The sequence below is a fragment of the Telmatospirillum siberiense genome (assembly GCF_002845745.1).
Classification (GTDB): Bacteria; Pseudomonadota; Alphaproteobacteria; order Rhodospirillales; family Magnetospirillaceae; genus Telmatospirillum; species Telmatospirillum siberiense.
In genome coordinates this window covers 173014-230684 of sequence record NZ_PIUM01000005.1, presented here as the reverse complement: position 1 = coordinate 230684, position 57671 = coordinate 173014, and the positions used below count along the sequence as shown (strand labels likewise).

At 63.5% G+C, this 57671-nt stretch carries 49 protein-coding genes (2 of these 49 only partly in view); 23 read left to right on the top strand and 26 right to left on the bottom strand.

The window, feature by feature from the left end; translation table 11 throughout:
- Nucleotides 1–217, top strand: the final stretch of a protein-coding gene (gene fcl, locus CWS72_RS07320) for a GDP-L-fucose synthase (RefSeq protein WP_274540587.1). 746 nt of this gene lie to the left of the window's left edge; the window shows 217 of its 963 coding nt (coding positions 747–963); its start codon lies beyond the left edge, outside the window; it ends in the stop codon at nucleotides 215–217.
- A gap of 176 nt (nucleotides 218–393) precedes the next feature.
- Here fcl and CWS72_RS07315 read toward each other — a convergent pair whose 3' ends face one another.
- Both CWS72_RS07315 and CWS72_RS07310 read right to left on the bottom strand, forming a co-directional pair.
- Nucleotides 394–3261, bottom strand: a complete 2868-nt coding sequence (locus CWS72_RS07315; RefSeq protein WP_101249915.1) for a hybrid sensor histidine kinase/response regulator — start codon at nucleotides 3259–3261, stop codon at nucleotides 394–396.
- A gap of 6 nt (nucleotides 3262–3267) precedes the next feature.
- Complete coding sequence (locus CWS72_RS07310; RefSeq protein WP_158240544.1) at nucleotides 3268–5229, bottom strand: TonB-dependent receptor plug domain-containing protein; 1962 nt, start codon at nucleotides 5227–5229, stop codon at nucleotides 3268–3270.
- Between the two features lie 5 nt (nucleotides 5230–5234).
- On the opposite strand from CWS72_RS07310, the gene CWS72_RS27720 reads away from it, so the two are divergent.
- The 4 genes from CWS72_RS27720 (at nucleotide 5235) to CWS72_RS07290 (ending at nucleotide 7911) form a co-directional block, all read left to right on the top strand.
- Complete coding sequence (locus CWS72_RS27720) at nucleotides 5235–5747, top strand: hypothetical protein (RefSeq protein ID WP_158240543.1); 513 nt, start codon at nucleotides 5235–5237, stop codon at nucleotides 5745–5747.
- 338 nt (nucleotides 5748–6085) lie between these two features.
- Nucleotides 6086–6517, top strand: coding sequence for a CBS domain-containing protein (locus CWS72_RS07300; protein WP_101249912.1), 432 nt, complete (start codon nucleotides 6086–6088; stop codon nucleotides 6515–6517).
- Between the two features lie 178 nt (nucleotides 6518–6695).
- Nucleotides 6696–7247: a Spy/CpxP family protein refolding chaperone gene (locus CWS72_RS07295; protein ID WP_101249911.1), complete on the top strand. Its 552-nt coding sequence runs from the start codon at nucleotides 6696–6698 to the stop codon at nucleotides 7245–7247.
- Entirely contained in the window at nucleotides 7189–7911 is a 723-nt protein-coding gene (locus CWS72_RS07290) for an EF-hand domain-containing protein (RefSeq protein WP_146002662.1), read from the top strand. The genes CWS72_RS07295 and CWS72_RS07290 overlap by 59 nt, the downstream gene beginning before the upstream one ends.
- A gap of 166 nt (nucleotides 7912–8077) precedes the next feature.
- Here the strand turns inward: CWS72_RS07290 and CWS72_RS07285 are convergent, their stop codons facing one another.
- On the bottom strand, nucleotides 8078–8536 hold the full coding sequence (locus CWS72_RS07285) for a type II toxin-antitoxin system RatA family toxin (RefSeq protein ID WP_101249909.1): 459 nt from the start codon (nucleotides 8534–8536) through the stop codon (nucleotides 8078–8080).
- A 132-nt stretch (nucleotides 8537–8668) separates the two neighbouring features.
- Nucleotides 8669–9079 carry a bacteriohemerythrin gene (locus tag CWS72_RS07280; RefSeq protein ID WP_158240542.1) on the bottom strand — a complete coding sequence of 137 codons (411 nt, stop codon included), beginning with the start codon at nucleotides 9077–9079 and terminating at the stop codon, nucleotides 8669–8671.
- 280 nt (nucleotides 9080–9359) lie between these two features.
- Between CWS72_RS07280 and CWS72_RS07275 the strand changes: the two genes are divergently transcribed.
- Nucleotides 9360–10733 (top strand): SLC13 family permease, encoded by a 1374-nt coding sequence (locus tag CWS72_RS07275; RefSeq protein WP_101249907.1) that lies wholly within the window; start codon nucleotides 9360–9362, stop codon nucleotides 10731–10733.
- Nucleotides 10734–10879: 146 nt separating this feature from the next.
- On the opposite strand, the gene CWS72_RS07270 is transcribed toward CWS72_RS07275, so the two are convergent.
- The 4 genes from CWS72_RS07270 to CWS72_RS07255 form a co-directional block, all read right to left on the bottom strand.
- Nucleotides 10880–13972: an error-prone DNA polymerase gene (locus CWS72_RS07270; RefSeq protein ID WP_101249906.1), complete on the bottom strand. Its 3093-nt coding sequence runs from the start codon at nucleotides 13970–13972 to the stop codon at nucleotides 10880–10882.
- Nucleotides 13969–15501: a DUF6504 family protein gene (locus CWS72_RS07265; RefSeq protein ID WP_101249905.1), complete on the bottom strand. Its 1533-nt coding sequence runs from the start codon at nucleotides 15499–15501 to the stop codon at nucleotides 13969–13971. Before CWS72_RS07265 ends, CWS72_RS07270 begins: the two co-directional genes overlap by 4 nt.
- Complete coding sequence (locus CWS72_RS07260) at nucleotides 15422–16180, bottom strand: ImuA family protein (RefSeq protein WP_199175573.1); 759 nt, start codon at nucleotides 16178–16180, stop codon at nucleotides 15422–15424. The genes CWS72_RS07265 and CWS72_RS07260 overlap by 80 nt, the downstream gene beginning before the upstream one ends.
- Before the next feature lie 82 nt (nucleotides 16181–16262).
- Nucleotides 16263–16649 (bottom strand): winged helix-turn-helix transcriptional regulator, encoded by a 387-nt coding sequence (locus CWS72_RS07255; protein ID WP_241911623.1) that lies wholly within the window; start codon nucleotides 16647–16649, stop codon nucleotides 16263–16265.
- On the opposite strand from CWS72_RS07255, the gene CWS72_RS07250 reads away from it, so the two are divergent.
- On the top strand, nucleotides 16539–17714 hold the full coding sequence (locus CWS72_RS07250; protein ID WP_241911622.1) for an aromatic alcohol reductase: 1176 nt from the start codon (nucleotides 16539–16541) through the stop codon (nucleotides 17712–17714). The two genes, CWS72_RS07255 and CWS72_RS07250, sit on opposite strands and share 111 nt — an antisense overlap.
- Nucleotides 17715–17832: 118 nt before the next feature.
- Here CWS72_RS07250 and CWS72_RS07245 read toward each other — a convergent pair whose 3' ends face one another.
- Nucleotides 17833–21798 carry a Pls/PosA family non-ribosomal peptide synthetase gene (locus CWS72_RS07245; RefSeq protein ID WP_241911621.1) on the bottom strand — a complete coding sequence of 1322 codons (3966 nt, stop codon included), beginning with the start codon at nucleotides 21796–21798 and terminating at the stop codon, nucleotides 17833–17835.
- Nucleotides 21799–22057: 259 nt separating this feature from the next.
- Nucleotides 22058–23464, bottom strand: coding sequence for a GH1 family beta-glucosidase (locus tag CWS72_RS07240; protein ID WP_241911620.1), 1407 nt, complete (start codon nucleotides 23462–23464; stop codon nucleotides 22058–22060).
- 240 nt (nucleotides 23465–23704) lie between these two features.
- Here CWS72_RS07240 and CWS72_RS07235 point away from each other — a divergent pair, with 240 nt between their 5' ends.
- From CWS72_RS07235 to CWS72_RS07205, 8 genes are all read left to right on the top strand, one after another.
- Nucleotides 23705–24181 carry a septal ring lytic transglycosylase RlpA family protein gene (locus CWS72_RS07235; protein ID WP_199175572.1) on the top strand — a complete coding sequence of 159 codons (477 nt, stop codon included), beginning with the start codon at nucleotides 23705–23707 and terminating at the stop codon, nucleotides 24179–24181.
- Nucleotides 24178–24459, top strand: coding sequence for a hypothetical protein (locus CWS72_RS27385; protein ID WP_146002661.1), 282 nt, complete (start codon nucleotides 24178–24180; stop codon nucleotides 24457–24459). Before CWS72_RS07235 ends, CWS72_RS27385 begins: the two co-directional genes overlap by 4 nt.
- A gap of 206 nt (nucleotides 24460–24665) precedes the next feature.
- The gene (locus CWS72_RS07230) at nucleotides 24666–24755 is read left to right on the top strand and encodes a K(+)-transporting ATPase subunit F (protein ID WP_101249902.1); all 90 of its coding nucleotides are present in this window, start codon (nucleotides 24666–24668) and stop codon (nucleotides 24753–24755) included.
- 10 nt (nucleotides 24756–24765) lie between these two features.
- Complete coding sequence (kdpA, locus tag CWS72_RS07225; RefSeq protein WP_101249901.1) at nucleotides 24766–26493, top strand: potassium-transporting ATPase subunit KdpA; 1728 nt, start codon at nucleotides 24766–24768, stop codon at nucleotides 26491–26493.
- A 9-nt stretch (nucleotides 26494–26502) separates the two neighbouring features.
- Nucleotides 26503–28590 (top strand): potassium-transporting ATPase subunit KdpB, encoded by a 2088-nt coding sequence (gene kdpB, locus CWS72_RS07220; protein WP_101249900.1) that lies wholly within the window; start codon nucleotides 26503–26505, stop codon nucleotides 28588–28590.
- A gap of 27 nt (nucleotides 28591–28617) precedes the next feature.
- On the top strand, nucleotides 28618–29232 hold the full coding sequence (kdpC, locus tag CWS72_RS07215) for a potassium-transporting ATPase subunit KdpC (protein ID WP_101249899.1): 615 nt from the start codon (nucleotides 28618–28620) through the stop codon (nucleotides 29230–29232).
- A 304-nt stretch (nucleotides 29233–29536) separates the two neighbouring features.
- Complete coding sequence (locus tag CWS72_RS07210; RefSeq protein WP_101249898.1) at nucleotides 29537–32242, top strand: sensor histidine kinase; 2706 nt, start codon at nucleotides 29537–29539, stop codon at nucleotides 32240–32242.
- Between the two features lie 63 nt (nucleotides 32243–32305).
- A complete protein-coding gene (locus CWS72_RS07205) occupies nucleotides 32306–32989 on the top strand; it encodes a response regulator (protein ID WP_101249897.1) in 684 nt (227 codons plus the stop codon).
- A gap of 15 nt (nucleotides 32990–33004) precedes the next feature.
- Here the strand turns inward: CWS72_RS07205 and CWS72_RS07200 are convergent, their stop codons facing one another.
- From CWS72_RS07200 to CWS72_RS07190, 3 genes are all read right to left on the bottom strand, one after another.
- Nucleotides 33005–34051 (bottom strand): AbrB family transcriptional regulator, encoded by a 1047-nt coding sequence (locus CWS72_RS07200; RefSeq protein WP_101249896.1) that lies wholly within the window; start codon nucleotides 34049–34051, stop codon nucleotides 33005–33007.
- 4 nt (nucleotides 34052–34055) lie between these two features.
- Entirely contained in the window at nucleotides 34056–34631 is a 576-nt protein-coding gene (locus CWS72_RS07195) for a hydrolase (protein WP_101249895.1), read from the bottom strand.
- A gap of 97 nt (nucleotides 34632–34728) precedes the next feature.
- Nucleotides 34729–35031, bottom strand: a complete 303-nt coding sequence (locus CWS72_RS07190; RefSeq protein WP_146002660.1) for a hypothetical protein — start codon at nucleotides 35029–35031, stop codon at nucleotides 34729–34731.
- A 139-nt stretch (nucleotides 35032–35170) separates the two neighbouring features.
- Here CWS72_RS07190 and mtgA point away from each other — a divergent pair, with 139 nt between their 5' ends.
- From mtgA to CWS72_RS07160, 6 genes are all read left to right on the top strand, one after another.
- Nucleotides 35171–35815, top strand: a complete 645-nt coding sequence (mtgA, locus tag CWS72_RS07185; RefSeq protein WP_241911619.1) for a monofunctional biosynthetic peptidoglycan transglycosylase — start codon at nucleotides 35171–35173, stop codon at nucleotides 35813–35815.
- Between the two features lie 255 nt (nucleotides 35816–36070).
- Nucleotides 36071–37663, top strand: a complete 1593-nt coding sequence (gene gpmI, locus CWS72_RS07180) for a 2,3-bisphosphoglycerate-independent phosphoglycerate mutase (protein WP_101249892.1) — start codon at nucleotides 36071–36073, stop codon at nucleotides 37661–37663.
- 76 nt (nucleotides 37664–37739) lie between these two features.
- Nucleotides 37740–39179, top strand: a complete 1440-nt coding sequence (locus tag CWS72_RS07175; protein WP_101249958.1) for a murein hydrolase activator EnvC family protein — start codon at nucleotides 37740–37742, stop codon at nucleotides 39177–39179.
- On the top strand, nucleotides 39176–40582 hold the full coding sequence (locus CWS72_RS07170; protein ID WP_101249891.1) for a S41 family peptidase: 1407 nt from the start codon (nucleotides 39176–39178) through the stop codon (nucleotides 40580–40582). Before CWS72_RS07175 ends, CWS72_RS07170 begins: the two co-directional genes overlap by 4 nt.
- Before the next feature lie 586 nt (nucleotides 40583–41168).
- The gene (locus CWS72_RS28745; RefSeq protein ID WP_420824054.1) at nucleotides 41169–41891 is read left to right on the top strand and encodes a divergent polysaccharide deacetylase family protein; all 723 of its coding nucleotides are present in this window, start codon (nucleotides 41169–41171) and stop codon (nucleotides 41889–41891) included.
- A 26-nt stretch (nucleotides 41892–41917) separates the two neighbouring features.
- Nucleotides 41918–42445 (top strand): RNA pyrophosphohydrolase, encoded by a 528-nt coding sequence (locus tag CWS72_RS07160; RefSeq protein WP_101249957.1) that lies wholly within the window; start codon nucleotides 41918–41920, stop codon nucleotides 42443–42445.
- 52 nt (nucleotides 42446–42497) lie between these two features.
- Here CWS72_RS07160 and CWS72_RS07155 read toward each other — a convergent pair whose 3' ends face one another.
- Both CWS72_RS07155 and CWS72_RS07150 read right to left on the bottom strand, forming a co-directional pair.
- Nucleotides 42498–42866: a NifB/NifX family molybdenum-iron cluster-binding protein gene (locus tag CWS72_RS07155; protein WP_101249889.1), complete on the bottom strand. Its 369-nt coding sequence runs from the start codon at nucleotides 42864–42866 to the stop codon at nucleotides 42498–42500.
- A gap of 140 nt (nucleotides 42867–43006) precedes the next feature.
- Nucleotides 43007–43468 carry an Lrp/AsnC family transcriptional regulator gene (locus CWS72_RS07150; RefSeq protein ID WP_101249888.1) on the bottom strand — a complete coding sequence of 154 codons (462 nt, stop codon included), beginning with the start codon at nucleotides 43466–43468 and terminating at the stop codon, nucleotides 43007–43009.
- 165 nt (nucleotides 43469–43633) lie between these two features.
- Between CWS72_RS07150 and CWS72_RS07145 the strand changes: the two genes are divergently transcribed.
- Nucleotides 43634–44371, top strand: a complete 738-nt coding sequence (locus CWS72_RS07145) for an aspartate/glutamate racemase family protein (RefSeq protein ID WP_101249887.1) — start codon at nucleotides 43634–43636, stop codon at nucleotides 44369–44371.
- A 123-nt stretch (nucleotides 44372–44494) separates the two neighbouring features.
- Here the strand turns inward: CWS72_RS07145 and CWS72_RS07140 are convergent, their stop codons facing one another.
- Nucleotides 44495–44962 (bottom strand): PadR family transcriptional regulator, encoded by a 468-nt coding sequence (locus tag CWS72_RS07140; protein ID WP_241911618.1) that lies wholly within the window; start codon nucleotides 44960–44962, stop codon nucleotides 44495–44497.
- Nucleotides 44963–45336: 374 nt separating this feature from the next.
- Between CWS72_RS07140 and CWS72_RS07135 the strand changes: the two genes are divergently transcribed.
- Nucleotides 45337–46041, top strand: a complete 705-nt coding sequence (locus CWS72_RS07135) for a Crp/Fnr family transcriptional regulator (RefSeq protein ID WP_101249886.1) — start codon at nucleotides 45337–45339, stop codon at nucleotides 46039–46041.
- A 2-nt stretch (nucleotides 46042–46043) separates the two neighbouring features.
- Here CWS72_RS07135 and cydC read toward each other — a convergent pair whose 3' ends face one another.
- The 10 genes from cydC to atpA form a co-directional block, all read right to left on the bottom strand.
- Nucleotides 46044–47687 (bottom strand): thiol reductant ABC exporter subunit CydC, encoded by a 1644-nt coding sequence (gene cydC / locus CWS72_RS07130; protein WP_101249885.1) that lies wholly within the window; start codon nucleotides 47685–47687, stop codon nucleotides 46044–46046.
- Nucleotides 47684–49492 (bottom strand): thiol reductant ABC exporter subunit CydD, encoded by a 1809-nt coding sequence (gene cydD, locus CWS72_RS07125; protein WP_101249884.1) that lies wholly within the window; start codon nucleotides 49490–49492, stop codon nucleotides 47684–47686. The genes cydC and cydD overlap by 4 nt, the downstream gene beginning before the upstream one ends.
- Before the next feature lie 9 nt (nucleotides 49493–49501).
- The gene (gene cydX, locus CWS72_RS07120) at nucleotides 49502–49612 is read right to left on the bottom strand and encodes a cytochrome bd-I oxidase subunit CydX (RefSeq protein WP_101249883.1); all 111 of its coding nucleotides are present in this window, start codon (nucleotides 49610–49612) and stop codon (nucleotides 49502–49504) included.
- Between the two features lie 24 nt (nucleotides 49613–49636).
- Nucleotides 49637–50791 (bottom strand): cytochrome d ubiquinol oxidase subunit II, encoded by a 1155-nt coding sequence (gene cydB, locus CWS72_RS07115; protein ID WP_101249955.1) that lies wholly within the window; start codon nucleotides 50789–50791, stop codon nucleotides 49637–49639.
- A gap of 15 nt (nucleotides 50792–50806) precedes the next feature.
- Nucleotides 50807–52390, bottom strand: coding sequence for a cytochrome ubiquinol oxidase subunit I (locus CWS72_RS07110; protein ID WP_101249882.1), 1584 nt, complete (start codon nucleotides 52388–52390; stop codon nucleotides 50807–50809).
- A 414-nt stretch (nucleotides 52391–52804) separates the two neighbouring features.
- A complete protein-coding gene (locus tag CWS72_RS07100; protein WP_101249880.1) occupies nucleotides 52805–53608 on the bottom strand; it encodes an acyl-ACP desaturase in 804 nt (267 codons plus the stop codon).
- 234 nt (nucleotides 53609–53842) lie between these two features.
- Complete coding sequence (locus CWS72_RS07095; RefSeq protein ID WP_101249879.1) at nucleotides 53843–54262, bottom strand: F0F1 ATP synthase subunit epsilon; 420 nt, start codon at nucleotides 54260–54262, stop codon at nucleotides 53843–53845.
- Between the two features lie 16 nt (nucleotides 54263–54278).
- Entirely contained in the window at nucleotides 54279–55703 is a 1425-nt protein-coding gene (atpD, locus tag CWS72_RS07090; protein WP_101249878.1) for a F0F1 ATP synthase subunit beta, read from the bottom strand.
- A 25-nt stretch (nucleotides 55704–55728) separates the two neighbouring features.
- Complete coding sequence (locus tag CWS72_RS07085; protein ID WP_101249877.1) at nucleotides 55729–56616, bottom strand: F0F1 ATP synthase subunit gamma; 888 nt, start codon at nucleotides 56614–56616, stop codon at nucleotides 55729–55731.
- A gap of 22 nt (nucleotides 56617–56638) precedes the next feature.
- Nucleotides 56639–57671 carry the 3' portion of a F0F1 ATP synthase subunit alpha gene (atpA, locus tag CWS72_RS07080; protein WP_101249876.1) on the bottom strand. The gene runs 497 nt beyond the window's last position, so 1033 of the gene's 1530 nt are visible here — the last part of the coding sequence; its start codon lies beyond the right edge, outside the window; the stop codon is at nucleotides 56639–56641.

The window sequence follows — 57671 nt, the reverse complement described above, 5'->3', positions numbered from 1 at the left end:
CCAATTGGCCGAGGCGATCGCCGCCACCATCGGCTTTACCGGCGAGTTCGTCTTCGATTCAAGCAAGCCGGACGGCACTCCGCGCAAATTGCTCAACGTCGAGCGCCTGGCCGCCCTGGGCTGGCGGAGCCGAATCTCGCTGGAAGAGGGTTTGCGCCAGACCTATCGCTGGTATCTGGATAGCCTGGCAACCGACGGCGTCCGCGAAAGGCGTTAACAGGCTGCGGAAAAAGTCTTCGTGATATCATTTCTGTCGTCATCCCCGCGAAAGCGGGGATCCATATCGCGGTAAGCGCATTATCGGGACACCAAATATTGATTCCGATAGAGCATGGATTCCCGCTTTCGCGGGAATGACGACAGAAATTCCGACTTTTCCCGCAGCCTGTTAAATCAAGCGTTTACTCCGTTGTCCTGACCGGTGAGCGGCATCAAGGCGGCGAAGCGTTGGCGGGCGCGATTGAGCGCCGGCGTCAACTGCCCGACCAGCGGCTCGAGTCCGCCACCATCCCCTTCGATGAGAAGGCGCTCGATGGACGCGCAGACCGCGGCGAACTCCAACGCTCCGACACCCTTTGCCCCCCCCGCCGCATGGTGGGCGGTCTGCCGGGCGAGTTGAGTATCGTTCTGGGTCAATGCCTCAATCACCTTCGCGACGTCGATTTCCGCGCTCGCGTAGAACTGCTCCAACAGGGCGGCGGCATCCTCGGTCAATCCGCCGAACGCCTCGGTCAACTGGGAAAGATCGATAATGTCCGCCGCCGTGGGAGTCACCGCCGCCGGAACAGGAGCCTCCGTCGCCAGGGAAGTGTCCGCCGCGCATGGCGCCGACCGGCGATGGCGAAGGGCAACCGCCGCCGGAAGCCAACGTTGCACTGTGGCATCAAGCAGATCGACGGAAACCGGCTTGCTCAGATAATCGTCCATGCCGACATCGAAGCAATATTGAGCCGCCCCCGCCAAGGCATCCCCCGTCAAGGCGACGATCGGCAAGTGGGACCCCGTCTTGCTTTCCTCGGCGCGGATGCGGGTCGTCAATTCATAGCCATCCATTTCGGGCATATGGCAATCGGCGATCAGCAGTCCGTAAGAACGCTGGCGCAATTTCTCCAACGCCTCATACCCGTTTCCGGCCATGTCGATGGCATATCCCAGACGTCCCATCAGTTTTTGCATGACCAATTGATTGGTCGGATTGTCTTCGGCCACCAGGATCAGCGCCCCGGCCGCCATGGCCTCGTCACCGGAAGGCTTCACCCAATCGAACCGCGCCGCATCGGCAGGCTCCAATGGGGGCGTGTCGGGACGACCGGAACGGCGTCCGACAACCGCGGCGAGACTGTGCGCCAGCCCATCGCGGCGAATGGGTTTGGTGACGGTCCGGACGAAACCTCGGCGAACCGCCTCGGGCCGCGTCGAACGCTGCGCCCGGGAAGCCACCAGAACCGGCCGAACACCGCCGAACGCCTGGTCATGCAACAACTGACTGCCCAAATCGAGACAGCCTCCTCCGCCAAAGTCGCTATCGATCAGGACGAGATCATAGGCCTGCCCAGCCTCGGCGGACCTCCTGCATTCGGCCAGCAGATCCGCAGCCGACAAGGCGATGGAGGTGCGCGCTCCATGAAATTCAAGATAACTCCGCCAGATGCCCGCCACATCCTCATCGTCCACGGCAACCAGCGCCCTGAGACCGGCAAGCGGCCGCTCGGGCGCGGCGGCGCCCTGCTCGGCCAGTTGACAAGGAATCTTCACCCAGAAGGTCGAACCCCGGCCAGGGGTCGGACGCATGCCGATCTCGCCCCCCATCAATTCGACCAACCGGCGGCATATGGAGAGGCCGAGACCGGTTCCGCCGAATCGCCGGGCCGTCGAACTGTCGGCCTGCTCGAAAGGCTGGAACAGACGCTTCTGCTGTTCCTCGGTAACCCCGATGCCGGAATCGATGACGGTAAAGCACAGAAGCGGTCCGCCTAGCCGCGGTTCGACCCTGGCCTCGACCAGAACATGCCCGTTCTCGGTGAATTTGACCGCATTGCCGATCATATTGAGCAGAATCTGGCGCAAGCGCACCTGATCGCCCAGATAATGGTCGGGAGCGAAGGGATCGACGAACGCCGCCAGCTTGAGGCGCTTCTCCTCGGCTCTCGGCATCAGAAGTTCCGTCGCCTCCTCAACCAGGGTCACCAGCGAGAAGGGGCTGTTCTCCAGCTCCATTTTACCCGCCTCGATTTTCGAGAAATCGAGAATGTCATTGATGATGGTGAGCAGGGCGCTGGCCGATTCCAGGATGACGGAGGCCATCCCCATCTGCTCCTGATCCAGATTGGTCTGATGGAGAAGCTTGGCCATGGTCATCACGCCGTTCATCGGCGTACGGATTTCATGGCTCATGGCGGCCAGGAACTGCGACTTGGCCTGGGTCGCCGCCTCGGCCTGCTCCTTGGCGGCGAACAGCGCGGTCGTCCGTTCATCGACCATCCGTTCGAGTTGCACCGTCGTGACGAACAACCGTTCCTGTCGCTTGCCCATGCGCCAGGTGAAAATCGACACCAGAATGCTGACCGCCCCGGCGCCGATGACATAATAGTTGGCCACCTGGTGCAATTCGTTGGCGGCTTCGACCGCTCGCTCGTTGGCCTTCTCGGTCGACTCCGTGATGATCGTCGTCAATTGGGCCGACATCCGATCGATATGCTGATTGAAGGGCGTGATGAAAGCCACCGCGCTGGGAAAATCGATCTCCAGCATCGATCCGACCCAGAAGATCGCCCCCTTGTAGAGCTCGAGATTGCGGATGAACTCGTCGATGGAGACCTTTTTCGCCGCCGCCGGTTCGCTGTCGCTATAGTCCCGCAGGTCGACGATGATCTTGTCGATGCGCGTTCCGAAGTCGTCGATCCGTTCACGCAGATCCGGCGTCTTCTCCCGGGCAGCCACCAACGTCATCAAACGATAGATTTCGGCATTGGTCGCCTGTAGGCGACTGTTGATATGCGCCAACCGCGAGATGCTCTGCAAATCGGTCTCCACCACCGCGCGCATGGTGGTTTCCTGATTGTGCAGAGCCGAGGTGCCAAGTTGGAACAGCAACCCGACGAACAGCAAGACGATAGCCGGCAACAAGCCGACCCGGAGGGCGAACAGCATATGGCGGCGCAGCGACGGCAAGTCGGTGGGGTGGACCGTCGGCTTACGATCCGAAAGCGTCCCATCTCCGCTCCGATCCGGCGCGCCTATTTCCCTGGGTGAAACGTCCATCCGTCCTCAGTAAGTAATCGTTACCGTCAGATAATAACTCGTCTCCATTCGCTGGGGCAGAGTGTCTTGATAGGGCCAAAGATTTTCGGCCGCCAATTCCAGACGAATATTGTCCATTGCCTGCCATCCGACATGCGGCGACAGAATGGTCCGGCTTTTCACCCGTCCGACGGTCGTTTTCGGCGGCAGTCCGGGCGTGATGATGACACCCTTGGTCGCCGAGGCGTAGGATCCGTAAAGCTCGGCATCCCATTCGCCCCAGGCGTAGCCGACATCGAGGTTGATCTTATGTTCGGGCAGGGAATCATGCAGACCCTGATCGAAATGCTCGTGCAAACGGTCAAAAGTGTAGTTCCCTCCCCAGATCCATCCCTCACGGGTCTTGTGCCGCAGATCGAACTCGACGCCGTTGGTGACGGATCCCGGCACCATGGAGGAAACGATGGCGGCCGTCCTGTTGACGAGAAAATTGGCCGTCCCGACGTATTTTGTCGTCACATCGTGAAAAACCGACAGGCGCGCCGTCGCATCCAATGGTGCGACGCGGTGGTCCCAGCCGATCCGGTAGTCATAAACCGCGGCAGCCGCCAAATTGGGATTTTCATAAAAGTAACGCCCCGAATACTGGGGCACATAATGCTGAAGCAGGCCGAAATTACCGAGGGTCGGCAATTTCAAACCTCGGCCGAAGGACAGCCTGAGGCTGTCATTCTCGGTCAATTTATCGATCACGGCCGAATTGGCGCTGATTCCTTGAATACTGCGATTGAAGTCCTCGTTGGTATAAATGTCGCGCACGGTGCCGGGCCCGCTGCGGTCCAATTGGAAATAATCGTAGCGGATGGCATTGACCATCGAAATGGCCGGCGTCCATTGGCGGTCCCACATGAGGGACGCCGCCGTCAGATCCCCGCCGATAGTCCCGCCGCGCAGGATCGAGGAGGTCATCGCGTTGCGGCGCGCCTCGAGACCGACGCGAAAACTGTCCGCCGGGCCGATCTTGAACAAATCCGATAGCTGCCCGACGAGCGTGCTGTCGTAATTGTGGACGGAACCGACGGGCTGGGTTTCCCCCCACGGAACATCGACCAGGGTGTAGTAGACGGTGCCGTCCATCCGCCCGATGGCCGTATCGGCGGTGTAGCTGCCTTTCACCGAATCCGTCACCAGGCGCGCATCCAGAAAAGCGTTGTAGGCAATCGCCCGCCCGGTGACATCGGTATGCGACGCCTCAAGCCGCCATTTGCTGTCATCGGGAAGAATGACGGCGGCATCCAGGGAGGCGGAACGGCGATTGGGATTCTTGGCGTAGGCGACATTGGCCGCCGATTTGTCGACCATGCCGACATCATGCGCATGGTCGCCCGCCGCCGTTATCCTGACACCGGCTCTCTCGCCCAACGGCTGAGTCGTGATGGCCGCCACCTCGCGCCGCGCTTGGTTGCCAAAGCGCGTCTGAACGGCATTTACCGGATCGCTGATGGGATCGAAGGTGACGATATTGATGACACCATCGACAGCATTGAAGCCGTAAAGAGCGCTTTGCGCGCCCTTGAGCACTTCGATTTGCCGGATTTCCGGCATCTCGACCGGCAAGGTCGGCCAAAACACGACACCGAAACCATCATAATAGACTTGCCGGCCGTTGATCAAAACCATCACGCGGCTGGTCAACGGACGGATATACCCCCCGATACCGACGTCGCTGATGCTGGTCGAGGCATGGGAAACGTCGAGGCCGGCCAAGCGACGCAACAAGGTGGGGATGTCACGCGCCCCCGACCGGCGGATATCCTCCGCCGTGATGAGGTCCATGGAGACGGGCGTGTCCGAAACGCGCTCGGGCTTACCTGTCGCGCTGATGGTCACCGGCTCGCCGAACAGGGTCTCGTACTGGCCGTAGTCCAACCCCTGCGCGCCGGCGTCCCCGGCCCACAGGCAGCAGGGCACGAGGGTCAACAGCAGCAAAGACGATGGTGGGGTTCTCAGTTTTCCGTCACCATCATTCGGAAAGCCTCGGTAAACTCGATTCCACAAGACAAAGCCGCCTGCTGACTGATGATCACCTCGACACGCGGCGCGCCGGCGATGCCAACGGTACATTTACCGGCACGAACACAGGAAAGATCGGCCGAGATGATCAACGTCCGATTCCGTCTCGCGTAATCGAAAATTCGACCGTAATGCGATTCCATTCCCGCAGCAATGAAACCGACGCGAAAAATTTGGTTTTCATCCAATTGATGGATATCGACGAGAACGGGAGCCAGTTCGACCTTGCCCGTCGCGGCACCGCTCGCCACCCAATTCGAAATGGCCTGAGCATCATCGAAAGAGACTTTTATCTGCGCGTCATAGATCAAAGCGAATGGAATCTTCCCTCGCAGGGGATTCGCCAGAAAATCGACGACGCGAACCCCGACTTTCAGCTCGTTCAGGGTCGTCGCATGACCGGTTCCGGGCATAATCGCCAATATCAGGAATAGCATTCCGACCGCGGGGGCGCGGAGCATTCAGAGTCTTCCGATTGATCATGAGCAGCAGCCTGTCCAGATTGGTCGAATTTATTAACATCGTCAAGAATTTGACTGGCGATGAACGGCAAAATCGGCGCTATCCCGCTTCAGATCGCCGGAAATCCGTCCTGTTAACATTGTAAAAAACGTCGCAAAGTGGTGACCTGATTATGCAGCACACGGAATAAGCTTATCGCATTGCGTCCTTTTCAACTACCCACACGTAATTTACGGTTGAATGATGGGAGGCATTCATCCTAACTGGCTACAGCCCCGCTTATCGTTGCAACGTCGAGGAGAGGATCCCGATGATTATCGCCGAAATCCTGGAGAAGAAGGGCCGTGGCATCACCACCGTCGATCGGGATGCAACCGTCGCCGATGCCATCGCCTTGCTTGCCCGGCATAAGATCGGCGCGCTGATCGTCCTCGATCGGAACGGAGCCGCGGCAGGAATCTTCACCGAACGGGATGTGGTCCGCGTGCTGGACGATCAAGGGGCGGACGCCCTGTTTCAGCGGGTCTCCTCGATCATGACCGCGGATCCGATCACCTGTGCCAGGACGGACAGGATCAGCGACGTCCTGGCGACCATGTCACGGCTTCACTTCCGCCATATGCCGGTTTTGGAAAATGGCGTGGTCGCGGGAATCGTCAGCATCCGAGATCTGGTGATCGAACGTCTCGAACGGGTCGAAACCGAGGCCGAGGCGATGCGGGCCTATGTCGCGGGAAGTTGACCGTCCGGAAGATCGACCCGGGAAACACATTGTTACCAAATCGCCGAATCGACGTCACACTATTGAAAAGTGAAATCGCTACCTTGGCTCCGTCTTTTTTTGAGATCGCGGGTCTGAATTCCGGATATTCCGCCCCGACTGAAATATTCGGATCCGGAGACGAGGTAAAGGTAGCGCCATGTCCATTCGTAAAACTTTTCTTCTCACCGCCTTTCCCCTGCTGTGGGCAACGATGGCCTGCGCACAGGGTGTCCCACCCAGCCCGCCTCCGGCCGGGCAGCCTCCCGCGCCGACATCGGAGATGCGCCATTCCGAGGAGGACCCGGTGGCCCGGCACAAGAACTTCTGCGACGAACACCATGCCCATGAAATCGCCCGGCTCGCCTATCTTGAAGCCAAGCTGGATCTGACAGAGAAGCAGCGAGCCGCCTGGAACAAATGGCGACAGGTGCAAATCGACAATGCCGGCAAGGAACAGGCGGATTGCCTGTCCAACGTGCCCACGCGGGAGACCAAGCCGACGGCCTTGGAACGAGAAGCCCAAATGGAAAAGGGTCTCGCGGTCAAATTGCAGAACCTGCAATCTTCCCGTCCCGCGCTGGAAGCGTTATACGAGGTGCTCACACCGGCTCAACGCACGGTTTTCGATCGCCCTCCGCACGGAGATCATTTTGCGCCACCTCATGGAGTGCCTTTCGGCCAGCCCGGCCCACTTCCCCCGCAACCCTGAGAACCCTGTCAGATCTTCAGGTCACCGCCTGCGGACCGTAACCGCCCTTTGCCTTCTGGCCATCGCCTTGGATGGCTGCCGGGGCGGATCGCGGCCGCCGGGCGGCGACCAGCCGTCTTTAAGCATTCAGTTCAGTCCCAACGCCGAACCTTTGAGCGGCGGCCTGCTCGGGCGTCCGAAATGCGAAGATGCCCTTTCGGGATGGTTTGATCGCACCGACATCAACCACGACGGCGTCATCGACCACGACGAATTCCTCGCCGATGCCCGCCGGCAGTTCGACCGGATGGATATCCATCATGCCGGCTATGTCACGGCACTCGACCTTTCGGAATTCCGCGCCCCTTACGAAGCCGCTCCGACCGACGAGGGCGTACCGCCCGATGCCGCCGGCCAACGCGGCGGGCAGGCTGGCGGATCCGGCGAACGGCGAGGCCCCGGCGGGCGTTCCGATAGCGGACGGGGACCCCAACAGCGCGGCCCCAGCGTCGATACGCGGGCCGATCCCGTCATGTCTGCGGACAAGACCCTGAGCTTCAAGGTGACGCTTCAGGATTTCCTAAACCAGGCGGAAGAGAATTTCCGTGGCCTCGATCACAATCATGACGGCCGGATAACCCGGGAGACAGTGACCGGGAGCTGCAAGGCGTCCGAAAAGAAGTGACGGGAAACGGCCTGGAGCGTGATGCCTTAAATCTGCATCACGCTCCGGCTTTTTTTTAAGCCCTTGGCCTTAGCGCACGCATCCGCGTGCTTGGCTGCGGCCTCAATGGCCGCTTCCAGAGCATCGTGCGTCAGATTTGACGCTCGATGCTCTGGCGACTCCTCTTTCATCCGTACAAGGCTTTGGCGCGCCTTTCAAAGGCCCCCATGATACGGCGTTCCGCGCCGTGCTGCCCCAATGACGCGATGGTGGCCACCACGCCGGAGCGGAATTCGGCGGCAAAGCGGCACCCCAATTGGCAGCCCTCCTCAAGAGGGGCGAACTGCCACGACAGACGGAACGACTTCCACGGTCCGTCTGTCGAGGTGATTTCCAGACCATCCGGAGGGTTCAACTCCGCATGGCTTATGAAGCGATGGCGGACCGGACCGAAGGCGAACACATTGTCGACACGCCAGAGGTTATCGCGACGTTCGATGATTCGCGCCGCCACGCATCCCGGCACGAAAAAGGGATAACTTTCGATATCGGACGCCAAGGCGAACAACTGCGCCGGCGTATACCGCGGAAAGGCCAATTCCCAACCGCCGACCACCGACGTTCCAGCCGATACTTTATGGTCCATGCATCCCCTCTTTTCTATGCCCGCCAAACGCACCCGCCCCACCCGGGAAGAAAGGACGGCACGACAGGCTCCTGCCCCACACCCCGGTTCACGGGGGTTGGTTATTTTCGAAAAACAGCCCCTGCCCACCCGTCAGGAAATACCCCGTTCCTTCAGATGGGGGGCGTATTTCTTATCGCTCTTGCGAATATGCTCGATCATCCACTTGTTGAGAAACCCGATCATTTCGAGAAGCTGGGTCGCCGACGCGTCGGACTTGTATCTTTTGTGCGCCTCGGTGATTTGAGCGATCAATGCGTCATGCTCCTGGCGATGAGCGAGGCGGTCGGGATAGGACGTCTCCTCGAATAGGCTCTCTTCACGTTCGAAGTGCTGCTTGGTGTATATAATCAGGCTGTCGATGAATTCATCGATAACCGGCGTTTCCTTGCCGGCGATCATCGAATCGTAAAGATAGTTCACCAAGCTGAAAAGCTTGCGATGATCGGCATCCACCGCGGCCACGCCGATGGTCAGATCCTCACTCCACGCGACAAGCGACATTTCGTCCCACCCTCTTTTGATCGGCGATGCTTTTTTGGAGAGCCCGCTTGGAATTATCCTCCCCCCCGGCTTCCCGGCGGCAGGGTAAAATAGCCCGACCTCTCGTCTCATACAAATGGTACCGAACGATACCGATTGACAGTGTTCCCCGGGACGGGAACGGTGTTATTCAAAATTCCGACCGCTTCCCGACCTTGATAACCGGAAGCGCCGTCCCGCCAAACGAAGCGAATCAGGTCCGATACCCTTTAGGGTCTGGGACAAAATATGGAGAGGCGTTTTGTCCCATCGCCGATTATCGATCTCCCGTCTTGGAGCGGCCCTGGCCGTCGCCGCGGCCCTGCTGGTTCTGCTCATCCGGCCGTTGCCGTCATCGGAAAGCGCCGCCCTGGCCCTCTGCCTGGCGGCCATCGGCCTATGGGCGACGGGAGCGATCCCCGAATATGTGACCGCCATCGCCTTCTTCACCCTGGCCATGCTGTTCAAGATCGGCTCTCCCGGAGTGATTTTCGGAGGATTCGAATCGGCGGCCTGGTGGCTGATTTTCGGTGGCCTGATCATGGGAGTGGCGGTGAAAACCACCGGCCTCGGCGAGCGGATCGCCCGGCGTCTGGCACGCAGTTTCGGCGGCAGCTATTGGGGCGTCATCACCGGCGTCACCGTGGTCGGGGTAACGTTGGGCTTCGTCATGCCCTCATCCATGGGTCGCGCCGTCCTGTTGATGCCGATCGCCCTCAGCCTGGCCGGGCGCTTCGGATTCGCCCCCGGCAGCAAGGGACGGACCGGTATCGTCCTGGCCGCCGCCTTCGGCTGTCACGTCCCGACCTTTTCCATCCTGCCGGCCAATGTTCCGAACATGGTGCTGGTCGGCGCCGCCGAAACCGCCTATCGCTACGTCCCGACCTATGGAACCTATCTGCTGCTGCATTTTCCCGTCCTCGGCTTTCTGAAGACGGCCATCATGGTTCCCCTGATCGTCTGGCTCTGTCCCGATCGCCCGCAACCGGCCGGTGCCGACATCCGCACGCCGCTCCGCAACGACGAACGCTGGCTGGCGATGCTGCTGATCGTCGCCCTCGCCTTCTGGATGACCGATTCCCTCCATCATGTCAGCCCCGCCTGGGTAAGCATGGCGGCCGCATTGCTTCTTCTCGCCCCCGGGTTCGGTCTGGTCGGCCGCAAGGCGTTCGGCGAGCAGATCAATTACGGCTCGCTGTTCTATGTGGCCGGCATCATGGGTTTGGGATCGCTGGTCGACAAATCCGGCCTGGGCGGCCGCCTGGCCGACGCCATCGTCCAGATCCTCCCTCTCGCGCCCTCTTCGCCGATCATGAATTTCGCCAGCCTTTCCGCGGTCAGTACCGTGGTCGGCCTGGCCACCACCCTGCCGGGCGTTCCGGCGGTGCTGACCCCTTTGGCCGCGCAGATGGCGCAAGCCTCCGGCCTTCCCCTGGACACGATCCTGATGAGCCAGGTCCTCGGCTTTTCCAATCCGATTCTCCCCTATGAATCCGCCCCTCTGGTGGTGGCCATGCAATTGGGTGGGGAACGCATGGGGCCGGCCCAGATCCTTTGCCTGCTGCTGGCCGTCATCACCATCGTCTTCCTGCTGCCGATCAATTTCCTGTGGTGGCGGCTGCTGGGATGGATTTAGAGCGATTTGCGACCACGTTGGGTCACTCACCCTTTCGTCATTGCCGGGCTTGACCCGGCAATCCATGGACCCCCGGATCAAGTCCGGGGGTGACGGAAAAAACGATGATTCCATGCGATCGCAAACCGCTCTCGTTTTTAATCCATTCAGTGAAAATCGCGTGAGGCCACGCTTATCGCGCCATTCCCGCTCAATCTTCGCAAGGCGGCGCTGAGATCGGCGATGCCTTCCGCCACCACATGCAAAACCGCATCCTGTCGCTCGATCCGACCATCGACGCGCAGGAGTTGGGCAGCCAGCAGCGGACGGCGGAACCGTTCGAAGATGTCCGGCCAGACGACGACGTTGATCACGCCCGTTTCGTCTTCGAGAGTGAGAAAGGTGACGCCCTTGGCGCTGCCGGGACGCTGACGGACCAGGACCAGCCCGGCCACCGATACCCGCCCCGACTGACGTCGGCGCAGATACGCGGCGGGAAGGATGTTCTCCCGGCCAAGGGACTGCCGCAGCAGGGCCACCGGATGAGCCTTCAACGACAGGCGCAGACGGGCGTAATCCTCAACCACCGCCTCACCGAGGCTCATGGCCGGCAAAACAACCGGCGGGCCGGCAACCGGCGCCTCGACCCCGGCGACGGCGAACAAGGGCGGCGGCGGCGCGGTCAGGGCGCCGATCGCCCACAGGGCCTCACGCCGGCCCAATCCCAGGCCGGCGAAGGCGTCGGCGGCGGCCAAGGCCTCCAGGGCCTTGCGGGTGAGGCCGGCCCGGCGCCACAGGGCATGGGGAGAATCGTAACCCTCGCCCCGCGCCGCGACCAGGGCCAGAGCCTCGGACGGAGACAACCCGGAGATCTGGCGGAAACCCAGGCGCAGCGCCGGAGGGCGGCCACCCTCGGTTTCCAATGTGCAATCCCAGACGCTCGCATTGACGTCGACCGGACGGACGGGAACACCGTGCTCGCGGGCGTCGCGGACGAGTTGCGCCGGAGCATAGAATCCCATGGGCTGACTGTTCAGCAAGGCACAGGCGAACACCGCCGGATGATGGCATTTGAGCCAGGCCGAGACATAGGTCAGATGCGCGAAGCTGGCGGCATGGCTTTCCGGAAAGCCATATTCGCCGAACCCCTCGATCTGCCGGAAGACCCGTTCGGCGAAGGCGCGGTCGTAACGGCGGGCGACCATGCCCTCGACCAGTTTTTCGCGAAACTTATCCACCGCACCGGAGTGACGGAAACTCGCCATGGCGCGGCGCAACTGGTCGGCTTCCGACGGAGTGAAGCCGCCGGCGACGATGGCCAGCTTCATCGCCTGCTCCTGGAACAACGGCACCCCCAGGGTCTTGCCCAGGACCCGCTCCAATTCAGGCGAGGGATAGTCGATCCTCTCCTTTCCCGCACGACGGCGCAGATAAGGATGCACCATGTCGCCCTGGATCGGCCCCGGCCGGACGATCGCCACCTCGATCACCAGGTCGTAGAAGCAGGCCGGTTTGAGGCGGGGCAGCATGTTCATCTGGGCCCGGCTTTCCACCTGGAACACGCCGATGGCGTCGGCCCGGCTCAGCATGGCGTAAACCGCGGGATCGTCACCCGGCACGGAAGCCAGCGCATAATCGAGCCCGCAATGCCGGCGCAGCAGATCGAAGGCCCGATGGATGCAGCTCAGCATGCCGAGGGCCAGCACATCGACCTTGAGGAGCCCCAGCCGATCGAGGTCGTCCTTGTCCCATTCGATGACGGTCCGGTCTTCCATCGCGGCATTTTCAATGGGCACCAATTCGTCCAGCCGTCCCCGGGTCATGACGAAACCGCCGACATGCTGCGACAGATGGCGGGGAAAGCCGGTCAGTTCGGAGGCCATCCGCAATGTGCGGGCCAGGGTCGGCTCGGCCGGATCGAGCCCCTGTTCGCGGACCCGTTCGGGACTGAACGCCCTGGCCCGGATCAAGGCCCCCACCACATCCTCGGACAATCCCAGGACCTTGCCGACGTCACGCAACGCCGAACGGGTCCGGTAATGGCACACCGTGGCGGTCAAACCGGCCCGCTCCCGTCCGTATTTGGCATAGATGTACTGAATGACCTCTTCGCGCCGCTCATGTTCGAAATCGACATCGATATCGGGCGGCTCGTTCCTGGCGACGCTGATGAAGCGTTCGAACAGCAGATCGAAACAGGCCGGATCGACCGAGGTGATGCCGAGACAATAGCAGACCGCCGAATTGGCCGCCGATCCCCGGCCCTGGCACAAAATGTTCCGGCTTTCGGCGAAACGGACAAGGTCATGAACCGTCAGGAAATAGGGGGCATAGCCCAGATCGGCGATCAGCGCCAATTCGTGGACGACGGCTTGCCGCACCTTGTCGGGAGCCCCGTCGGGATAGCGCCATTGGAGTCCCGCCTCGGCGAGAGACGCCAGTCTTTCCTGGGCCGACACTCCGTCGGCGACTTCGCTCGGATATTCGTAGCGCAATTCGTCGAGGCTGAAGGAACAGCGTTCGACGATTTCCAGCGTCCTGCCGACCGCGTCGGGATGGGACGAAAACAGGCGGGACATTTCCGCCGGCGACTTCAGATGGCGCTCGGCATGAGGCGACAGCCGCCACCCCGCCTCGGCGATGGCGCAACCGTCCCTGATGCATCTCAGCACATCCTGCAGCGGCCGCCGGGATGGCGCGTGATAGAGCACATCGTTGGTCGCCACCAGAGGCAGGGCGGTTGCATCGGCCAGACGGGACAGTCCCGCCATCCATCGCTCGTCATCGGCCCGGAAGCGGCGTTGCGCCGCCAGATAGCACCGGCCCGGCAGGGCGGCATTCCAATCGCGGAGTTGGTCGGCGAATGTCCGGTCGAGCCGGGAAGGCGGCAGCACCACCAGAATCTGCCCCTCCCCCCCCGTCAGCAGATCGTCGCGGCTGATCCGGCATTGCCCCTTGCCGGCCCGGCGCTTGCCCATCGTCAACAACCGCGTCAGGCGGCCATAGGCGGCGCGATCGGTGGGAAAACACAAGACGGAGGCGCCATCGGTAAATTCGAGACGCGTCCCGACCACCAAGCGCAAGCCGGCCTTTTTCGCCGCGTCATGGGCCCGCACGATACCGGCCAGACTGTTGCGGTCGGTCAGGCCGAGCGCCCCCATCCCCAAGGCCGCCGCCGCCGTCACCAGTTCGTCGGGATGCGACGCCCCCTCCAGGAAGGTGAAGTTGCTGGTCACCTGCAATTCGGCGTAGCGGCTCATGGAAAGATCCCGTGCAGATACCAGCGCGGCGCCGGCCCGTCCGCCCTGTAGGAACCATCCCGATAAAGCCAGAAACGCCGCCCGGCCTCGTCCTCGACGCGGTAATAATCGCGATCCGGCCGCGAAGTCCGCCACCATTCGCCGGATAGACGTTCCGGTCCCTCGGCGCTGGCAATGCGATGGATTTCCCGGCGCCAGCGAAACAGCACCGGCGGCGCATCCGGCAGGGGCGCCACCACATCCACCGTTTCCGGCGGCGCCAGCAGCCGCAGGGGCCGAGGAGCGGCCGGCCAGCGGGCATCCGCCGACGCCGGGCTCGCGGCCGGAACGCGGCGCACCGCCCGTTCCGGCCAATGGCTTTGACGGGCGGCGAAACCGTAAAGACGGTCGAATCCCAGACGATTGCCCAACCGGTCCAGCAGATGTTCCAGGCTTTCCCCATCCGCCGGCGCCGACACGGCGGCCATGGAGGACTGTCGGATGTCCAGCGCCTCCACCACCGGCGCCGCGAGCCGGAGCATTTCGATCCCGAATCCGGCATCCAGCCCGGCCAGAGGCTCTTCCAGCAATCGGAACAGATGACGGGGCTCCCGGCTGGGACGGCTGGTCCCGACGGCAAGACACTGCCGGGAGGCATCGAGACGGAACGCCGTCACCTCGAGACGACGCAAGCCAAGGCGCGCCTGTTCGAGATCGGCGCAGAGACGATCCAGCATTTGCAGGAGACCCGCCGCCACATCGGCCGGCCGGCCGATCGGCTCGGCGAAGGCCCGGTGAATGCAATGGGCGGCGCCAGGCAGACGGGGGTCGATGAGTTCGTCCTCGACGCCCCAGGCCTGATCGAGGCGTTGGCCGACGCATGGGCCGAAACGGGCCATCATTCCGGCCCGGGGCACGGCATCGAGAGCGCGGACCGTCTTCAAGCCGAGCCGCGCCAGGCCGGTAACGACGACCGGCGGCAAACGCAAGGCGGCGACCGGCAATCCGGCGAGAATTTGACGATGCCCGCCGGACGGCAGACAGGGATCGCCGGGCTCGCCGAAACGGGCCCAGGCCCAGGCCGCCCCCGCCGTATCGGCGATGCCGGCGCGGTTGTCGAAGCCATGCCGGCGGAGCCGGACCCGCAGGTCGGCGAGCAGGGCCGCCTCCCCTCCCCGGAGATGGGCGCAGCCGCTGATATCGAGCCACAAGCCGCCCCCCTCGCCGCCCGCTCCGCCTTTCCACCCATCGACCGCGCTCCGCGGCGTATAGCACCGGCACCAGTCGGCCAGATGGTCGAGCAATGCCCGCTCCGCCCCCGGATCGTCCGGAGCCACGCGCAACGCCGGCACCATCGCCCGGGCGTCGGCCACCAGGCAACCCGGCCGCAGACCAAGCGCATGGGCGGCCGGATCGACCGCGGTCAGCCGGCGGACGGGACCATCCGCCGCCGTGACCAGCGGCAAACCGTCATCCGGCCGCGCGACGGCCTTTCGGCGGAGCCGTTCGGTCGCCAGGAACGGCAGCCAGACGGAGACGATGCGTTTCATCACTCCACTCCACCAACCACGAAGATACGATTCCGTCGTCCGTCACCCCGCGCCCCCGGCAATAGGACAGCGTCACCGACCAGCGACAGCCGCCGCCCTCGTCGTCCGGGAAGGCGGATGGAGCCCCGGCGATTCGCCACCGGGTCAATGCCACGGCGTTGCCGGCGCCACGGTTGAGCGCAAGAACGGGAACCCCCGATGCCCGGGCGGCGATCTGCAGACGGCGGGCCGCCGTGCCATCGAGATCCCACACCTCGCCCACCACTCCGGCCAGAGCGCGGCAGCGGGCCCCCTCCTCCATCGCCCAATGCGGATGGAGACCGCGCCCCGGCCGCGCCATCAGCAGACGGGAGGACGGCAAACCAAGAGAGGCCAGGCCTGGGGCATAAAGATCGTCCCGATCGCCCACCCAAAGCACCGGCTTGTCCTGCCGGCAGGCCAGGCGACCCAGCAAAAGGGCGGTGAATCCCAACGCCGCCCCGTCATCCAGCCCCCCGGTGGCGGCGATTTCATGCAACGCCCCCAGCGGCAAGCCGCCCCATGGCAAAACGCCATCGATCTCCGCCACGCCGAACGGCAGGACGGCATGGTTTTCCTGCCCCTCGGGCGCTTCCAGGGCGGCGATCCGGCGCCTCAACTGCGCCAGCGTTTCCGGCGATCTGACTGGGATCGACGACAAGGGCCACCTCATTTGTTCATGAAATGTTCTATTCTTGAGTCGGGAGGGGAGTCAAGGCGACTCTTTCCCGGAATCCGCATCGTCAACGACCATTCCCATCGAAACGATTACGCGCGGCCCTGAAGGAGGCGGCATTGTCGATTACCCAGCTCCACAGAGGCATCATGCCCAGCAACAAACCGCGCCCGAGTTCCGTCAGGGCGTAATCGACCCGTGGCGGCACTTCTCGATAATCGTGCCGAACGATCAAACCGTCACGTTCCAATTGACGGAGCGATCTGGTCAACATCCGCTGGGTGACTCCCTCCAACCGGCGGCCAAGTTCCGCGTGACGAAGGGTTCCGGAAACACCCAGCGCATGAACGATTCCAAGCGACCAGCGATTGCCGGCATGGGTAAGAACCTCGCGTTTCAGACCATCATCCTCATCGCTGAGCGCATCGCACGCAGCCTGCGAGCGCGCGATCACCTCTTCAAAGTCGGGTTTGTCGTTCAGTATCACGCGTGTGCCTTCTTATGTTTTCGCCAAAGGCCGCCTACTTTGACATCAGCCCCTCAGGAGATGCTGATGTCAAACACCAAATCCAAGCCCAACGCGACCCTCGTCATCGGTGCCGGCGAGCTCGGCATGGCCATGTTGCGCGCGCTGAATGAGCGACGCGGTTCAACTGGCGATCAATCGTTGACTGTCCTCCTGCGGCCTCTTCCGGCAGGGGAAGCCACCGGATCGCAAAAGGATTTGGCGGAGAAGCTGTGGAAAATAGGCGTCGAGATTGTCCGAGCCGATCTGGTCACGGAAACCAAGGAGGGACTTGCCGCGATTTTCGCAGATTTCGGCACCGTCATCTGCTGCACCGGTTTTGTCGGGGGACCGGGGACACAGCGCAAGATCACAGAAGCTGTCCTTGAGGCCCGCGTAGAACGTTATGTTCCATGGCAGTTCGGCGTCGACTACGACATTGTCGGACGTGGCAGCGGCCAGGAGGTGTTCGATGAACAGTCCGATGTGCGGGACATGTTGCGTGCCCAGACCCGGACGCACTGGATCATCGTCTCGACCGGAATGTTCACCAGCTTCCTGTTCGAACCTTCATTTGGTCTGGTCGATTTGGTGGAGGGACGGGTTCACGCGCTTGGCAATTGGAAAAACAGGCTGACCGTCACGATCCCGGAAGACATCGGGCGTTTGACGTCCGCCATTCTGGCCCAGGAGCCGCGCATCGATGATGCGGTGGTCTTCGTTTCAGGCGATACGCTTTCCTACGAACAACTCGCCGATACCGTCGAGCGTTTCCTTGGACGACCGGTAGAGCGTGTTTTGTGGAGCATGGCCGAACTTCGCTCGGAAGTGGCCCGGCATCCCGATGACGGGATGAGGAAATATCACTTGGCCTTTGCGCGAGACACCGGCGTCGCCTGGGACAAGGAGCGGACTTTCAACTTCGCGCAGGGCATCCCCGTGACCGACGTGCCGACATGGCTTGAAAAGCGGGAATGCCCCCCGTCCCCGGCGACGAGTACGGCCGCGGCCTGAGAACGCTGTTTACGGTGCCAAAGTCCGGGGCAAAACGACGGCATCGTTTTGCCCCGGACCCGCGCGACCCGAGCGGGTCTGAGCCCGCCGGAAGCAAAGCGTAGGAGGGTTCCCGTCCTTATGCGACGTCGTCCGGCACCGTCTGGGCCGGCGCCCCATACCAGGCGCTGTCGGCCGGAATATCCTCGCCCTTCATGATGATGGACAATTGGCCGATGCGGGCGAAGTCCCCGATGTGGGTATCATAGAGCACGGTGGCCGCGCCGCCGATGGTCACGCCGCGTCCCAGGGTCACCCGGCCGACCTTCATCACCCGATCCTCGTAGAGATGGGTCTGCAAGGCCGAGACGTTGTTGATGGCCGAGAAATCGCCGACCGTCACGCAATCGAACTCGGTGATGTCGGTGGTGTCCATGAAGACGCCCTTGCCGAACTTGGCGCCAAACAGGCGAAGCATCCAAGGCAGCATCGGCGTCCCGCGCAGATGATCGAGCAGCACCTTGCCGGCCATCCCCCAATACATCACGGCCACCGCCTCGGTCCTCAGCGCCCACCAGGACCACATGGGCCTCACCGTCGGCTTGTAGGCGCCCATCATCAGCCACTTCACCGCGACGGCGGCCAGCACCAGGGCGAAGGAAATGGCGACGCTGGCGGCGATGAACAGGGGAAGCACCGTGCCATAGGCGCGGTCGATGATCGACGGGGCCAGCAGTTCCACCGCCAGGGTTCCGAAGGTAATGAACAGCATGGTGGGCATCGAGACGCTGTGCGCTTCGAAGACGGCCCGGCCCAGCCGGCGCCAGCGCGACGGCTCATAGGTCCAGTTGGCCGACACATTGTCGAAATGCTGGCGAACCGGCAGCTTGATCGGCGGGCTGCCGAACCACACGTCATTGCCGGTCATCAGGGAATTGTCGGACGGCGGACGCGACTTGATGCCGATCAGGGTTCCATCGGGAATGGTGGTTCCGGTGGGAACCACCGCGTCATTGCCGACGAAGACGCGCGCCCCGGTCTTCACCGGTTTCAGGAACATCCAGCCCCGCCGGACGTCCTCGTCACCCAGCACCACCTCGTCGGCGATGAAGCATTTCTCGCCGATCTCGGTCACGTCGTAACGCCCGGCCAGGTTGGTCGAGATCTCGGCATCCTTGCCGATCTTCGCGCCCATCAGGCGATACCAGTTGCGCATATAGACGGTGGCGTAAAGCGAGGACAGGGTTTCCAGCGTCAGTTCTGTCGCCAGGGCGACCACCCATTTGCGCAGGTAGAACCAGCTATGGATCGAATAGGTGCCCGCCACCACCCGCGGCAAGACCGTCCAGCGCACCAGGGCGATGGCCAGCACCGTGATGACGATCAGCGCCATCGCCGTCGGCCAGGCCAGCACGGGCAGGATATAGAGATAGTTGACCGAGAAAAGCGATGTGAAGACATCGCTCAGATTGTCGAAAATATAGAACGCCGGAATGATCGGAACCAGGGTGATCGGCGGCAGCAGCACCAGCATCGCGGCATAGATGAGCGTCTGCAGGCCCTTGTGGAAGCGGCTGGCCAGCGACTGTTCCGGCAGGGCGGCGCGGTCGACATGACCGACGCGACGGGCCGGCGAGCCTTCCCAGATCTCCCAGGCGCCCACCTTGGTCTCGGCCGGCACCGCGGTCAGATCGGTCAATTCCGCCCCTTCACCGATCACCGCATCGTGACCGAGGACGCAGGAGGTACCGACATAGGCGTCATTCCCGACCTCGATGCGCCCGATCACCAGTTCGTTGCCGATCACCTCGGCATTGGCGAACTGCGTCTTGCCGCCGACCGTGGCGTCACTGCCGATGGTGATCAGATCGAGGGCACCGGCCTCGAAATCGCAAACCACCGCGTCCGAACCGATCTTCGCGCCCAGGCAGCGCAGGATGATGCGCATGATCGGTGTCGCCTGAAGCCATTTCAGATGGATCATCGAAACGAAACGCTGACCCAGCCACCAGCGGTAATAATAGACGCCCCACAACGGGTACCGACCCGGCCGGGTCCGGCCGATGACCAGCCATTTGGCGGCGATGGCGAGCACGGTGGTGCCGACGTTGATGATCCCGTAGGTGACCAGCAGGGCCACCGTTTCCCGGATGAAATTATGCTCTTCGCCGGAAAATAGCTGATAGGCGACGAAAACCCCGAGCCAGGGGGCCGTGGTAAAGGCGAGGATGATGGGCAAAGCGGCGGCCTGGGCCAGGCCGCACAGCAGCCGGCGCAACAACGGCGGCGGCGTGAAGACCAGCGAACGTCCGCTTTGCGCCGGCCGCGCGGCCGCACGGGCATCGAGGACCGTCGCCATGGCCCGCAAGGTGCGCGCCGCATAGACGTCCTGCAATGTCAGGCCGGCCAAGGCCGGTGTTTCACGGACGGCCGAGATGAAGCGGGCGGCGATCAGCGAATGACCGCCCAGATCGACGAAGAAATCGGCCTCGAAGGGAATCGCCTGGCGCGGGAACATCCGTTGCGCCGCCGCCAGCAGCACCGCCTCGGTCGCCGAAGCGGGCTCTTCCTGCACCGCGTCCTCCAGCGCCGTCAACGGCCGGCGCTGCAACGCCTTGCGGTCGACCTTGCCGGAAACCAGGCGGGGCAATTGCTCGACCCATTCGAAATGGCTGGGCACCATATAGGCGGGCAGCGTGGCTCTCAAGCCTTCGCGCAAGGCCGCCGGGTCATGATGGGCGCCATGATCGCTCACCAGAAAGGCCACCAGCCGGTCGGTGCCGTCGTCGGTGCGCAAGACCACGGTGGCCTGGGCGATACCGCCGACCGCGGCGAGCTTGCTTTCGATTTCCCCCAGTTCGACGCGGAAGCCGCGGATCTTCACCTGATCGTCGATACGGCCGTGGAACAGGAGCCGTCCCTCGGCATCGAAACTGACCGCGTCGCCGGACCGGTAGAGCACCGGATCGGCGGCATCGGAGCGGAACGGATTGGCGATGAACTTCTGCGCCGTCAGATCGGGCCGGTTGAGATAGCCGCTGGCGACGCCAGGGCCGCCGATCAGCAATTCGCCCTCGACGCCCGGCGCGACCTGGTTCAGCGCCTCGTCGACCACATAGCAGCTGTAGTTGGGGATGGGCCGTCCGATGGTGACCGCTTCGCCGGGACGCAATTCGGCGATCGTCGCCACCACCGTCGCCTCGGTGGGACCATAACTGTTGAACAGCCGGCGGCCGGGCCGGCACCACCGATCGGCCAGCGCCGGCGGGCAGGTCTCGCCGCCGAGGATGATGATCCTGAGACCCGGGACGTCTTCGGGCAGCAGGGAAAGCAGCGTGGGCACGGTGTCGAGCACCGTGATGCCGGCCCGGACCAGCGTCTCGGCCAGGCGATCCGTCTCCTGCAGAACGGAACGGCCGGCGATCCACAATTTGGCGCCGACCAGATAGGGAATGAAAAATTCCTCGAGCGACAGGTCGAAGGCCACCGATGCGCCCTGGAACACCACGTCCTCGGAGGTGACGCCGTAGACGCTGTTGGCCGAGCGCAGGTAATGGCAGATGTTGCGATGACTGATGACCACGCCCTTGGGCTTGCCGGTCGAGCCCGAGGTGTAGATCACGTAAGCGGGATCGGCAGACAGCACGCCCGCGGAGCGCGGATCGGGCACCGTCCCGATGGCGGGCTCCGTGTCGCAGTCCTCGAAACGCAGGCAGGCGGCAGGCTGCTCGCCGGCGTATTCGGCGGTCTGGGCATCGACAATGATCGCCTTCGCGCCGCAGTCGGCCAGGCAATCCCTGACACGCTCGGCCGGCGCGTCGGCGTCGAAGGGCAGATAGGCCGCGCCGCTCTTCAAAATACCCAGCAGAGCGATGTGCAGATCAAGCGACCGCTCCATCCACAGGCCGACGAAGCAGCCGCGCCCGATCCCCTGCCTTCGCAGAGTCTGGGCCACGCCCTCGGCCTGACGGTTCAGCGCCTCGTAGGTGAGCGTCCTCTCACCGAATTGGGCTGCGATCTGTTGAGGGGCGCGCGCCACCGTGGCCGCGAAAATTTCCGACAGCAATTCATCACGCAGCAGGCGCGACTCAACGCTCCCGGACATTGATTCTGGAAGAATCGATGGATTGATTTGATTCATAATATCCAATATGCCGTTCGGCCCGGCCCGCAGGGCTTGAACGACAGGTTCCGCCTTTTCGTTTCGCGACCTGCCCTTTGGAACGTTCCGCTCAACCGCACGGGCATCCACCGCCGATCGGAACATCCTCATAACCGCACCGTGATACCGCTTCGGCCGTGGATTACAAAGATCTCTTTTCAGGAATATGAACGGTTTCCGATGACGAGCCGGCGGGAAGAGGCTACAGCCCCCTCTTTATGACCTTCCGGTACCAGTCGAAACTGGCCTTCGGGCTGCGTCTTTGCGTGGAATAATCGACGTAAACCAAGCCGAAACGCCGGCTGAAACCGCATTGCCATTCCCAATTGTCCAAGAGAGACCAGACGAGATAGCCCTTCACATTGCAACCGGCGCCGACGGCGGCGGCCACAACCTCAAGGTGATCGCGCAGGAAGGAGATCCGTTCGACGTCATCGACCCGGCCTGCCCCATCGGGCCGGTCGTCGTAAGCGGCGCCGTTTTCGCAGATCAGCACTTCCGGGTTGCCGTAAAGGTCCCGCAATTCGGCGAGGATCGACGTCAGGCCTTTCGGATCGACCGGCCAGCCCATGGCGGTCATCCGCGGATTGCCCGACGGACCGAAGCCGGCATCGTAAAGGCGGCCGGGCTGATATTGGATGGACAACGGCGAATAGTAATTGAGCCCCAGGCGATCGAGCGGGAACCGAATCGCCTCCAGATCGCCGGGCCTGACCCAGGCCGCCATATCCTCGGCCAGGACATCCGGCACCCGGCCGCGCATCACCCCATCCAGCGACGCCCTGTTCCACAGGGCATCCCACCGAATCGCCGCCGAGCGATCGGCCTCGCTGTCGGTCACCGGATTGACCGGTTGCAAGGTGAGCACGGTGCCCAGACGGAAATGGCTCCCCGCCGCCCGCAAGGCCCGCAAAGCCGCGCCCTGCGCCAAATTCTGATGATGCAGCGCGGCCAGAACGCCATCCCGGCCACGGTGCAAACCCGGTGCGTGATCGGCATAGGCATGGCCGAAAATCGCCACGGTCGAAGGTTCGTTCAGGGTGAACCAATCCGTCACCCGATCGCCCAGCCTGCCCGCGACGATCGCCGCGTAATCGGAAAACCAGCCGGCGATGTCGCGGTTCATCCAGCCGCCCCGCTCCTGTAGCGCCTGCGGCAGATCCCAATGATAAAGGCAGGGCATGGGCCGGATGCCGGCATCAAGCAGCCCATCGACCAGGCGGTCGTAGAAATCCAGCCCCTTGTCATTGACCTCGCCGTCGCCATCGGGCAGCACTCTCGGCCAGGCGATGGAAAAACGATAGGCGGAGAAGCCGGCTTCGCGCATCAAGGCGATGTCTTCGGGCCAGCGATGATAGTGATCGCACGCCTCGGCAGGCGTCGAACCATCCGCGATACCGCCGGAACGCCTTCCGAAATCATCCCAGATGCTTACTCCCCGGCCGTCTTCGCGAAGCGCGCCTTCGATCTGCAGGGCGGATGTCGACGCCCCCCACAGAAAATTCTCCGGAAAGGCGGGGGCGGCCAGGGCCAACCGCGACGGCATGGCGGACGCGGCGGCGGCGGCTAGAAAACGGCGGCGGGTCAGGCGAAGGAAATGCGATGTCATCGAATCCAAAAGATCATCATGGCTGGCGCCGGTTCAAGAGCGGCGGGAACGAAAAATACCATCCCGACCACCACCCGAACCGGAAGCGCAGCTTAAACGAAAAGCCGGGCAAGCCGGTACTTTGCCGGGCAAAAATAAAAACTTCCCTTACGCCCGTTAACGGCAATCCGCATGGATCGTTAACGCCCCGGCCTGCTAGGCAATCAGGCTAGAGGTCCAACCCGAAGCCGGAATGCCCATATGGTTCACAGCCTTTCAAGCGCCCCGCCGTCTCGCCGCCGTTTCGGCGTGGGGACCGCGCTATGCCTCGCTTTGTCGATTCCCTTCATGGCCAGTCCGTCGTCGGCCGCCCAACCTGAGGCGAAACGAAGCCCCGCCCCTCTGGAACGGCAAGCGATACAACGCGCGGCGGTCTATCCAACCGCACGCTCGGTGATCGGCACCGCCTCATGGTACGGCGGCCGGCATGTCGGCCGCCCCACCGCCTGCGGTGAAATCCATTCTCCCGACCGGCGCACCGCCGCCCATCGCGACCTGCCCTTCGGCACCCTGCTGCGCGTCACCAACCTGAAAAACGGAAAGACCTCGCTGGTTCGCGTCAATGATCGGGGGCCTTACGTCCCCGGCCGCGCCATCGACCTCTCGGAACGGGCGGCGCGCGATCTGGCCATGCTCGACGATGGATTGGCCCACGTTCGCATGGAGATCCTGCCATGATCGTCCGCATCAAGGGTCCGGGACGAAATGACCGCGTCATTTTAAAAGCCCGGGCGGCGCCTGAACCCGCCGGAGGCGAACCGAAGAAAAAGAGCAACCTCTGGGCCGGTGCGGGCAGCGAACCGCCGCTTCGAGAACTTTTGAGGGATGGCATCGTTGGTGCCCTTATGGAAAAAGACAAAGTCAGCGCCCGAGAACTTCTGCACCTGATATGGTCCGTCCGCCGAAACATTTCCAAAAAGTACTTACCATTATCTTTAAGGCAGGACGGCCTTTAGCAGGATATGCGCCATTTTAATGAAATCTTTATACCGGCACCCGTTTTCCGCATGGAAGCTTAACGAGGTTCCGGACTATTGAATCCTCCGCGTCTTTCTCGGAGATCTCGCATGCTCGATGTCCTTTTCCTGACGGCTACCGTCGCCTTTTTCGTTGCAGGCGCGCTGTTCGTGCGCGCCTGCGACCACCTGTAGCGGAGACCCCCATGACATTCGAATTGATACTCGGCGCCATCGTGGCGGCCGGACTGTTCGTCTATTTGAGCTACGCGCTGGTCCGGCCCGAGCGTTTCTGAGGAGGATTTCATGAACGCCGCAGGCATCCTGCAAATCGTTGTTTTCTTTGTCCTGCTGACCGCGCTGGCGATTCCGCTCGGCATCTATATGGCTCGCGTCTATCAGGGTGAACGGACCTTCGCTTCCGTCATTCTCGGACCGATCGAGAGGGGCCTTTACAAGCTTTGCGGCATCAAGCCCGAGCAGGAACAGCATTGGACCGCCTACGCGTTCGCCGTGCTCGCCTTCAGCCTGATCGGCATCCTGGTGATGTATGGGCTGATGCGCCTTCAGGCTCTGCTGCCGCTCAATCCGGCCGGCGAGGCGGCGGTCGCTCCCGACCTCGCCTTCAACACGGCCGTCAGTTTCGCCACCAACACCAACTGGCAGAATTACGGCGGCGAAAGCACCATGTCCTATCTGACCCAGATGCTGGGCATGACGGTGCACAACTTCACCTCGGCGGCCACCGGAATGGCGGTGGCCATCGCCCTGGTCCGAGGCTTCGCGAGACGTTCGGCCAAGACCATCGGCAATTTCTATGTCGATGCGATCCGCTCGATTCTTTACATCCTGCTGCCGCTGGCCGTCGTCTTCACGCTGTTTCTGGTCTGGCAGGGGGTTCCGCAGAATTTCGACCCTTATGTCTCCGCCACCACCCTGGAAGGCGCCAGCCAGACCATCGCGCAAGGGCCGGTCGCCTCGCAGGATGCGATCAAGCTGCTGGGGACCAACGGCGGCGGCTTCTTCAACGCCAATTCGGCGCACCCCTATGAAAATCCGACGGCGCTCGCCAATCTGTTCCAGATCATCGGCCTTCTGGTCATTTCCGGCGGACTGGTGGTCGCATTCGGCCGGATGATCAAGGATGGCCGGCAGGCCCGCGCCCTTTATGCCGCCATGGCCCTGATGCTGGTGGTCGGCATCGGCGTCTGTTACTGGGCGGAAGCGGCCGGCAATCCGGCGATCGCCAGCCAGGGCGTCGACATCACCGCCAGCGACCAGGCCCCCGGCGGCAACATGGAAGGCAAGGAGGTCCGCTTCGGTCTTTCCGCCAGCGCCATCTATGCGGCAGCCACCACCGGCACCTCCACCGGCGCGGTCAACTCCATGCACGACAGCTTCACGCCGATCGGCGGCATGGTGCCCATGGTCAATCTGATGCTGGGCGAAGTGATCTTCGGCGGCGTCGGCGCCGGGCTGCACGGCATGATCGTCTTCGTCATCATTACCGTCTTCATCGCCGGACTGATGGTCGGACGCACACCGGAATATCTCGGCAAAAAGATGGAATCGAAGGAGGTCAAACTGGCCGTCCTCTCGATCATCGTCTTCCCGCTGTCGGTCCTCTGCCTGGGCTCCCTGGCGGTCGTCCTGCCGATCGCCACGCCGGCCATCGCCGCCGCCGGTCCGCACGGTTTGTCGGAAGCCGTCTACGCCTATGCCTCGGCCACCGCCAACAACGGCTCGGCCTTCGGCGGGTTCTCCGGCAACACGCCGTACCACAACTCCGCCTTGGCCCTCGCCATGCTGCTGGGACGCTTCATCGTCATCATTCCGACCCTGGCCATCGCCGGCGCCCTGGCCGCCAAGAAGACGGTTCCGCCGTCGGCCGGGACGTTCCCGACCCACGGATGGCTTTTCGTCGCCTTGCTGATCTCGGTGATCGTCGTGGTCGCCGGCCTGACCTTCTTCCCCGTTCTCGCCTTGGGTCCGATCGTCGAGCAGCTTTCGCTCGCCGCCGGCACCCTGTTCTGAGGTGTTCCCATGAGCATCCATCGCCCCGACGCGATCTCCCTGTTCGACCCCGCCATCGCTAGGCAAGCCGTGCTGGCGTCCTTCCGCAAGCTCGACCCGCGGGATCTGGTGAAAAACCCGGTGATGTTCACCACCGGCGTCGTCGCCATGCTGTCTTCGATTCTGTTCGTCCGCGACATCGTCCTCGGCCTCGGCGACAATGTCGGCGTGGTCGGCCAGATCGCCGCCTGGCTGTGGTTCACCGTGCTGTTCGCCAACTTCGCCGAAGCGGTGGCTGAAGGTCGCGGCAAGGCGCAGGCCGACAGCTTGCGCAAAACCAAAACCGATACCCGCGCCAGGAAGATCGCCGCCATCGACTCGAAGACCTGGACCGAAGTGGCGGCCTCCGACCTTCGTGCCAATGATCTGGTGGTCGTCGAAGCCGGCGACATCATCCCCGGCGACGGCGACGTGGTGTCCGGCATCGCCACCGTCGACGAATCCCCCATCACCGGCGAATCGGCGCCGGTGATCCGCGAAAGCGGCGGCGACCGGTCGGCGGTGACCGGCGGCACGCGCGTGGTCTCGGACCGCATCGTCGTGCGGATCACCGCCGACCCCGGCTCCTCCTTCCTCGACCGGATGATCGCCCTGGTCGAAGGGGCCAAGCGCCAGAAGACTCCGAACGAGATCGCGCTCACCATCCTTCTGGTCGGCCTCACCCTGATCTTCCTGATCGTCTGCGTCACCCTGCCGGGCTTTGCCCTCTATTCCGGCGCCGCCCTGCCGGTGGTTTTTCTGATCGCGCTCCTGGTTACCCTGATCCCCACCACCATCGGCGGCCTGCTTTCCGCCATCGGCATCGCCGGCATGGATCGCCTGGTCAAATTCAACGTCATCGCCAAATCGGGACGCGCCGTCGAGGCGGCCGGCGACATCGACGTCCTGCTGCTCGACAAGACCGGCACCATCACGCTGGGCAACCGTCAGGCGTCGGAATTCATTCCGCTTCCCGACGTCAACGAACGGGAACTGGCCGAGGCCGCCTTCCTCGCCTCGCTGGCCGACGACACGCCGGAAGGCAAGTCCATCGTCGCCCTGGCCAAGAGCCGCTTCGGCTTACAGGAAACCGACGGCTTGCAGCGGCAAATGACGTTCCAGCCCTTCTCCGCCCATACCAGGATGAGCGGCGTCACCTTCGCCGTCACCGATGGCCGTGGCCGCGAGGAAATCCAGAAAGGCGCCCCGGACGCGGTGATCCGCTGGGTCGCCGACTGGGCTGGCGGCGGTACGGTCAGCGTCGTGCCGAAGGACATTATCCAGGCCGTCGAACGCATCGGCAAAGCCGGCGGCACGCCACTGGTGGTCGGCAAGAACGGACGGCTGCTGGGCGCCATCTATCTCAAGGACATCATCAAACCGGGCATTCGCGAGCGCTTCCAGACACTGCGCAAGATGGGCATCCGCACCGTCATGGTGACCGGCGACAATCCGCTGACCGCCGCGGCCATCGCGGCGGAAGCCGGAGTCGACGATTTTCTGGCCGAGGCGACGCCGGAAAAGAAGCTGTCCCTGATCCGCGAGGAACAGGCCAAGGGCCGGCTGGTCGCCATGTGCGGCGACGGTTCGAACGATGCGCCGGCCCTGGCCCAGGCCGACGTCGGCGTGGCGATGAATACTGGCACGCAAGCCGCCCGCGAAGCCGGCAACATGGTCGATCTGGAAAGCGATCCGACCAAGCTTATCGAGATCGTCATGATCGGCAAGCAACTGCTGATGAGCCGTGGATCGCTCACCACTTTTTCCATCGCCAATGACGTGGCGAAATATTTCGCCATCATCCCGGCCTTGTTCATCGCCTCCTATCCGCAGTTGCAGACCTTGAACGTCATGCATCTGGCCAGCCCGCAAAGTGCCATTCTGTCGGCCATCATCTTCAATGCGCTGATCATCATCGGCCTGATCCCGCTGGCCCTGAAAGGCGTGCAATACCGGCCGGCCGGCGCCGAGGAACTGCTGCGGCGCAATCTTTTCATCTACGGCCTGGGCGGATTGGTCGTCCCCTTCATCGGCATCAAGGCCATCGATCTCATCGTCGCCGCCTTCGGGCTGGCCTGAGGGCAAGGGGGCGCAGGAGCATCCATCATGTTGAAGCAAATGAAGCAATCCATCCTGGCCACCCTGGTGATCACCTTGCTCACCGGCCTGGCCTACCCCCTGGTGATGACCGGACTGAGCCAGGTGCTTTTCCCGGCCCAGGCCCACGGCAGTCTGATCGAAAAGGACGGCCATGTGGTGGGCTCGGCCCTGATCGGCCAGACCTTCACCGGCGCCGGCTATTTCCACCCGCGCCCCTCGGCGACCACCGACACCGATCCCCAGGACGCCACCAAACAGATCCCGGCCCCTTACAACGCCGCCTCCTCCACGGGCTCGAACGCCTCGCCTTCGGCCAAGAGCCTGTCATCCGACGTGGCTGACCGGTTGGCGGCCTTGACGGCGGAAAACCCCAATGCCCGCATCCCCGTGCCAGTGGATCTGGTCACCACCTCGGCCAGCGGCCTCGACCCCCATATCTCGCCGGCCGCGGCGGAATATCAGGTACCGCGCATCGCCGCCGCCCGCGGCATTCCGGAAGCGCAACTGCGCAGCCTGGTGGCCCGCATGACCTCCGGACGCACCTTCGGCATCCTGGGCGAAGCGCATGTCAATGTCCTGGAACTCAACCTGGCGCTCGACCAGCAGGTGGCGCAACGGTGAGAGAGGAAGGCGAGCCCGGAAGGCATCTTGGAAAAATTGAACCACCAAGGCACCAAGACACCAAGGCGGCGGAGCGCGCCGCAGGCATTCTCCCGTTCGACCGGCGACGCGACACGGGATGACCTCACCATTTCTGCCCGCGGCGCGGCAACCCAACCCGCTGTCCTATCTTTCGGGCAACACCTTGGTGCCTTGGTGCCTTGGTGTCTTGGTGGCCCACCACGTCTTGAAGGCGTCGAAACGGTGAAGGTGAGCTCCCTATGCGATTGTCGCCCCCGCCGCCCCGGGGTACGATCGGAACCTGATGGCCGATAACGATCGCGACAATCGCCCCTCGCCCGACGCCCTTCTCGCCGAAGCACAGAAGGAAACGCGCGGACGCCTGAAAATCTTCCTTGGCGCCGCGCCGGGCGTCGGCAAGACCTATGCCATGCTGGAAACGGCCCATGAGCGGCAACGCGAAGGTGTCGACGTGGTCATCGGCGTGGTCGAGACCCACGGGCGGAAGGAAACCGAACGCCTCGTCCGCGATCTGCCGGCGCTGCCCTCCAGGATCGTCGACTATCGCGGCAGGCCCTTCCAGGAGATGGATCTCGAGGCCATCCTGGCCCGCCGGCCGCGGATCGTGCTGGTCGACGAGTTGGCCCACACCAACGTTCCCGGCAGCCGGCACATCAAACGCTATCAGGACGTCGAGGACATCCTCACCGCCGGCATCGATGTCTATTCGACACTGAACATCCAGCATCTGGAAAGCCTGAACGACGTCATCGAGCGCATCGCCGGCATCAAGGTACGCGAGACCCTGCCCGACAGCGTGCTGGCCACCGCCGACGAGATCGAGATGATCGATCTGCCGCCCGAGGATCTGCTGAAACGTCTGGCCGAGGGCAAGGTTTATGTCCCCGAGCAGGCCCGGCGCGCCGTCAGCAATTTCTTCTCGGCCGGCAACCTGACCGCGCTTCGCGAAATGGCTTTGCGCCACGCCGCCGAGAGGGTCGACGCGCAGATGCTGAACTATCGGCGGGCCCACGCCATCTCCGGGCCCTGGCCGACCCGCGAGCGCATCATCGTCTGCATCGGCGACGACACCGCCTCGGCCCGCCTGGTGCGAACCGCGAAACGGGTGGCCGAACGCCGGTCCGCCCCCTGGATGGCGGTCTATGTCGAAACCTCGCGGCATGGCGGGCTCGACGAACCGCAGAAGGACCGCATCGCCCAAACCATGCGTCTGGCCGAACAATTGGGCGGCGAGACGGTCACCTTGCAGGGAGAGGACGTCGCCGCCGAGGTCGTCGCCTTCGCCCGGGAGAGGAACGCCAGCCAGATCGTCGTCGGACGGCCGCGCCGCAGGGCCTGGTGGCGGTTGCCCGCCGCCACCTCGGTCACCAGGCGCATCCTCGCCAAAAGCGAGGATTTCGACGTGCTGCTGGTCGGCGGCGAAGACACCGAGAGGAGTCCCCGCACCTTCGAGACCAAGGCGCCCGAGCAGGCGTGGACCTGGACGTCCTATCTGATCGCGGCCATCGGCGTGGCGGCGGCCACCGGCTTGGGCTTCGTCATCGATCTCTGGTTGCCGGTGCCCAATATCTCGGTGGCATTCCTGGTGGCCGTCATGCTGATCGCCATGCGGCTGGGGCGCGGCGCCGCCGTTTTCGCCTCGGTCGCCAGCTTCCTGTCGTTCAACTTCTTTTTCACGGAACCGCGTTTTTCCTTCGCCATCTCCGATTCCCAGAACATTCTCACCATCGTCTTCTTCCTGATCGCCGCCATCATCGTCAGCAATCTGGCCAGCCGGGTTCAGGTCCAGGTCGACGCCACCAAGACCAGCGCCCGGAGGACGGCCAATCTCTACGAGTTCAGCCGCAAGATCGCCGCCGGCGCCACGCGTGACGACGTGCTGTGGGCGGTGGTTCACCATGTCGCGGCCACCATTCGCGGCAAATCTCTGGTGCTGCTGCCCGACGAGGGCCGTCTTTCCATCGCCGCCGGCTATCCTCCGGAGGACGAGCTTGGCGACAAGGATGCCGGCGCCGCCGACTGGACCTGGGCCAATGGTCGCCCGTCGGGACGCGGTTCCACCACCTTGCCGGCCGCCGACTGGTTGTTCCTGCCCTTGAAGACCGCGCGCGGACCGATCGGCGTTCTGGGCATGCAAATGGCCGGGCAGGAACAGTTGACGCCGGAAGACAGCCGGCTGCTGGAGACCCTCGCCGATCAGGCGGCGGTGGCCATCGAACGAACCATCCTGGTCGCCGACGTCGAAGCCGCCCGTCTGGCCGCCGAAACCGACCGCCTGCGTTCCGCCCTGCTGTCGTCGCTGTCGCATGATCTGCGCACGCCGCTCGTCTCGATTCTGGGCGCGGCCTCCAGCCTGATCAATTATGGCGACGCCCTGGAAGCCAAGGACCGCCGCGACCTGGCCGGCACCATCCAGGACGAGGCGGAACGATTGAACCGGTTCGTGCAAAACCTGCTCGACATGACGAAGCTGGGCTCGGGGGCCCTGAAACCCAATGCCGACTGGGCGGATCTGAACGATGTCGTGCGCGCCGCCGTCGACCGCTCGGGCAAGCTTTTGAAGGGACGCCAGATCAAGGTCGACATCGATGCCGGCATGCCCCTTCTCCGTCTCGATTCCATCCTGATGGAGCAGGTGTTCTTCAATCTGCTCGACAACGCCTGCAAATACTCCCCCCCCGGCAGCCAGGTCACCATCTGGGCCCGGACCAGCAAGGATCTGGCCCTGATCGAGGTCTGCGACCAGGGCGCCGGTATCCCGGAAGCCGACCGCGAACGGGTGTTCGACATGTTCTATCGGGTCGAGGCCACCGACAAGCAAACCGCCGGTACCGGCCTCGGCCTGGCCATCTGCCGGGGCATCGTCGAGGCCCATGATGGAACCATCAAGGCGGAACCCGGTCTGCATGGCGCCGGAACCTGCATCGTGATCCATCTGCCGCTCGGCGCGCCGCCCACGCTCGATTCCAACGAGACGGCCGGCGTATGAATCATCCATGATACAAAACAGCGAAAGCAGAGAGGGACTTTCCCCTCAGCGACCGAGGACATCATGGGGCGCATCCTAGTCGTCGACGACGAACCGCAAATCCGCAAATTCCTGCGCATCAGCCTGGGAGCCAACGGCCATGAGGTGCTGGAGGCGGAAACCGCCGGGCAGGGCGAGGAATTGGCCCGCACGCGCAAGATCGATCTGGTCATTCTCGATCTCGGCCTGCCGGATGTGGACGGCCAGGAGATCATCACCACCATCCGCGAAACGAGCAAAGTGCCGATCATCGTGCTTTCAGTGCGATCGCAGGAGGTCGACAAGGTCGAGGCGCTGGATCGCGGCGCCGACGACTATATCGTCAAGCCTTTCGGTATCGGCGAACTGATGGCGCGCGTCCGGGCCGCCTTGCGTCAGAGGGGAGAGGAACCAGCGAACGGCGATATCTTCGCCACCGGGGGGCTGCAGTGCGATTTCGCCCGCCGGGTGGTGACCCGCGACGGCGAAGAGGTCCATCTTTCGAAGCGGGAATACGAGCTTCTGCGCTTCCTGGCCTCCAGCCCCGACCATGTCCTCACCCACAAGCAGATTCTAAAGGAAGTCTGGGGGCCGGCCCATGTCGAGGACACGGCTTATCTCCGCGTCTACGTCAACCAGTTGCGTCAGAAACTGGAAACCGACCCGACGGCGCCGCGCCTCATCCTCACCGAACCGGGGGTCGGCTACCGCCTGGTCACCGGGGCCTGAAGCGACCTTTTTCGCTCAGGCGTAGTGGGAGATGAATTTGGCGATCTGCGGACCGGTCAGCAGAACGATGAAAAGACGCAGTGTCTGCACCGCCAGCACGAAGGGGGTGTCGGCGCCGCTGCCGACGGCGATGACGGTCACCGAATCGAGTCCGCCCGGGCTGGTCGCCAGATAGGCGGTCAGACCGTCGGTATGAATGAACAGGGTGAGCAGCCAGGCCGAGACGGCGCAAAGGCCGATCAGCAGAAAGGTCGACAACAGCAGTTGGGGCAGGGCCCGCAACGCATACATCAGAACGGTCCGGGTGAAACCCAGGCCGATGTACCAGCCCAATGTCAGATAGGAGAGACCGAGCAGCCACGGCGGCAGGGTGATGACCACCAGACCGCTCCCCTGCAATCCCGCGCCGATTATCATCGGCACCAGCATGGATCCCGCCGGAATACGCAGGTAACGCCCCGCCAGCGCCCCCGCCGCCGCGATGGCGAGGGTCTCCAGCAAAGGCACCAGCGGCACCGCGAAAGAAGTCTCCGTCGCCGAGGGAAGGACAGCGCCGGCCCCCAACAGCAGCCGCGAGGCCAGGGAAGCGCTCATGACCACGATGACGACCCGCAGATACTGCATGAAGGCGACGAGACGGGCGTCCGCGCCGAATTCCTCGGCCATCACCACCATGGCCGAGGCGGCGCCGGGAGACGACCCCCAGGCGGCGGTGGTGCCTGGCAAGGCGCCGAATTTCACCAGGATCCAGCCGACAAGACCGCCCGCCAGCACCGTCGTGCAGACAATCGTCAGCATGATCGCCCAGTCGTCGGCGAGCGTGGCCAGGATGGACATGGTCAGCGCGCGCGCCACCAGGCAGCCGATCACCGCCTGCGCGCCCACGAAAAGCCACCGCGGCAGGGCCAGTTCGCTGCCGCCGACGCCGAAAGCGATGGCGACCAGCATCGGCCCCAGCAGCAATGCCGCGGGAAAGGCGGCCCAATGCAATCCGGCCGAGACGACGAGCGACAGGCCGGCCAGCGCCGCCCATCGTCCCAACTGCCTGTGGCGGCGCGTCAAGGCGTCAGCCCAACGCCGTCAGAATGTCGGCGGTGCTGCGCACCAAACCAATACGCGGGAAAATATTGGCGATGGCGAATCCATGCAGATCCGCACCGGCGCAACTCATCGCATCCTCGGCGAAAACCACGCCATATCCGTGCTCCCATGCCGCCCTGCCCGTCGATTCGACACCGATATTGGTCGAAACGCCGCCCAAAACAATGGTGCGGATGCCACGGCGACGCAGTTGCAGATCAAGCTCCGTGCCGTAAAAAGCGCCCCATTGCCGTTTGGTGATGATGATGTCGCTCTTCGCCACATCGAGGGCGGGATCGAAATCCATCCAGTCGGACGGAAATCCACCCGCCGGCGGCGGCGATGGACGATCGACCGGTTGCTTGAGGGCGTCGGCCAGACCGTCCGACCATCCGACATGCACCAGAACCACGGGAGCGCCTTTGGCGCGAAACGCCTTGGCCAAACCGGCGGCCCGCCCGACGACGTCGGAGGCGCCATGCGGCATCAGCGGCATGCGGAGAATTCCCATCTGCAGATCGATGAGGACGAGAGCCGTCGTTTGATGATCAAGTGCTTGCATCTACTTAAATATCCGCTTCTCTCAAAGAATGGAGGACCGGCCCCCCGGGCCGACAAGGCTCCCAGTATCTTTCTCCATTCCCCCTGGGGCAGTCGGTTCACTCACACCGATAGGTCATGCAGACATTCAACTGCTTGCTGACGCATTCGGACGTCGGACCGCCGCGCGAGACGAATTCGGCCTTTTTCCCCAACTGGGAGCAATAATAATCGGCAACGTCCTGAGCCTTCTTCGGATTGAGTCCCCCGCTGGCGCTGCTGTTCCAGTTCAAACCCTCGCTGCCGCCGCCGACGACGAAACCATCGCTATCGCCCGAGATGACGCGCGGCATGTTGACGCCACCGACCCCCCCGCATGCGGAAAGCAAACCGGCAACCCCCAAAACCAACCACTTCTTCATGCGTTCCTCCTCCAAGCACGGCCAGGAGGTTACTCTTTTCTCGAATCCAGGCAAGAGGGGCGGCTTGCGCCGGGCCAGGCGATGTCGCACACTCCCGGCCATGCAGACACGCTTCGGGCGATGGCGCCGCCCCTTGCTCATGTGGGGACTGATCCTCGGCTTAGGCCTGCCATGCGCTATGGCGGCGCTGTTCTCCGTGGTGGCTCCCCCGCTCACTCCCCTGATGGTGATCCGCCGAATCGAGGGAGAAGGCATGGACCGCCGCTGGGTGCCGATCGACGCCATCTCGCCGGAATTGGTCCGCGCCGTCATCGTTGCCGAAGATGCCCGCTTCTGTCGCCACCACGGATTCGACTGGGAGGCCATCAACGATGCCGTCGACACTTATGAGGAAGGCGGACGTCTGCGCGGCGCCAGCACGCTCTCGATGCAGACCGCGAAAAACGTCTTCCTCTGGCCGGGGCGGAACTTTCTGCGCAAGGGCCTGGAGGCAGGATTGACCGTATTGATCGAAACGCTGTGGGGAAAGCGGAGAATCATCGAGGTCTATCTCAATGTCGTCGAATGGGGACCCGGCCTCTACGGCGCCGAAATGGCCGCTCAACGCTATTTCCATCGGCCGGCCCGCGACCTGACGCGTCGCCAGGCGGCGGCGCTCGCCGCCATCCTGCCCAATCCCAGGCGCTTTTCGCCGGTGACGCCCAGCCGTTACATCGAAGCCCGCATCCGGACTATCGATGCCCGCATGGGCCATATCCCGACGAACCCTAAGATATGTCCTTGACCGGGCAGAACCGTTCGTGTAGCCGCTGTAGACCGTAGGCAAGACGAAAGTGGCGCACCGTGATGTCCCGGCAAATTCCTGGGAGGATCGTTCAAGAACGGTCCCGCCATCATCGTTCGAAGCAATTGCGCCGGGACCCGGCACGGAAAAATTGCGCCGACGCGAGAGGGACTCCCAAGATCGCCGGGCGATCGCCATATAGGTTTGACCTGGGTGATCATGGCATTGGCAACCGATATGGCATATAAATCCGCTATGACAAACATGCTCCGCTCCTCATCCCGCCCCCGCCCCGTGGTCCTCTGCATCCTGGATGGCTGGGGATATCGCGCCGAACGAGCCGATAACGCCATCGCCCTGGCCAATACGCCAGTCTGGGACGGCCTTCTCGCCCACGCGCCGCACGCCTTCCTGGAAACCTCCGGATTGGCCGTCGGCCTGCCGGACGGACAGATGGGCAACTCGGAAGTCGGCCATATGAACCTGGGCGCCGGCAGGGTCGTCATGCAGGATTTGCCACGCATCGATCTGGCGGTGGCCGACGGCAGCCTGGCCAAGAACCCCGCTCTCACCAAAGCCGTCGCCGCCTTGAAGGCGAGTGGCGGAACGGCGCATCTGCTGGGCCTGCTCTCGCCCGGCGGCGTGCATTCCCACCAGGGCCACATGGCCGCCCTGGCCAAGGCCGTCTCCGCGGCCGGCGTTCCGGTCATGGTGCATGCCTTCCTGGATGGCCGCGACACACCGCCCTCTTCGGCGAAAGGCTTCGTCGAAACCTTCCTGGCCGACGTCGCCGGCCATGACGTCACCGTCGCCACGCTCTCGGGACGGTATTACGCGATGGACCGCGACAAGCGCTGGGACCGGGTGACGCTGGCCTATCAGGCGATGGTCGAGGCCAAGGGTGTCAAGGCCGCCGACCCGGTGGCCGCCGTCGCGACCTCCTACCAGGCCGGCAAGACCGATGAGTTCGTCATCCCGACGGTCGTCGGCGATTACGCGGGCATGAAGGATGGCGATGGCCTGATCATGGCCAATTTCCGCGCCGACCGTGCCCGGGAAATCCTCTCCTCGCTGGTCGATCCGGCCTTCGACGGCTTTCCCCGCGCCCATCTGCCAAAATTCGCCGCCCGCCTCGGCATGACCGAATATTCGACCGATCTCAACCGCTTCTTCGAAGTGCTGTTCCCGGCCGAGAGCCTGACGCGCATCCTGGGCGAAGTGGTGGCCGACGCCGGCCTGACGCAGCTCCGCATCGCCGAAACCGAAAAATACGCGCACGTCACCTTCTTCTTCAACGGCGGACGCGAGGCGGTTTTCAAAGGCGAGGAGCGCATCCTGGTACCCAGCCCCAAGGTCGCCACCTACGATCTGCAGCCGGAAATGTCGGCGCCGGAAGTGACCGATAAGCTGGTCGAGGCCATCGACGGCGGAAAATTCGACGTCATCGTCGTCAACTATGCCAACGGCGACATGGTCGGACACACCGGCGTTCTGGAAGCGGCGATCAAGGCCGTGGAAACGGTCGACCGCTGCTTAGGCCGTCTGGTCGAGGCGGTGGACCGGGCGGGCGGCAGCCTGCTGATCACCGCCGATCACGGCAATGCCGAACTGATGCGCGACCCCGTCACCGGAGAGCCCTATACGGCCCACACCATCGGCAAGGTACCGGTCATCCTGGTGGACGCGCCGGCCGGTGTTTCCGCCCTGCATGACGGACGTCTGGCCGATGTGGCTCCCACGCTTCTGGCCCTGTTGGGACTGCCGCAGCCGCCGGAAATGACCGGAAAGTCTCTTTTATCGGCCAAGGGTGCAGAGACCGCCGCAGTTCGCTCCGGCGCCATGGCGTAACGTCATGGCCCCCGCCGCCCTCCCCCGCCGGACAGGGCGGCGGCCTTTGGTGATGCGCCGGCCGGTCGGTGCCGCGATGGCCGTGTTATTTTGCCTGGCCGCGGCCGACAGCGGATGGGCCGCCGCCGATCCCGCCAAGGCGGCGCCGGATCAGCGGCTCAAGGAGTTGGAAAGCGCGCTGCAGAAAGGCCAGGCGGAGCGCGAGCAATACAAGCAGCGGGCCGAGCAGTTGGCCAAGGAATTGGCCGATCTGCGCAGTAACATGGTGAATGCCGCGCAGGCGGTCCAGGAACACGAAGAAACCCTGTCGGAACTCGAGTTGCAACTCAACGATCTCGGCGCACTGGAAAAGGAAAAAACGGCAAGCCTGGAACTCAAGCGCCAGCAGATGAATGGTGTCCTCACCGCGCTGCAACGCCTGGCTTTCCGCCCGTCCGAAGCCCTGATCGCCCAGCCGACCTCTCCCGCAGACACGGTCCGCAGCGCCATTCTTCTCAAGGATGTCGTCCCCCAAATCCAGGAATCCGCAAAAATCCTGAAGGCCGAACTGGATTCCCTGGCGTCTCTCCGCGTCGACGTCAGCCGGCAAAAGCAGAAGATCTCGGCGACCGCGACCAAACTTGACGCCGAGCATCGCCGGTTGGCCACCCTCTACGATCGCAAGGAGCACTTGCAGGAGGAAACCGAGGGGCAGCGGCGCGAATCCGAGAAACGCTTACAGGCGATGGCTTCGGAAGCGGAGGATTTGCGCGACCTGCTGGTCCGACTGGAGCAGGAAAAGAAACGCAGGGAACAGGAGGCGGCGGAACGCGTCGCCGCGGAAAAGGCCGCCCGCGAAGCCGAGCGCGTCGCGGCGAAAGCCGCGCGAGAGGCGGAAATCGCCGCGGAGAAGGCCGCCCGCGAAGCAAAGATCGCCGCCGAAAAGGCCTCCAAGGAACAGCACGCGGCCGAAATCGCCGCGGCCCGCCAAGCCAAGCAGGCCGAGGAACAGGCTGCCCGGCAAGCCAGGCAGGCCGAGGAACAGGCCACCCGCGCCGCCAAGGAGGCGGCGGCGGCGGCGGCCAAGGCCGGACCGGCGGAAAAGCAGACCGCGCAGGCCTGGAGCAAACCCTTCAGCCAGGCGCAGGGAGAGATGCCTTTTCCGGCGCGCGGCAAGGTCGTCGTGAAATTCGGCCAGACCACCGATTTAGGGGTCCCGGCGCGTGGAATCACCATCGCCACCAGGGCCAACGCCCAAGTTGTGGCGCCCTATGACGGACAAGTGGTATTCTCCGGTCCGTTTCGCGGTTATGGCCTGCTCTTGATCATCGAGCACGGCGAAGGATATCATACATTGCTCGCGGGAATGACCCGGATTGACGGCAACGTCGGCCAACATCTGCTACCCGGAGAACCGGTTGGTGTGATGGGACAGTCCGAAAGCAAACCACTTCTTTATGTCGAGCTGCGCCGCAATGGCCAGCCTGTTAACCCGTTGCCCTGGCTCACAGCACGAAAAATAAAGGTTACTGGATGATTCGGAAGGTCATGATCACAGCGGGCGCCTGCGCTTGGCTCGCCCTGCTGTCTAGTCCCGCGACGGCCGCAACCGACAAGGCCAACAATGCCGACACCTATCGGCTCCTCAGCCTTTTCGGCGACGTTTTCGAGCGTGTGCGCAACGAATATGTCGAACCGGTTAGCGACGAGGAACTGATCGAGGCGGCGCTGAACGGCATGCTGACATCCCTCGACCCGCATTCGGGCTACCTGAACCCGAAAAGCTTCCGGGACATGCAGGTGCAGACCAAGGGCGAGTTCGGCGGCCTCGGCATCGAAGTGACCATGGAGAACGGCTGGGTCAAGGTCATCTCGCCGATCGACGATACTCCGGCGGCCAAGGCGGGCCTGCAGCCCAACGACTTCATCACTCATCTGAATGGCGAGCCCGTCCAGGGCCTGAGCCTGAATGACGCCGTCGACCGTATGCGCGGTCCGGTCAACACGGATCTCAAGGTGACCGTCCGCCGCGACGGCCAGGCTCCCTTCGAAGTCACGCTGACCCGCGCCGTCATCAAGATCCAGACGGTGAAATACAAGCTGCAGGACAATGTCGGCTATATCCGCGTCAGCCAGTTCGTCGAATCGACCGACACCAACCTCAGGAAGGCCATCGATCAGTTGAAGAAGGACGGCGGCGCCAACCTGCAAGGCTTCGTCCTCGATCTGCGCAACAATCCCGGCGGCCTGCTGGACCAGGCGGTGGCCGTGGCCGGCGACTTCCTCGACAAGGGTGAAATCGTCTCCACCCGCTCGCGCCATCCCGAGGACACGCAGCGCTTCAATGCCCATGGCAAGGATCTCACCGACGGCATGCCGCTGGTCGTCCTGATCAACGACGGATCGGCTTCCGCCTCGGAAATCGTCGCCGGCGCCCTGCAAGATCACCGGCGGGCCATCCTGCTGGGAACCAAATCCTTCGGCAAGGGATCGGTGCAAACCATCATGCCGCTCAAGGACCATGGCGCCATGCGCTTGACCACGGCACGCTATTACACGCCGTCGGGCCGGTCCATCCAGGCTGTCGGCATCGAACCCGACATCAAGGTTCTGCCCTCCAAGGTCGAAGCGCTCAATCAGCCGAACGACCACTTCGGACGGAGCGAGGCGTCCCTGCCGCACGCGCTGAAGAACGACACCCTGCCGAAAACGCAGGCCAAGCCCGAGTCGGATGCGAAGACCGAGGACGGCAAGGCCCCGGCTCCGGCCGCGCCGCAGCCGCAACCGGCCGCCGACGGCAAGACGCCGCCCGCTGGTGCCCCGTCGGCGCTGATGGAAGCACTGCGCATGGGCGATCCCGCGACCGACTACCAGTTGGCCCGGGCCATCGATCTGCTGCGGGGCCTGTCACTCTACAAAGGCGCGGCAAAGGCCAACTGAAAACGCGATGGCGACGGTGAAGCTTTCTTTCTCTCCTTCGGACCGCATCGCTTCCTCTGGCCTCTCGGCCAGCGGAGGCTGGCTCTCGCCGCTCGTCTATGGGATCGTCGTCCCGGTTACGCTGATCGTGGTGGCCGGTGCCGCCTGGTACATCGTAACCGGGGAGACTCCTTCGGAACTGCTGGCCGGGATGACCAGCGCTCCGCGGATCGAAATGACCATGCCGGCCCGGCCCGGCGGCGAACGCCCCGGCGATTCGCTGATCCAGCCGCCCGCGGCCGACCGCGATGTCAAGATGGCCATGGAGCCGGTCCCGGCGACGCCCACCGCTCCGGCTCCGGAGGCTCCGAAAAGCAGCACGCCTTCCGAGCCCCCGCAGGTCGCCCTGCCCAATATTCCATCGACCGCCGCCGATACCAATGCCATCCCGCCGCCGCCGGCCATGTCGGAGCCCGCCATACCGCCGGGCGGGGAACCCCTGACGCCGCCGACGTTCGCCCAATTGCCGGTACGCAACGATCTGAAACCGCTTTCACCGGCCCCCGCCAACGATCTTCTGCGCAACAGCTCCAACGGCCCCTTGCCGGTGGTTTCAGGCGGTCGCGAAGCCCGCGCCGTCTATGCCAGGCCTTTCGCCGTCGAAGGCAATCCGCCGAAAATCGCCATCGTGGTAACCGGCCTCGGCTTGTCGAAGGAGGCGACCGAAGCGGCGATCAGCAAGCTGCCGCCGGACGTCAGCCTGTCGTTCAGCCCCTATACCAACAATCTCGACACCTGGGTGAAGCGCGCGCGTGCGGCCGGGCACGAGGTCTTGATAGACCTGCCCCTGGAGCCGCCGAATTTCCCCGTGCACGACGCCGGTCCCCTGGCCATCCTTTCGCGCCATGGCCCCGTCGACGCGGTCGCTCATCTGGACGCCATTCTTGCCAAAACCACCAGCTATGTCGGTGTCGCCGCCGGCCTGCGCTCACCCGTCACCACTAAAGAGCAATGGGCGCCCGTGCTGCGCGATCTGAAGAACCGGGGCCTGTTGTTCGTCGGCGACGGCCTGGTCGGCGTTTCCGCCACCGACACCCCGGCCTCCCTGTCGGTCACCCTGGTGGCCGACGAGACCCCCTTCCGGGTCGCCATCGATGTCAGGTTGAGCCGCCTGCTGGCCGCCGCCCAGCGCGACGGAAGCGCCCTGGCTTATGTTTCGGCCCGTCCCGTCACCATGGAACGGCTTCTGGCCTGGGTTGGCACGTTCCCGCAGAAAGGGGTCGCCCTGGCCCCCATCAGCGCCGTCGTGCGAACCGCGGCAGCGCATTGAGCAAGCGCGAAGCCAAGGGGAAAGTCATGAGCGACGCCGCCGATCATACCACGCTGCCCTATCGTCCCTGCGTGGGACTGATGCTGTTCAATGCGCAAGGGCTGGTTTTCACCGCGAAACGTATCGATACGGACATCGACGCCTGGCAAATGCCGCAAGGCGGGATCGACGCCGGCGAATCGCCGCGCCAGGCCGCCTTTCGCGAAATGAAGGAGGAAATCGGCACCGACAGCGCCGAGATTCTCGGTGAAAGCGCCGACTGGCTGCGCTACGACCTGCCGGCCGATCTCGTCGGCAAGGTCTGGAAAGGCCGGTTTCGCGGTCAGGAGCAAAAATGGTTCGCCCTGCGTTTCACCGGCCGCGACTGCGATATCGACATCCGGACCGAGCACCCTGAATTCTGCGACTGGCGCTGGTCGCGCTTCGACCAGTTGCCCGATTTGGTCGTGCCCTTCAAACGCGATCTTTACCGCGCCATCGTCCGCGAATTCACCCCGATTGCCAGCGACTTGGCCGTTTCCGCGGCCACCCGGAGCAATACCGGGACCATTTGACGCGTGTCGTTCGCGCGCAAAAGACGCGGCAATTCCTCAGGGACTCCCGTCGTCAGTGCGACGAGCATCCTTCGCTGCCATGCGCCTGACAGACCTCGGCGCTGTCCTCCAGGGACCCATCCAGCCAGGCCCGAACGGCGCCCCGAACCGGGCCGGCGGCGCCGCGGACGACCTTGATTCCGTTTTGATTGAGATAGCTGACGGCGCCCTGCCCCATGCCGCCGGCGACCAGCACGCTGATTCCCATCTCCACCAGAGTCGAGATCAGGTTCGATTTGCAACCGCAGGCCGGCGGCGGCGTCAGGCGGGTCTCCTCCACGATTTCCTTGTCCTCGCCGACCGAAAAGATGGTGAAGGCTTCGCAATGGCCGAAATGTTCATCGACCAGATGGCCACGCGACGGAACGGCAACTTTCAGCATGTCTTATGTCCTGTTTCGTTCGGACGACGGTCATTCGGTCCTCGTCGCCCCTTTGAGACCCAAGGGCCATCCTCCCTCGGTTCGAGGCTGCTCGGCATTGATAATTATCGTCGCGCCCGCCTATCGATCGAGAGCCGCCGTCAAAGATAATGCAGGGGAACGGCCGTGGTGAACTTCATCTCCTCCATCGAGATCGAAGAGGTCACGTCGCGAAATTCGAGCTGAGCGATCAATTGCTTGTAGACGTGGTCGTAAATCTCGATCGACGGGACCACGATGCGCATCAGGTAATCCATTTCCCCCGCCAGCCGATAGGCCTCGACGATCTCGGGAATGTCGGCGATCACCCGCCGGAACCTCTCGAGCCAGTCGACGGAATGGCTCGGCACGCGCACCCCGGCAAAGATCGTCAGCGGCACCTTGGCGATGACGCGATCGACCAGGACGACGCGGCGGCTGATCAGACCGGCCTCCTCCATCCTCTTGATCCGGCGCCAACAGGGGGACGCGGAAAGCCCGACCTGCCCGGCGATCTCGGCGATGGGCATGTCGGCGTCGGCCTGTAGCAGGCCGAGAATCCGCCGGTCCGTTTCATCGAACATGGCGAGACGGCTCCTTCTAAAAAAATATTAATCCCCGAATTACTGATAATAGGGGTTCTAATTTGCACATATAGCCGAAAATTGGGGAAAAATTGCAGCCATTTTCCGCATATCGAGCGCTAGGCTTTCCCAATAATCAGCCATCGCGACAGTCAGGATAGAAAGATGAAACCCATTGGATTGATCGGCGGCATGAGTTGGGAAAGCACTGCCGTCTATTATCGCCACCTCAATGAACAGGTCAGGCGCCGCCTGGGAGGGCTTCATTCGGCCGATATTCTTTTACGGTCGTTCGATTTCGCCCGCATCGTCGATCTGCAGACCCGCGGCGCCTGGACGCAAGCGGCGGCGGAACTGGCGGATGCGGCCGGCGCGCTCGAGGCGGCCGGGGCCGGGGTCATCCTGATTTGCACCAATACGATGCATAAGGTGGCCGCCGAGGTGCAGGCCGCAATCGGCATTCCCCTGCTGCACATCGCCGATACGACCGGCGCCGCGGTGGTGGCCGCCGGTTGCCGCCGGCCGCTTCTGCTGGCTACCCGCTACACCATGGAGCAGACGTTTTATGTCGACCGGCTGACATCGCGCCACGGCCTTGCCCCGCTTCTTCCCGACGCGGCGGAGCGCGCGATCGTGCATGGGGTGATCTTCGACGAACTATGCCAAGGCATCCTGCGCGAGGATTCGCGAACCGCCTTTCGCGCCATCATGGAACAGGGACGGCGGAACGGGGCCGACAGCGTCATCCTCGGCTGCACCGAAATCGGCCTGCTGGTCGGACCCTCGGACATCGACCTGCCCGTTTTCGATTCAACCCTGCTTCATGCGGACGCGGCCCTCGACCTGATGTCGGTCGACGAGGTGGAGGGCATGCCGGCCCTGCGTTCATTGGCCTTGGGCTGAGACACCGTTCCATCCGGAGCGGGATCGGCATCCGTCTCCTTCGGCTCGGGCGCCGCGCCCCGGCCGAGGGCTCCGGACAAGGCGAGATGCCTCAACCTTGTCCTGATCCGTGGAGTCATGGCGTCAACTCCGCTCGATCTCTCCGGCCGTCCGGTCGAGGACTTCGGCGATATGAGCGATCTGCTCCCCGGTCAGCGGCCCCCGGCCCAGTCGCAGGCGCAACGCCAGTTTCAGGTTTTCCATGGCCCGGATGATTTGCGGTGCCGGTCCATCCTCGGTCATCGTCGCCATTCGGGCCCGCAGGGCATCGACAATGGGACGGTTGGTCTCCAGAAACGCGCGGCCATCCGGGGTCATGGCGTAGCTCTTCTTGCTGTCCTCGCTCGCTTCCATGGCGATGTAGCCTTGTTCCTCCAGCAAGGTGAGAGTGGGATAGATCGTGCCGGGACTGGGGCTATAGGCGCCGCCCACGCTGTCTTCTATGGCCTTGATGATCTCATAGCCATGACGCGGTTTTTCGGCGATCAGGCCGAGAACGACGAAACGCAGATCGCCATGCTCGAAGAACCGGCCCAGTCGTCCCCCGCGCATGCGCCCGCCGCCGCCATGTCCGCGCTCCTGCCGAAAATCGCCATGGGCGTGACGGCAACCGGCGTGCCCCCCCTCTCCGCCGTCTCGCGGTCCGTCAGATGAGATTTGATCCCGATAGGAATGGTGGCCGTGACGGCCAGGTGAGTGTTTTTGATTGTCGCAAGGCATTGCCTTCTCCGATACAGTTTCGATATAACGAAAATAAGATATATCGAAACTGTATCGGAAACAAGAGGAACCCGGATCTTGCGTTCCGAAGCCGAAAAGCTGATGTATGGTGCCCTCACATCGCCGCATCGAGACCGCCGCGCGGCATCGGATCCGGGAGGGGATCTCATTCCAGCCGATCACGCTTTTCCGCCCCGGACCGCCGCATGAAAAAAGGCCGAATCGATTCCGCCTGGGGAGGCGGCACCCAATGCCGGGATTGCGGCATCCGCGATCTGGTGCTGTTCGCCGATCTTCAACAAAATGATTTCAGCCTGATCCATTTGCCGATCGAGGAGATCGACATCGAGGCCGGTAAGCCCCTCTATTCCGCCGGAAACGAAGGCGACGCCCTGTTTACCGTCCGGGCGGGGCTGATCAAGCTGGTGCAATATCTTCCAGACGGCATGCAGCGCACCGTCCGCTTGTTGAAACACGGCGCCACGGCCGGCTTGGAGGTAACCGTCGGCCAGCCCTATGAGCATACCGCCATCGCTTTACAGCCGACATCGGCCTGCCGCATTCCCCGGCTGGTGGTGGAACGCCTCTCCAGGGAAACGCCCCGCCTTCACCGGCAACTGATGGAGCGCTGGCATCAGGCCTTGCACCAGGCCGACGATTGGCTGACCGAACTGTCCACCGGCAAAGCGTCCCAGCGTTTGGCCCGCCTGCTCATTCATCTCGTCGAAACCGACGGCACGGTAACCCTGTTCTCGCGCGAGGATCTGGGGGCGATGCTGGGCATCACCACGGAACACGCCAGCCGCACCGTCGCCGAGTTGAAGCGCCGGGACGCCCTGTTCGAACTGGCCGGCAACCGTTATCGCTGCGACATCGACCAATTGGAATGCATCGCCGCCGCCGACTGTTAAAATCACAGGAAGACGATGTCGTCCATCAGATCCAGGCCGGCGGCGCGATGGGTGATCAGCAACAGGCTTCGTCCGCGCAGGTCCTCGACCACGGCCCGCAACATCGCCCGTTCCGAGCTATAGTCCAATCCTTCACCGGGCTCGTCCAACACAACCACCGGCGCGTCGCGGAGCAGCGCCCTGGCGATCGAGAGGCGTCGCGCCTGGCCTCCCGAAATCGTCAGGCCGGTCTCCCCCAGCCAGCAGTTCAATCCATTGGGAATGGCCGCGACGAAATCCGACAATCCGGCCACGCCCAGAACATGCCATAGGTCAGCATCGCCGGCATCCGGCTTCCCCAGACGCAGATTGTCGGCCAGCGTGCCGCAGAACAGGCCCGGCGACTGGGACGCCACGGCGAAGCAGGCGCGCCGCGTCTCGCCGTCATAATTCCCGGCCGGCCGGCCGTTCAGCGTGATCGTCCCCTCGTCGGGCTCCAAGAGACCGGTCAGCAATAGAACCAGCGTGCTTTTCCCGGCACCGGTGGGACCGCGCACCGCGATCCGCCGCCCTTGCGGAAAATCGAGATCGAGGGCGCGGACGGCCGGATGGGCGGCACCGTCATAGGTGAATCCCACGCCCGTCAACCGCAGGTCGCACCGATCGGGCCGGAGGCCGGAGTGCTCTCGCGACGGCGCGGCCGGCGGACAGGCGTCGGCCATGGCGAAAATCCGCCGGGCCGATTCCAGGACGGCACCCAGGCTCTGAAACGCACCGGGCAGAGGAGCCACCGCTTCGAACGCCGATAGGGCGACCAGCCCGGCCATGACCAGATCGGCCGGCGCCAAATCACCCCGCCGCACCAGGGGAATGGCCGCGACCACCACGCCCCACAGGGCTAAATTGGATCCCAAGAGCATTCCCGCCTGCGACAGGCCGTCAAGACGCGCCAGCCGGGCCTGAAGGGCGACGGCCTCCCCGCTCACCGCGGCGAACCGCGCGATGAAACGGCGGGCGGCGCCGAAAACCAGCAATTCTCCCATTCCCTGCATGCCGTCGATCGCCTGTTCGTTCAGGCGGACCATCAAACGGACCCGCTGGCGCGACCACCGGGCCGAACGGAGGGATAGCAGCAGGGGAACGGCCAAGCCGGAGAAAATCAGGGCCGCCGCCTCGATCAGGACGAAGACCGCGGCGAAGCGACCCAACCAGGCCAGGATGAGAACCGTCGCGGCCAGGGCGATCACAAGCGGAAGGACGATGCGCAAATAGGCGGTTTCCAGCCGATCGAGGTCCGTGCGCAACCGGCTGGCCAGGTCGCCGCTATGATAGCGGCCCAGGGCGAGCGGCGATTGCGGCTCCATTTTTCCGAAAAGCCATGTCCGCAGGCGGGCGATCAGGCGGAAGGTGGCCTCGTGAGTGACCAGTCGTTCGGCATAACGTCCTCCCGTCCGGATGATGGCGCAGGCGCGGATAAGGGCGGCCGGGCTGAAATAGTCGAGCGTACCGCCGACGGCCCCGGCCAGGCCCATGGCGGCAATGAACCATCCCGAGGTTCCCATCAGCGCCACATTGCCGAGCAACGCCGCCAGTGACAGGACGGCGCCCAGCGCCATCCATCCCCAGGACGAGCGATAGAGAAGCAGCAGGCGGACGAAGAGTCTCATGCCTGCCCATCCACGGCGGAAATCGCCTCGCCGCTTCGCACCAGGCCGGCATAAAGGCCGCCGGCCGCCATCAGCCCGTCATGACGTCCCTGTTCGACCACCCGGCCGCCCTCCATCACCAGGATCATGTCGGCGGACCGCACGGTTTCCAGGCGATGGGCGACGACCAGGACACTTCGCCCGGCGGAAAACCGCCGGATGGCCTCCCCGGCCATTTTCTCGCTGGCCCTGTCCAGGCTGGCCGTGGGTTCATCGAGAATCACCAGGGGCGCCGGACGAAGCGCGGCGCGCGTCAGGGCGATCAGCCGCCGCTGCCCGCCGGAAAGCCCGCCGCCGCCCTCGGCGATCTCATAGCCATAACCGCCGGGCAGCGAACGGATGAAGTCCCCCGCCCCGGTCAGACCCGCCGCCGCCGCCATGGCGTCGTCGTCGGCATCCGGGAAGCCCAGCCGGATGTTGTCGGCGATGGTTCCGCGAAACAGATAGGGCGCTTGCGGAACCCAGGCGATGAGGCGCCGCCATTCCTCCGGATCCATGTCAGTGAGCGCGGTTCCGTCGATCCGCACGCATCCGGCCGTGGGCGGCACGAATCCCAGAAGAACGCTGAGAACCGAACTTTTGCCGGCGCCGCTCGGCCCCACCAGCGCGGTGACGCTGCCGGGGTCCAGATGGAAATCGGCGCCGTCCAATCCTTTCCGGCCGTCGCCATAGACGAGATGCACGGCGTCGAACACCACGCGGGGCGCGGCCGAAACGCTGCCGGTGCCCCCCTCGGCGCTGCCCGACGGACGGCCGGGACGCGGATGGGCGAGCAGGCCGATCAGCCCGCTGGCCGCTCCGACAGCCTCCATGCGGGCATGGTAATGGGCCCCCATGGAACGCAGCGGCAGATAGAATTCCGGTGCGACCAGCAGGACGAAAAAGCCGCGCTCGAACCCCATGCCGCCATCCAGCAGGCGAAAGCCGATGAAGACGGCGACTAGGGCGACACCCAGGGTGGCGAAAAATTCCAGGGCCAGCGCGGAAAGAAACGCCACCCGCAGCACGGCCATGACGGCCAGGCGATAGTCTTCCGACATGCGCGCGATGAGCAGTGCCTCGCGCCGGCTGGCGTTGAACAGTTTGAGGGTGGTCAGATTCTGGAACGCCTCGAGGAAGTGCGCCCCCATGCGGGCCAGTTTCGACCATTGGCGCTGATTCAGCCGTTCGGCCCCGCGGCCGATCAGAATCATGAACAGCGGAATCAAGGGGGCGGTCAGCAGCAGGACCAGTCCCGACAGCCAATCCTCCGGGAGGACGGCGGCGAGGACGGCGAGCGGCGCCAGGACGACGCTCGCCATCGCCGGAAGGAACCGCGCGTAGTAAGGCTCCAGGGCCTCGACACCCTCGACCAGCAGGGTGCTCAAGGCGCCGGCGCGCTCTTCGCGCAACGGCACCGGACCGATCGACATCAGATGATCCAGCAGATCCATCCGCACGCTCTGCTTGACCCGTGCGGCGGCCGTGCCGGCGGCGGCGTCGCCGGCCCAAACGACGGCCGCCCTGAGCAGGATGAACCCCGGTATCGGCCAGAGGCTCGGCCAGACGCCGGCCAGATCGCGACCGGCGAACAACACCGCGTCGACACCCGTGGCCAACAGCCGATATTGGAAAATCAGGAGAATGGCGTTGATCGCCGCGGCGGCGGCGGCCAAGCTCAGCGGACGCCGCACCGGAGGAATCCGGGCTTTCAGGAAGGCCGATGCGGCGGCGGTCTGCGGCGCGCCCTGTGCGGCGACCGGCCCGCCGGAGGGCCGGTCGTTCATCGGATCACATCACTCGTCGCTGTCGCGATCGAACGCATGATCGGCTTCATACCACAGGGCGTTGATCACCCCGATGGCCAGGGCCGCGGTCAAACCCAGAATCCAGGCGAAATACCACATGTCACGATATCCCTTTCAAAGGCCTCAATACGCCGAATGGCCGTGGGTCTGGACGTGGTCGAGCGTCACTTTCCCCCACATGCGCCGGTAGCACCAGACGGTGTAGATGAGGACGAGCGGCAGGAAGATCACCACCACCCAGAACATGACGGTCAAGGTCAGATGGCTGGAGGTCGCATCCCAGACGGTCAGGCTGGATCCCGGATGGGTCTTCGACGGCATGATGAAGGGGAACATCGACAGACCGGCCGTCCCGATGATGCCCGCAACGCTCAGCGCGCTTGTGACGAAGCCCAGTCCCGGCCGGTTGAGACGCGACAGCAGGATGGTCACCAATGGTCCGCCGATGCCGATCGCCGGCGCCAGCATGGACAGGGGCACCTTCGAATAGATGGCGAGCCACGCCCCATGCTCCATGACGACGGTCTTGGCCAGCGGATCGCTCACGCCGCCCGGCGCCGGCTGGCTGACCACCCGGAAACCGTCGATGCCGTAGGCGATCCATACGCCCCCCAGCACGAAACCCAGCACCGCGACCAATCCCATGAGGGTGATCGCCCCCTTGACCCTCTCGGAAATCGGAGCGGTGGTACGAAGCTGCAACCAGACGCCACCATGCATGCAGAGCATGGCGACGCTGATGACGCCGGCCAACAGGGCGAACGGATTGAGCAGCGGCAAAAGCGCGGTCAGCAGGGAACCTTCGTAATGGGCCCGCAGCATCTCGTCGAGATGGAACGGCACGCCCTGCAGCAGATTGCCGAAGGCCACGCCGAAAATGAGCGCGGGAATGATGCTTCCGGCGAATAGAGCCCAATCCCAGACCCGCCGCCAGCGGGCATCGTCGATCTTGGCGCGATAGTCGAAGCCAAGGGGACGGAAGAACAAGGCGAAGAGCACCAGCAGCATCGCCATGTAGAAGCCGGAGAAGGCCGCCGCATAGACGTCGGGCCAAGCCGCGAAGATGGCACCGCCGGCGGTGATCAGCCAGACCTGATTGCCGTCCCAATGGGGTCCGACGACATTGATGACGACCCGACGCTCGTCGTCGGTCCGCCCGACGAAGGGCAGAAGGCTGGCGACCCCCATGTCCATGCCGTCGGTGATGGCGAAGCCGATCAACAGAGCGCCGACCAGAATCCACCAAATGAATTTGAGAGTTTCGTAATCGATAAGCATGACGACGGTCTCCAATTACTCGGCGGGGATGGGCGTGACGCCGTGGGGTGCGCCGTTTTCCCCATAATATTTTCCGGTGCCGAGGGAGGCCGGTCCCTTGCGGGCGAACCGCACCATCAGGAAGGCTTCGACCGCCAGCAGGACCGTATAGAAGACGAGGAATCCGATCAGACTGAATATGAGATCGCCCGAGGTCAGGCTGGACGTCGCCAGGAAGGTCGGCAACACCTCGCCGATCGCCCAGGGCTGACGGCCGAATTCGGCGACGAACCATCCCATTTCGCAAGCGATCCAGGGGGCCGGAATGCTCCACAGAAGCAATTTGAGGAGCCAGCGCTGCTGGGCGATGCTGCGCCGAAGCGTGTAATAGAAGGAAGCGCCGATCAGGAAGAGCATCAGGAAGCCCAGCCCCACCATCAGGCGGAAACCGAAGAACAGCGGCGCGACGGGCGGAATGGTGTCCCTGGAGGCCGCGGCGATCTGCTCGGGCGTCGCGTCGGAGACCTTGTCGGTGTAGCGCTTCAACAGCAGACCATATCCCAGATCGACCTTGTGTTGAGCGAAGGTCTGGGTCGTCTCCTCGTCAGTCGCCCCTTTCCTGATCTTCAGCAAACTGCCGTAAGCCAGCATTCCCGAGCGGATCCGCACCTCATGCTCGGCGATGAGGTCCTTGATGCCGGTGACCTGAGTGTTGATCGAGCGGGTGGAGATCAATCCCATGACCCAGGGAATTTTCACCGCATAGTCGGTATGCAGGGTCTGGTCGTTGGGGATGCCGAAGACGGTGATGGCGGCGGGGGCCGGTTCGGTGTCGTACTCGGCCTCGATGGCGGCCAGCTTGGTCTTCTGGACGTCGCCCAGGGTGTAACCGCTCTCGTCGCCGAGGACGATCACCGAGAGGACGGAGGCCAGGCCGAAGCCGGCGGCGATGGCGAAGGAACGCTTGGCGAAGCCGAGGTCGCGTCCCTTCAGCATGTAAAAGGCGCTGATGGCCAGGACGAACATCGCCGCGGTGACATAGCCGGCGGCGACGGTGTGCACGAATTTCACCTGCGCCACCGGATTGAACAACACGTCGAAGAAGCTGCTCATTTCCATGCGCATGGTCTTGGCCGAAAATTCCGAACCGGCGGGATTTTGCATCCAGCCGTTGGCGACCAGGATCCACAGGGCCGACAGATTCGAGCCCAGGGCCGTGAAGAAGGTCACCGCCAGATGCTGGCGCTTCGAGAGCCGTTCCCATCCCAGGAAGAACAGGCCGACGAAAGTCGATTCAAGGAAGAAGGCCATCAGGCCCTCGATCGCCAGGGGCGCCCCGAAAATATCGCCGACATAATGGGAATAGTAAGACCAGTTGGTGCCGAACTCGAATTCCATGGTGAGTCCGGTGGCGACGCCAAGCGCGAAATTGATGCCGAACAGCTTGCCCCAGAACCGCGTCATGTCCTGGTAGATCTGGTTGCCCGTCATCACATAGGCCGACTCCATGATCAACAGGATCCAGGAGAGGCCCAAGGTCAAAGGCACGAACAGGAAATGGTACATCGCGGTAGCGGCGAATTGCCCCCGCGAAAGTTCAACGAAAAGCTGATCTATCATTCTCGCGCTCCGAACGGAATGCTGGCGCGAAGACGCGCTCGGCTCCCGCAATATGCGTCTGGCTCAGTCTGAAAGGAAGCTTAGAAAGAATCAGAAATTACAATAATGACAATTATCATGCGTGCAAGGCGGTCCTGCATTTTTGTCGGGACAACCTTACGCTGTGATTCTCACATCTGTATCACAACCTTCGCAATGCGGGCTCAGCTGTCCGGCAAGGCGGCGTTGGAAAGCTTTCAGATGACAATGGGCGGAGGCCCGGCGAAGGGAGTGGAACACCGGTCCGAAGACTCCGATGACCGCCTGAACGGATTGCCCATCCTTGCGCGCCACGGTGGGGGGATATCCGGATATCAAACCGGCCGGACGGGGGATTGAAGGCTACGGCCCCCCGGCGATAGAGCCTCCGAGGCCTTAGGCCGCCCGAAGCACCCGCGCCTGCATTTTCCTCCAGGCCCACCGCGCCGTTTGCCGGGCCAGCCACCCTTGCGGATTGAGGCCGGTTGCCTTGAACACCATGCCGACCGCCCGCTGAGCGTGGGGAAATCGGTATATCCGGTAGGCCAGGGCGCCATAGGCGGTATTACTGCGAAGGCGATCATAGTCCTCGCCCGGTTCATTGCCGCAATGATAGGCGAAGGCCAGTTCGTCATCGTCGCTTTCGCGGATCCGCCCCAAAACCACCCTGAGCCGTCCCGGCAGGCTGACCCTTTCGATCGGCTGATGCTTGCGCATGCCGTCGAGGAACATCCGGTAATGGCGCAGTTCGTCCGCCGCGATATGTTTGGCGATCGCCTTCAGCACCGGCTCGTCGGAGGCTTCGGACAGCGCCATGTAGAAAGAGCTGGTCCCCGTCTCGACAATGCAGCGGGCGAGCAATTCGCCGACGCGCGAGCCGCGGATCGATTGCGAGACATCGACCGGAATCACATAGCCGTCCCGAAAACGCTCGAAGGTCGCGGAAAAATCGTAGGCCGGATCAGCCAATTCGGCATAACGGCCGAGGATGGCGCCATGCTGCTCCTCCTCCGCCTGCCAGCCGGCGATGATCGCGGCGAAGTCGTCGTCCCCGGCGAAAACGTTCTTCAGATACTGGGTATAACGGGCGGCATTGTATTCGGTCAGGCTGGCGGCCTTGACCAGCTTCAGGTGATCGGGTTGCAAGCGGGCCGGATCGAAGTCATCCCACGGAATGTCATCCTGCGTCCAACGTGGCATATTTTGCCATCTCCTCGCTGTCGTGCCATTCGAGCTAACTCAATATATCGGCAGGGAAAGATGGAAGAGCAAGCGAGGGGAAACTTTAGAGGCCTCTCCCATCCCGACCGACGGCGACCAAAAACCCCCAGGTCATAACGGACAACGGCACGCAAAAAAGGACGGCTCCAGCGAGGCAGCCGTCCCATCAGCGAAAAGGATCTGGTGCCGGCCGATCGTCACCCGGCCCGAAGGTCAGTGCAGCGGCAGAGCCGCGTCCAGCGCCACCCGCATCGCCTGGGCAACCAGCAGGCCGCGGCGGGCCTCGTTGCGGGCGGCGTCGCCGTCGGCCTCTTCGACGCTCTGTTCGGCGGCCTTGAGACGGCTGTTCACCTCGGCCGGATCCAGCTCGGCGACCTTGGTCGCTTCTTCGGCCAACACGGTCACCCGCGTCTCCGTCACTTCGGCAAAGCCGCCGGCGACGAAAATGCGATCGGTCACCTTGCCGTCCTGATAGATATCGATGACGCCCGGACGGACGGTGGTGATCATGGGCGCGTGGTGGGGAAGAGCGCCGAAGTCGCCTTCGGTCCCGGGAACCACGACCATTTCGACCGGCTCGGAGACCAAAAGGCGCTCCGGCGAAACCAGCTCGAACTCGACCTTCTCAGCCATGCTTCACCTTGATCCTTTAGGCCGCCTCGGCGGCCATTTTCTTGGCTTTCTCGATGGCTTCCTCGATGGCGCCGACCATATAGAAGGCCGATTCCGGCAGGTGATCGTATTCGCCGGCGACGATCCCCTTGAAGCCCTTGACGGTGTCTTCGAGGGAAACCAGCTTGCCCGGGCTGCCGGTGAAAACTTCGGCCACATGGAAGGGTTGAGACAGGAAACGCTGGATCTTGCGGGCGCGGGCGACCACCAGCTTGTCCTCTTCCGACAGTTCGTCCATGCCCAGGATGGCGATGATGTCCTGCAGCGACTTATAGGTCTGCAGGATACGCTGCACGTCGCGCGCCACCTGATAATGGTCCTCGCCGACCACCTTGGGGTCCAGAACGCGCGAGGTCGAATCCAGCGGATCGACGGCCGGATAGATGCCCAGCTCGGCGATGGCGCGGTTCAAAACGGTGGTGGCGTCCAAATGGGCGAAGGAGGTCGCCGGAGCGGGATCGGTCAGATCGTCGGCCGGCACATAGATGGCCTGGACCGAGGTGATCGAACCCTTCTTCGTCGAGGTGATCCGCTCCTGCATGGTGCCCATTTCGGTCGACAGGGTCGGCTGATAGCCCACCGCCGAGGGAATACGGCCGAGGAGCGCCGAAACTTCCGAGCCCGCCTGGGTGAACCGGAAGATATTGTCGACGAAGAACAGCACGTCCTGGCCTTCCTCGTCGCGGAAATATTCGGCGAGCGTCAAACCGGACAGGGCGACGCGGGCGCGGGCGCCCGGGGGCTCGTTCATCTGGCCATAGACCAGGGCCACCTTGGAACCGGGGCCGTCGAGCTTGATGACGCCCGATTCGATCATTTCGTGGTAAAGGTCGTTGCCTTCGCGGGTCCGCTCGCCGACGCCGGCGAACACCGAATAGCCGCCGTGCGCCTTGGCGACGTTGTTGATCAACTCCATGATCAGCACCGTCTTGCCGACGCCGGCCCCCCCGAACAGGCCGATCTTGCCGCCCTTGGCGTAAGGCGCCAGCAGGTCGATGACCTTGATGCCGGTGACCAGGATCTCGGTCTCGGTCGACTGTTCGATAAACTCGGGGGCCTTCTGATGGATCGGCAGGGTCTTCGTGGTGCCGATCGGCCCGCGCTCGTCGATCGGCTCGCCGATGACATTGATGATGCGGCCCAGGGTTTCCGGTCCCACCGGCACGGAGATCGGCGCGCCGGTATCCGTCACCGGTTGGCCGCGGGTCAAGCCGTCGGTCGAATCCATGGCGATGGTCCGCACGGCGTTTTCGCCAAGATGCTGCGCCACTTCGAGCACCAGGGTCTTGCCGTGGTTTTCGGTGTGCAAGGCCGAGAGCATGAAGGGCAGACCAGCATCGAAGCGCACGTCCACGACAGCGCCCATGACCTGGGTGATGATGCCGACATTGTTCTTCGTCATGAGAGCGAGCTCCTAGAATAGACCGTCACAGCGCTTCGGCGCCGGAGATGATTTCGATGAGTTCCTTGGTGATCTGCGCCTGACGCGAACGATTGTAGCGGATGGTCAAGGCATTGAGCATGTCGCCGGCATTTCTCGTCGCATTATCCATCGCCGTCATCCGCGCCCCCTGTTCGGAAGCACTGCTCTCCAGAAGGGCACGGAAAATCTGCACCGCGAGATTGCGCGGCAGCAGGTCGGCGAGAATGGCCTCTTCCGAGGGCTCATATTCGTACAATGCCTTCGTCGCCTGCTCTTCGGCCCCGGCCGTCACTTCCGGTACAGGGAAAGGCACCAGTTGCTGGCGGGTCACTTCCTGCGAGATCGCCGATTTGAAACGGTTGTAGATAACCGTGCAGACGTCGAATTCACCCGCATCGAACAGCGCCGCGATCTTGGCGGTGATATCGTTGGCCTCGGCGAAGGAGACGCCCTTGCGGCCGATGCCTTCGTAGGTCTCGATGAAGAGGCGGCCCAGGTCGCGCTTCAACTGGTCCCGGCCCTTGCGGCCGACGGTCACCAGCTTCACGGTCTTGCCGGCCCGCTGCAGATCGCTCACCAGGAGGCGGGTCGAGCGGACGATGGATCCGTTGAAGCCGCCGCACAGGCCACGATCCGATGTGATGACCACCAGCAGATGGACGTCGTCGCGTCCCGTTCCCGCCAACAGCCGGGGAGCCCCGCTCTGTCCGGCCATGCTGCCGGCCAGATTTCCCAGCATGCGCTCCATGCGGACCGCATAAGGACGGGCCTGCTCGGCCGCGGACTGCGCCCGGCGCAGCTTGGAGGCCGCCACCATCTTCATGGCCGAGGTGATCTTGCGCGTCGATTTGACGCTGGTGATCCTGAGCCTTAGGTCCTTGAGGCTGGGCATCGGCTTGCCGTTCCTTGCGCGATCAGACGAAGGTCTTGGAGAAGGCGTCGAGGAAGGCTTTAAGCTTTTCCTCGGTGGCCGCCGTGATCTGCTTTTCCTTGACGATGGCCTGCAGGATGTCGCCGTGCTTGGCCTTCAACTCGCTGAGGAGCGCCGCCTCGAAGCGGCCGACGTCGTTGACGGCCAGCTTGTCGAGATAGCCGCGCACGCCGGCATAGATCGACACGACCTCTTCCTCGGTGGCCATCGGCGCGTATTGCGGCTGCTTCAGAAGCTCGGTCAGGCGGGCACCGCGATTGAGCAGCTTCTGCGTCGCCGGATCGAGATCCGAGGCGAACTGCGCGAAAGCGGCCATTTCACGGTACTGGGCGAGTTCCAGCTTGATCGAGCCGGCGACCTGCTTCATCGCCTTGATCTGGGCGGCGGAACCGACGCGCGACACCGACAGGCCGACGTTCACCGCCGGACGGATGCCTTTGTAGAACAGTTCGGTCTCGAGGAAGATCTGGCCGTCGGTGATGGAAATCACGTTGGTCGGAATATAGGCCGAAACGTCGTTGGCCTGCGTCTCGACGACGGGAAGCGCGGTCAGCGAGCCGCCGCCGGCGGCATCGCCCATCTTGGCGGCGCGTTCGAGCAGACGGGAATGCAGATAGAAGACGTCGCCGGGATAGGCTTCGCGGCCCGGCGGGCGACGCAGCAGCAGGGACATCTGGCGATAGGACACGGCCTGTTTGGACAGATCGTCATAGATGATCAGGGCATGCATGCCGTTGTCGCGGAAATATTCGCCCATCGCACAGCCGGCATAGGGCGCCAGATACTGCAAGGGCGCCGGCTCCGAAGCGGTGGCGGCGACGATGATGGAATAGTCCATGGCGCCGTTGTCGGTCAGGGTCTTGACCAGCTGGGCCACGGTCGAACGCTTCTGGCCGATGGCGACATAGATGCAGTAGAGCTTCTGCGTCTCGTCATTGCCCTGGTTGAAGCGCTTCTGATTGAGGATGGTGTCGATCAGGATGGCGGTCTTGCCGGTCTGCCGATCGCCGATCACC

Excerpts from the sequence above, each read along its gene's own strand:
- CWS72_RS07315 (WP_101249915.1), bottom strand. The coding sequence starts at position 3,261 with ATGGACGTTTCACCCAGGGAAATAGGCGCGCCGGATCGGAGCGGAGAT.
- CWS72_RS27720 (WP_158240543.1), top strand. The coding sequence starts at position 5,235 with ATGGTGGGGTTCTCAGTTTTCCGTCACCATCATTCGGAAAGCCTCGGT.
- CWS72_RS07300 (WP_101249912.1), top strand. The coding sequence starts at position 6,086 with ATGATTATCGCCGAAATCCTGGAGAAGAAGGGCCGTGGCATCACCACC.
- CWS72_RS07295 (WP_101249911.1), top strand. The coding sequence starts at position 6,696 with ATGTCCATTCGTAAAACTTTTCTTCTCACCGCCTTTCCCCTGCTGTGG.
- CWS72_RS07285 (WP_101249909.1), bottom strand. The coding sequence starts at position 8,536 with ATGGACCATAAAGTATCGGCTGGAACGTCGGTGGTCGGCGGTTGGGAA.
- CWS72_RS07280 (WP_158240542.1), bottom strand. The coding sequence starts at position 9,079 with ATGTCGCTTGTCGCGTGGAGTGAGGATCTGACCATCGGCGTGGCCGCG.
- CWS72_RS07270 (WP_101249906.1), bottom strand. The coding sequence starts at position 13,972 with ATGAGCCGCTACGCCGAATTGCAGGTGACCAGCAACTTCACCTTCCTG.
- CWS72_RS07265 (WP_101249905.1), bottom strand. The coding sequence starts at position 15,501 with ATGAAACGCATCGTCTCCGTCTGGCTGCCGTTCCTGGCGACCGAACGG.
- CWS72_RS07250 (WP_241911622.1), top strand. The coding sequence starts at position 16,539 with ATGAACGATTCCAAGCGACCAGCGATTGCCGGCATGGGTAAGAACCTC.
- CWS72_RS07245 (WP_241911621.1), bottom strand. The coding sequence starts at position 21,798 with ATGTCCGGGAGCGTTGAGTCGCGCCTGCTGCGTGATGAATTGCTGTCG.
- CWS72_RS07240 (WP_241911620.1), bottom strand. The coding sequence starts at position 23,464 with ATGACATCGCATTTCCTTCGCCTGACCCGCCGCCGTTTTCTAGCCGCC.
- CWS72_RS07235 (WP_199175572.1), top strand. The coding sequence starts at position 23,705 with ATGGTTCACAGCCTTTCAAGCGCCCCGCCGTCTCGCCGCCGTTTCGGC.
- CWS72_RS27385 (WP_146002661.1), top strand. The coding sequence starts at position 24,178 with ATGATCGTCCGCATCAAGGGTCCGGGACGAAATGACCGCGTCATTTTA.
- CWS72_RS07230 (WP_101249902.1), top strand. The coding sequence starts at position 24,666 with ATGACATTCGAATTGATACTCGGCGCCATCGTGGCGGCCGGACTGTTC.
- kdpA (WP_101249901.1), top strand. The coding sequence starts at position 24,766 with ATGAACGCCGCAGGCATCCTGCAAATCGTTGTTTTCTTTGTCCTGCTG.
- kdpB (WP_101249900.1), top strand. The coding sequence starts at position 26,503 with ATGAGCATCCATCGCCCCGACGCGATCTCCCTGTTCGACCCCGCCATC.
- kdpC (WP_101249899.1), top strand. The coding sequence starts at position 28,618 with ATGTTGAAGCAAATGAAGCAATCCATCCTGGCCACCCTGGTGATCACC.
- CWS72_RS07210 (WP_101249898.1), top strand. The coding sequence starts at position 29,537 with ATGGCCGATAACGATCGCGACAATCGCCCCTCGCCCGACGCCCTTCTC.
- CWS72_RS07205 (WP_101249897.1), top strand. The coding sequence starts at position 32,306 with ATGGGGCGCATCCTAGTCGTCGACGACGAACCGCAAATCCGCAAATTC.
- CWS72_RS07195 (WP_101249895.1), bottom strand. The coding sequence starts at position 34,631 with ATGCAAGCACTTGATCATCAAACGACGGCTCTCGTCCTCATCGATCTG.
- CWS72_RS07190 (WP_146002660.1), bottom strand. The coding sequence starts at position 35,031 with ATGAAGAAGTGGTTGGTTTTGGGGGTTGCCGGTTTGCTTTCCGCATGC.
- mtgA (WP_241911619.1), top strand. The coding sequence starts at position 35,171 with ATGTGGGGACTGATCCTCGGCTTAGGCCTGCCATGCGCTATGGCGGCG.
- gpmI (WP_101249892.1), top strand. The coding sequence starts at position 36,071 with ATGACAAACATGCTCCGCTCCTCATCCCGCCCCCGCCCCGTGGTCCTC.
- CWS72_RS07175 (WP_101249958.1), top strand. The coding sequence starts at position 37,740 with ATGGCCGTGTTATTTTGCCTGGCCGCGGCCGACAGCGGATGGGCCGCC.
- CWS72_RS07170 (WP_101249891.1), top strand. The coding sequence starts at position 39,176 with ATGATTCGGAAGGTCATGATCACAGCGGGCGCCTGCGCTTGGCTCGCC.
- CWS72_RS07160 (WP_101249957.1), top strand. The coding sequence starts at position 41,918 with ATGAGCGACGCCGCCGATCATACCACGCTGCCCTATCGTCCCTGCGTG.
- CWS72_RS07155 (WP_101249889.1), bottom strand. The coding sequence starts at position 42,866 with ATGCTGAAAGTTGCCGTTCCGTCGCGTGGCCATCTGGTCGATGAACAT.
- CWS72_RS07150 (WP_101249888.1), bottom strand. The coding sequence starts at position 43,468 with ATGTTCGATGAAACGGACCGGCGGATTCTCGGCCTGCTACAGGCCGAC.
- CWS72_RS07145 (WP_101249887.1), top strand. The coding sequence starts at position 43,634 with ATGAAACCCATTGGATTGATCGGCGGCATGAGTTGGGAAAGCACTGCC.
- CWS72_RS07140 (WP_241911618.1), bottom strand. The coding sequence starts at position 44,962 with ATGCGCGGGGGACGACTGGGCCGGTTCTTCGAGCATGGCGATCTGCGT.
- CWS72_RS07135 (WP_101249886.1), top strand. The coding sequence starts at position 45,337 with ATGAAAAAAGGCCGAATCGATTCCGCCTGGGGAGGCGGCACCCAATGC.
- cydC (WP_101249885.1), bottom strand. The coding sequence starts at position 47,687 with ATGAGACTCTTCGTCCGCCTGCTGCTTCTCTATCGCTCGTCCTGGGGA.
- cydD (WP_101249884.1), bottom strand. The coding sequence starts at position 49,492 with ATGAACGACCGGCCCTCCGGCGGGCCGGTCGCCGCACAGGGCGCGCCG.
- cydX (WP_101249883.1), bottom strand. The coding sequence starts at position 49,612 with ATGTGGTATTTCGCCTGGATTCTGGGTTTGACCGCGGCCCTGGCCATC.
- cydB (WP_101249955.1), bottom strand. The coding sequence starts at position 50,791 with ATGCTTATCGATTACGAAACTCTCAAATTCATTTGGTGGATTCTGGTC.
- CWS72_RS07110 (WP_101249882.1), bottom strand. The coding sequence starts at position 52,390 with ATGATAGATCAGCTTTTCGTTGAACTTTCGCGGGGGCAATTCGCCGCT.
- CWS72_RS07100 (WP_101249880.1), bottom strand. The coding sequence starts at position 53,608 with ATGCCACGTTGGACGCAGGATGACATTCCGTGGGATGACTTCGATCCG.
- CWS72_RS07095 (WP_101249879.1), bottom strand. The coding sequence starts at position 54,262 with ATGGCTGAGAAGGTCGAGTTCGAGCTGGTTTCGCCGGAGCGCCTTTTG.
- atpD (WP_101249878.1), bottom strand. The coding sequence starts at position 55,703 with ATGACGAAGAACAATGTCGGCATCATCACCCAGGTCATGGGCGCTGTC.
- CWS72_RS07085 (WP_101249877.1), bottom strand. The coding sequence starts at position 56,616 with ATGCCCAGCCTCAAGGACCTAAGGCTCAGGATCACCAGCGTCAAATCG.